This window comes from Polaromonas sp., from assembly GCF_049790275.1.
Classification (GTDB): domain Bacteria; phylum Pseudomonadota; class Gammaproteobacteria; order Burkholderiales; family Burkholderiaceae_C; genus Polaromonas.
Genome location: NZ_JBAQYR010000065.1, coordinates 1 through 43,335, shown reverse-complemented (window position 1 = coordinate 43,335; position 43,335 = coordinate 1). Strand labels below are relative to the sequence as shown.

Sequence of the window (43,335 nt, the reverse complement as noted above, 5' to 3'; positions counted from 1 at the left end):
CAGATCGACGAGGCGCACGCTGCCAGCCGGCGCCCGCCCCACATTCCCGCCGAGCTGGCGCGTTTCAATGCGCCGCTGGGCGACATCGTGCGCGATTTCCAGGCCGAACGCGAAGCGCGCAAAACCCTGCGCGAGCAGACCACGCCCGCGGCCATGCCGGCAGCCGGCGGCGGGCAACCCTTCAGCCGGGAGATGGCGCAAAGCGCCGCGGCCTGGCGGTTGATGGCCTGCAGCGACCCGGCCATTGAGAACCCGCTGCTGGCCCGCATGACCGAGTTCTGGTTCAACCACCTCAATGTGTTTGCCGGCAAGGGCGTGGTGCGGCCATTTGTCGGCCACTATGTCGTCAACGTGATCCGGCCCAACGCCCTGGGCCGTTTTGAAGACCTGCTGCTGGCCAGCGCGCAGCATCCGGCCATGCTGCTCTACCTCGACCAGGCACAGAGCAACAGCCGGGGCCTCAATGAAAACTACGCACGCGAGCTCATGGAGCTGCACACGCTGGGTGTGAATGGCGGCTACACGCAGAACGACGTGCGCGAACTGGCCCGCATTCTCACCGGCTGGACCGTGAACCTGCGGGGTGGCGAAGGCTTCCGTTTTGCCGAACGCCTGCATGACCGCGGGGACAAGACCCTGCTGGGCCGCAGCTACGCTGACCGGGGCATGGCCGAAGGCGAGGAAGCCATACGCTTTCTGGCGCGCCATCCGGCCACGGCGCGAAGGATAGCGACGCGCCTGGCGGGGTTTTTTGTAGCCGACAAGCCGACTCCGGCATTGGTGGACAGGCTCAGCAAGACCTTCCTGGCCACGCAGGGCGATATTCGCGCGGTCATGCGCACGCTGGTGGCTGCGCCCGAGTTCTGGGCCGCGGACCAGCAGCTTTTCAAGACCCCGCTGGACTACGCCTGCTCGGCGCTGACGGTGGCGGGTGGCGCGAAGGAGCGGCGCGACATCGTGCAGACCCTGGGTTTTCTGACACAGGCCGGCCAGCCCATGCACGGCTGGCAGACACCCGACGGCTACAAGACCGATGCCGCGACCTGGCTGGCCCCCGAGGCCCTGACCCGGCGCGCCGACTACGCCATGGGCCTGGCGCGGCACATGCCCGAGCCCGCTTACCTGAATGTCTTCCTGAGCCCTGCCACACGCGAGCGCATCGCCCGCGAGGCAGCGCCCCTGCATACCGGCCTGATGCTGGCCAGTCCCGACTTCATGCGCAAGTAAAAAGTAAGAACCAAGCCCGACCCGAGGAGATCTTTCATGCCTTCCAACCCGCCTTCGGAACCGGACCACTTGCGCCGCCGCAGCCTGCTCGGCCTGGGCGTGCTGTCGGCCTTGCCCTTGAGCACCGGCGTCTGGGCACAGCCCCTGCCCGGCGGCACAGCTGCGCTCGACGGTGGGCGCCTGGTGGTGGTGTTCCTGCGCGGTGCTTATGACGGCCTGTCAGCGCTGGTGCCGTATGCCGACCGCGACTACCACGCGCTGCGGCCCAACATTGCCATTGCCGCGCCTGATGGCGGCACACAAACCGCCCTGCGTCTGGACAACACTTTTGCGCTGCATCCGGCGCTGGGCCCCTTGCTGCCGCTGTGGCAGCAGGGCGTGTTCGGTTTTGTGCCCGCCGCCGGCCTGCCGGCGCCGAACCGCTCGCACTTTGACGCGCAGTACCAGATGGAAATTGCGCAGCCCGGCAAAACCAGCAGCGCCCCGGGCTGGCTCAACCAGGTGGCCAGCTTGCGCACGGGGCCTGCGGCGGCGCTGGGTGTGGGCGAAGCCAACCCCGCCATCCTCAGCGGGCCGGCCGCCGTCAAGCTGATTCCGCGCGGACAGGCTGCCGCGCGTACCGGCGTGCTGGCCAACGACAAAATGCGCCAGGCGCTGCTGGACCTGTACGCCGGCGACGACAACATCAGCCAGGCCTTTCGCCAGGGCGCGGGCAGCCGCCTGCAGAGCGCGCAGGAACTCAGCGCCGAAAAAGCCGCAGCGGACGGCCGGCGCAACGCCCTGGCCGCCGAAGGCCCCCGCATGATGGACCGCCAGCTGGACCGGGACGGTACGCCCGCCAGCACCCAGGCCCAGACAGCGCAAATGCTCGCCGCCAGCAATGGCGCACCCGACCCGGTGGGCCTGCAGCTCGATGCGCAGCACCTGGGGACCCTGATGCGCAATGACCGCAGCCTGCGCCTGGGCTTCCTGTCGGCCGGCGGCTGGGACACCCATGCCAACCAGGGCGCGGCCACCGGCCAGCTGGCCAACAACCTGGGCAACCTGGCGCGCGGCATCCTGCAGCTGCGCCAGGATTTCTCCGGGGCCGGCGACGTGATCGTGGTGCTGAGCGAGTTCGGCCGCACCAGCGCGGAAAACGGCACACGCGGCACCGACCACGGTTTTGGCAACGCGATGTGGCTCATCGGCAACCGCGTGAACGGCGGCCGCTGGCATGGCCAGTGGACGGGCCTGGCGCGCGGCAACCTCAACGAGGGCCGCGACCTGCCGGCCCACCACGACTACCGCGCTGTGCTGGCCCAGGTGCTGCGCAGCACCTTTGCGATAGGCGATACGCAGCTGGCCAGCGTCCTGCCGGGTGCCGGCTGGGATCGCCGGCTCGACGGATTGATGGCCAAAGCCTGAGCGCTTGGAGCGCGAGGCGTTGCACGGGCAGGCAAAGTGTCATGTGCCTGCGTTTTAATACCTGCCATGGCCTTTCCCCTTCCCACCTTGGACCCCGACTATCTGCGCATCCTGCGTGCCGCTGCCATGCAGCCGCCGATGCGCCCGCGCGTGCCGCTCTGGGCGGGCGAGGCGGTGATCGGCTCGGTAGAGCCCGAATTTTTGAGTCAAATCGTGCTTCCACCCTTGTTGGACGGGCGCGAGCAGCTATTAAAAGAGGAGCGTTCTGGTGTTGTCGGCTGGCATCTGCAGGGCGAGGTGACCGCCGGACTGAACCGTTTGGCCGCCGTGCTTCATGCCATGGGGCTGGCGGGTGCCTGGCGCGACGAACAACTGGCTGTTCCCGATGCGCAGGGGCAGGTGGTGGGCACAGTGGAACGCGCAGCGGTGCGGCCGCTGGGCATCGCCACCCGGGCCGTTCACCTGGTGGGGCAGGCAACGGACGGGCGCTTCTGGGTGCAGCAGCGGGCCTTCGACAAACCCAACGACCCGGGCCTGTGGGACACGCTGGTGGGCGGCATGGTCGCCGGCACGGACACCGTGGCGACGGCGCTGGTGCGCGAAACCTGGGAGGAGGCCGGCCTGCATGTCGCCGACCTGCAGGCCGTGCGCCACGGGGGACAACTGCGCACCTGCCGGCCTGCGCGGGATGGCGGCGGTGCGGGTTACGTGGTCGAAGACATGGACTGGTACCGTTGCACCGTACCGGACGGCGTCACCCCGGTGAACCAGGATGGCGAGGTCGCGTGTTTTGCGCTGATGGACGCCCACGAGTTGCTGCAGAAGATGCAGAACCAGGAATTCACCCTCGAGGCCGCCCTGATCCAGGCCGCGCTGCTGGCATAAGCACTTCATCAGCGAGGGGACTTCTCCCTTTCAAGCAGGGGCCGCGGGTCCGGCTTTGCCGGCCCGCAGGCGCAGCGGCCCCCTCGGGGGGCAGGGAGTTACACGCAGTGAACGACCGTGGGGGCTAACTCTTGCCGATCTCCGGCCAGCGGTGGTGCAGGTACAACCAGGCCAGCAGGCCGATGCCCATCATCAACAGCGACGTTGCCGCCAGCGCCACCGTGGAGTGCATGATCAGCGGCGCGATCACGCCGGCCACGATGCCGTTGGCGGTCGAGCCGATGAAGGCCTGCAATGACGACGCCATGCCGCGCCGTTCGGGGTAGAGGTCCAGCACCAGCAGGGTCACCACTGGAACCATCAAGGCCCAGCCGAAGGCAAACACCGCAATCGGAAACAGCGCCCAGGAGACATGGGCCTTGAACAGCAGGTTGGCCGCCAGGTTGAGCACCGCAATCACCAGCATGATCACAAAGCCGTGGCGGATCTGCTGCTTGGGTGCAATCTTGCCGGCCAGGCGGCCGCTGAGCCAGGCGCCGGCCATGATGCCGGCAATCGTCAGCACGAAGAACCAGAAAAACTCCGTCGGCGCCAGACCCAGGTGCGAACCCAGGAATTCAGGCGCCGACAGCACATACAGGAACATGCCGTTGAAGGGCACGCCGCTGGCCAGCGCCAGCAGGAAAAAACGCGCGCTCGAACCGAGCTGCCAGTAGCCGCGCATCAGGTGTTTCACATTGAAGGGCTGGCGTTGCGTGATGTGCAGCGTCTCGGGCAGCAGCTTGTAATTGGCGCTCCACAGCAGCACGCCGATGCCGGTGAGGAACCAGAAAATCGCGTGCCAGTTCAGGTGCACAAACAGCCAGCCGCCGATGATGGGCGCAATCGCCGGGGCCACGCCGAAATAAATCGTCACCTGGCTCATCACCTTCTGCGCCTGGGCCGGCGGGAACATGTCGCGGATGACGGCGCGCGAGACCACGATGCCGGCACCGGTGGACAGGCCCTGCAACGCCCGGAAAAACACCAGCTGGCCTATGCTTTGCGACAGGGCGCAGCCGGCCGATGCGACGGTGAACATGGCAATGCCCCAAAGCACCACGGGCCGGCGGCCGAAGCTGTCGGACAGGGCACCGTGAAACAGGTTCATGAAGGCAAAGCCGAACAGGTAGGCCGACAGCGTCTGCTGCATCTCGACAGGCGTGGCACCCAGGGAGCGCGCAATCCCGGAGAACGCCGGAATGTAGGTGTCGATGGAAAACGGACCCAGCATGCCCAGCAGGGCCAGCAGCACCGCCAGTGCCCAGCGCGGTGCGCGCCACAGCTGGCCGGCGTCGGGATTCATCCGTGCATGCGCCGCCGGTCAGCGGGACACTGAATCACTGAAAGCACTGTGGCGCAGGCGGTTGGGCACCAGGGCGCCGGCGGAGTCGAGGATGGGGTAGGCGATGGAGCAGATGTGCGAGTTGATGCGCTTGAGGTCGCTGATCAGGTCGATGTGCAGCGAACTGGTTTCAATGCTCTGCATGGTGTTGTCGGACAGCCGGCCCAGGTGGGTGTTGGCGTAGGCGCGCTCGAGGTCGCGAAAGCGAGCCTTTTCCTCCAGCAGTTTTTTGGCGTCGCGCACATTGCCGTTGAGGAAAACGCTCATGCCCAGGCGCAGGTTGTCGAGCAGCCGCTGGTGCAGCTCGCAGATCTCGGCCATGCCGGCTTCCGAGAAATTGCGGCCGGGCTTGATCTTCTTGTCTTCGATGTCGATCAGCACGCGTTCGATGATGTCGCCGATCTGCTCCATGTTGATGGTGAAGCTGATGATGTCGGTCCAGCGCCGGCTTTCTTCCTCGCCCAGCGCCTCGCGCGAGATCTTGGTCAGGTAGTACTTGATGGCCGAATACAGCTCGTCCACGGTGTCGTCCATCTTGCGCAGGTCTTCGGCCAGCCGCAGATCGTTGCGGCGCATGACTTCCAGCACACCGATCAGCATGCTCTCGACCACATCGGCCTGGTGCAGGGCTTCGCGGGCAGCGCAGGAGATGGCCAGCGAGGGGGTGGACAGCGCGGTCGGATCCAGGTGGTGCGGCCGTCCGCCGGCACCGCCCTTGACGGGTCGCGGCAGGAATTTTTCCACCCAGCGTGCCACCACCTGCGTCCAGCCGATAAAAGCGATGCCCACGGCCAAGTTGAACATCAGGTGAAACAGCACCACCATGGTGGCCGTGTCACCGAGGTAGGGCGGCACATGGCGCAGCCACAGGCCGGCAAAAGGCGCAGCAGCAGCCACGCCAAGCAGCTTGAAGACCAGGTTGCCCATCGGCACCTGCCGTACTTCAATGGCTGAGCGCGCGGTGGTCAGTACTGCCAGCAGGCCGCTGCCCAGGTTGGCGCCCAGCACCAGCCCCAGCGCCACGTCCGGCGGAATCACGCTGGAGGCCGCCAGGGTGGCGGTCAGCAGCACGATGGCCAGGCTGGAGTAGGACACCACGGACAACACGGCGCCGACGGTGATTTCGAGCAGCAGGTCGCTGCTCAAGGTGCCCAGCAAAGCCTTGACAGCCGCGTTGGAGGTCAGCACCGTGGTGGAGTCGGTGACCAGGCGCAGTGCCAGCAGCATCAGCCCCAGTCCGATCAGGACGCGGCCGAAGCGCCCGACATTGGTGGACTGGCGCGAGATGAACAGCACCACACCGGTGAAAATGAACAGCGGCGACAGCCAGGACAGGTCAAAGGAAAAAACCACCGCCATCAGGCTGGTGCCGATGTCGGCGCCCAGCATCACCGCCAGCGCCAGCGGCAACGCGATCAGCCCCTGGCCGACAAAGGAAGAAACAATCAGCGAAGTGGCCGTGCTGGACTGCACCAGCGCGGTCACCCCCAGGCCCGACAGCGCGGCATTGAAGCGGTTGCTGATGCTGCGCGACAGCACGTGGCGCAGATTGGCCCCGAACACGCGCAGGATGCCGGTTCGAACCAGGTGGGTGCCCCAGACCAGCAGCGCTATGGCTGCCAGTAAATTCAACAAATGCTTCATAAAGTCAGAGGGCCACTATAGCCTGACTGTGGGCCACCTCAAAAAAAAGAGAGCAGCGCAGTGAGCAAGCGTTGGGGCTCTTCAGACCAGCCGGGGCCGCGGATCTGGCTTTGCCAGTCCGCAGGCGCAGCGCCCCCGAGGGGCTGAAGCCTGCGGCTCCAAAGCTGCTTGAGCAGCTTTGGACAGGCGACAGAAGCGAAGCCTCTGGCGAGCGGCGGCCTGCAAGGCCTCGCGTATTACACGAAGTGAAAAGCGTGGGGGCTAAGATTTCCTTACTCGCAGCAGCTCGTCCAGGATGAGGCAGACCGCACCTATGGTGATGGCGCTGTCGGCTACGTTGAAGGCCGGGAAATGCCAGCCGCCGTAATGGAAGTCCAGAAAGTCCACCACATAGCCATGCAGCAGGCGGTCGATCACATTGCCGACTGCGCCGCCCAGGATGCAGGCCAACGCAAAGGAGAACAGCTTTTGCCCGGCATGGGACTTGAGCATCCACAGGATGAACAGCGCCGCGGCCACACCAATGGCGGTGAAGAGCCAGCGCTGCCAGCCCGCGGCGGAAGCCAGGAAGGAAAAAGCGGCACCGGTGTTGTGCGCCCGCACTATGTTGAAAAAACTCGTCACGTAGGTGGCGTCACCCAGGCGGTAAGAGCCCAGGATCAGCACCTTGGTGAGCTGGTCGGCAATCAGGAGGATCAGCGCCAGGCCCAGCCAGGGCAACAGGCTGGGGGAGGTGGTTCCGAAGGTGGTTTTGGCCATCAGGCGTACTTTCTGGCTTCGCCTGCGCCAAACAGGTTGCTGGTGCAGCGGCCGCAGATCGTGGGGTGCGCAGCGTCGTGGCCGACGTCCTCGCGGTAATGCCAGCAGCGTTCGCATTTGACGGAAGAACTGGCCTGAACCCCTATGGATTGTGCACTTCCAGCTACTAAATCGATAGCGGATGTGATGAAGACGAATTTCAGGTCGTCTCCCAGGCTGGCCAGCAGTGCATGGTCGTTGGCGGGCACTTCCAGCCTGACATGGGCCTGCAGGGACGAGCCGACCTTTCCTTCGGCACGCAGGGCTTCGATGTCCTTGTTGACCGCGTCACGCAACTCGCGGATACGGCCCCACTTGGCCAGCAGCGCCTCATCGGGCGCGCCCAGGTCTGCATAGGTTTCCATGAAGATGGATTCCGAACTGCCGGCCACCTTCCAGGCTTCCTCGGCCGTGAAGCTCAGGAAAGGCGCCATCCAGCGCAGCATGGCATGCGTGATCTGGTGCAGCGCGGTTTGTGCGCTGCGCCTGGCCAGCGACTTGGGCGCCGTGGTGTAGAGCCGGTCTTTCAGGATGTCGAGGTAGAAGGAGCCCAGGTCTTCGCTGCAATAGATCTGCAGCTTCGAGACCACCGGGTGGAATTCATAGACCTCGTAATGCGCCAGGATGTCGGCCTGCAGCTGCGCCGCCCGGCTCAGCGCGTAACGGTCGATCTCCAGCATCTGCTCCAGCGGCACGGTGTCTTTGGCCGGGTCGAAGTCGCTGATGTTGGCCAGCAGAAACTTCAGCGTGTTGCGCACGCGACGGTAGGTGTCCACCACGCGCGCGAGGATCTTGTCGTCGCCGGCGATGTCGCCCGAGTAATCACTGGCGGCCACCCACAGGCGGATGATCTCGGCGCCCAGCTTCTTGCTGGTCTCCTGCGGATCGACGCCGTTGCCCTGCGACTTGCTCATCTTGCGGCCCTGGCTGTCCACCGTGAAGCCGTGGGTCAGCAGGCCTTTGTAGGGGGCATGGTCGTACATGGCACAGGCGGTCAGCAGCGAGCTGTGGAACCAGCCGCGGTGCTGGTCGTGGCCCTCGAGGTACAGGTCGGCCGGCCAGGTGGACTGCGCCGCATGGCTTTTCTGCAGCACGGTGTAGTGCGTGGTGCCGGAGTCGAACCAGACGTCCAGGATGTCGTTGCTCTTGGTATAGAACTCGGCGTCCGCGCCGATCAGCGACTCGGCTGTGGCCTTGCTCCAGGCCTCGATGCCGCCTTGTGCCACCATCCCGGCGGCCGTGTCCAGCAGTTCCATGGTGCGCGGGTGCAGCTCGCCGGTGGCGGTGTGGATGAAAAACGGCAGCGGCACGCCCCAGTTGCGCTGGCGCGAGATGCACCAGTCAGGCCGGCCGGCGATCATGTCGCGCAATCGTACCTTGCCGTTTTCCGGGTAGAAACTGGTTTCCTCGATGGCCTTGAGCGCGAGCTGGCGCAGAGTCTGGGGCGCCTTGTCCTTCGTGAACACACCTTCGCCTTCGTCCATGCGGATGAACCACTGGGCCGCGGCGCGGTAGATCACCGGCGTCTTGTGGCGCCAGCAATGCGGGTAGCTGTGGGTGATGGTCTCGGTGGCAAACAGGCGGCCGGCGTCGCGCAGCGCGTCGATGACCAGCGGTGCGGCTTTCCAGATGTTGAGCCCGCCGAACAGCGGCAGCTCGTCCACATAACGGCCGTGGGCCTGCACCGGGTTCAGGATGTCGTCCACGGCGATGCCGTTGGCGATGCAGGAGTTGAAGTCTTCCACGCCGTAAGCGGGCGAGGAGTGCACGATACCCGTGCCGTCGTCCGCGGTGGCGTAGTCGGCCAGGAACACCGGGCTGAAACGCCGGTAACCCTCGTTGACCTCATAAAACGGGTGCATGAAGTTGAGCCGCGCCAGGTTTTTGCCTTCGGTCGTGGCCAGCACCGTGCCCGTGAGCTGGTAACGCTCCAGGCACTTTTCCACCAGCGAAGCAGCCAGCAGCAGGATGCCGCGTTCGGTATCGACCAGCGCGTACTCCAGCTCGGGGTTCAGGTTGAGCGCCTGGTTGGCCGGGATGGTCCAGGCGGTGGTGGTCCAGATCACGGCATAGGCATCCTTGGCCAGGCTTTTCAGGCCGAAGGCTGCGGCGAGCTTGTCCGGCTCGGCGCACTTGAAGCCGACGTCCAGCGTCTGTGATTTCTTGTCGGCGTATTCGATCTCGAACTCGGCCAGCGAGGAGCCGCAGTCAAAACACCAGTACACCGGTTTCAGGCCGCGGTAGACAAAGCCGCGTTCCATGATGCGTTTGAGCGCGCGGATCTCGTCGGCCTCGTTGCCGGGGTTCATGGTCAGGTAGGGGTTGTCCCATTCGCCGAGCACGCCCAGGCGCTTGAAGTCTTCCTTTTGTAGCGCGATCTGCTCGGTCGCGTAGGCGCGGCTTTTGGCCTGCACCTCGTCGCGGCTGAGCTTGCGGCCAAATGTTTTCTCGATCTGGTTCTCGATCGGCAGGCCGTGGCAGTCCCAGCCCGGCACGTAGATGGCGTCCAGGCCCTTGAGCTGGCGCGCCTTGACGATCATGTCCTTCAGGATCTTGTTGACGGCGTGGCCCATGTGGATCTGGCCGTTAGCATAGGGCGGGCCGTCGTGCAGCACAAACTTCGGTTTGCCGGCACGCACGTCGCGCAGCTTTTTATAAATGCCTTTTTCATCCCACTCTTTCACCCAGCCCGGCTCGCGCTTGGGCAGGTCGCCGCGCATGGGGAAGGGTGTGTCGGGCAGGTTGAGGGTGCTGCGGTAGTCGGTTTTGGTGTCGGACATGGGATGCTTTTGTTGAGGCGGCCTGATCGGGCCAAGCCGCCGGAAATGCGGGACAGGAAAAAAGCTGTTCGCCCTGAAAGGGGCGGGGCCAGAGGCGACGAGATCGTCTAAATTCGGTCGCGTGTGGTCTGGCGGCTGGTTTCCGTGTGCATGGAGGCTGAAAACGACTTCGATGCCTCGGCAAAAAACGCCCGTGCATCGTCGCAGTCCCTGGTGATGCCCGCCTTGAGGCTTTCCAGACTGTCGTATTTCAGTTCGTCGTGCAGTTTGTGTAGCAGTTCCACGCGAATGATTTTACCGTATGCCTCCTCGGCACCCAGGGAGGCCGGCCAGGCCAGGCAATGGGTTTCCAGCAGCACCCGCCCGCCGTTGACGTCATCCGGGTCCAGCGAAGGCCGGATGCCCAGGTTGGCCACCCCCGGCAGGGGCTGGTCCGACAGGCCGAACACCTGCACCGCAAAAATGCCGCTGGCCGCCGGTTTCCAGTGGGAAAAGCGCAGGTTGAGCGTGCGAAACCCGAGTTCGCGCCCCAGCTTGCGGCCATGCACCACATGACCTGAAATGCTGTAAGGCCGGCCCAGCAGGCTGGCCACGCGGGTCATCTGGCCCTGCCCCAGGGCTTCACGCACCGCCGAGCTCGAGACGCGTGTGTTGCTCACTTCATAACTGTTCATGCGGGCCACATCGAACCCCAGGCGCTCCCCGGCCGCGTCCAGCATGGCGTAGTCGCCGGCGCGTTTGGCGCCAAAGCGGAAGTCGTCACCCACCAGCACGTAACGCACCCCCAGTCCTTTAACCAGCACGTCCTCGATGAACGCCTCTGCCGGCTGGGAAGCCAGCTGCGCATTGAAGGGCAGCACCACACACTGGTCGATGCCGCAGTTCGCCAGCTCCGTCAGCTTGTCGCGCAGCGTGGCAATACGCGCCGGCGCCAGCTCGGGTTTGCGCGCCACCGCGGCAAAGTAGTCGCGCGGATGCGGCTCGAAACTCATCACGCAGCTGGGAATGCCCCGGTGCTGCGCCTCGTTTTTCAGCAGCGCCAGCATGGCCTGGTGGCCGCGGTGCACGCCATCGAAATTGCCGATGGTCAGCGCGCACTGCGCCGCAAGCTGGGGGTGGTGGTAGCCGCGGAAAACCTTCATTGCGAAACCTTCATGCCGCCAATTATCGTTTTAATAGCGCCTCGAGTCGGTTCGATGGGGGCTGCAGGCCTGAAAAGGGCTGATGCCCCGGCTTTGTCATGAATTCGCTGTATATTGAGGTCTCAAGCAGTTTGAGTCCGGTTTCCATGCGTTTTTTTAAATGTTGGAGGTTCGTTTGAAGGTCTTGAAGCTCTCAGCCCAGGGGTTGCCACAGTCGTGGATCAGCCTCGAACAAGCCGTGTTGCACTATGCATCGGATGAAGTGCGCTGGGAGATGGGTGCGCAGGTGGCCGTGTTTCACGGCGGCCACAACGCCATCACTGGCAACCAGTCCATTATCACCATCAACAGCATCATCGGCACCAAGGGCGTGCCCAACATCAACCCCTTCAACCTCAAGCCGGGCCTGACCAACGGCAAGCTGTTTGCCCGTGACCGCAATGTCTGCGCCTACTGCGGCGACCATTTCCACGAAGAAGACCTGACCCGCGAACACATCATTCCATTTGCACAAAACGGCATTGATACCTGGATGAATGTGGTCACCGCCTGCCGTGCCTGCAACCACCGCAAGAGCAGCCGCACGCCCGAACAGGCGCACATGCCGTTGCTCTACACCCCGTATGTTCCCAGTCTCTGGGAAGACTTCATCCTGCGCAACCGCCGCATCCTGGCGGACCAGATGGAGTTTCTGATGGCGCATGTGCCCAGGACTTCGCGGCTGCTGGTTTGAGTTTGGCAGTCCGGGCCTCCCAGCTCCTTCAGCACGTCTGACCGCTGCAAAAAAATAGAAATCAGTTGCAGCCATGTGAATGACCCATGCAGGTGCTAAGTGAATCGCTGGAACATCCCCGTATGGCTGGAAGAAGAAGTCCTTGCGCGAGATTCATCATGCGTCTATTGCAGAGTCGACTTTTCGCTTCCGGCTACATTGCGCGGGGCCAAGCCATCCTGGGAGCACATCGTCAATGACGCAAAGATCGTCACTCGCCAAAACATCGCCAGATGCTGCATGTCATGCAACGCAAGTAAGGGCGCAAAAGATTTGCGGGCTTGGCTTGCGTCAGACTATTGCAGACGCAAAGCCATAGGCGAATTTTCCGTTGCCCGGGTTGTGCGAGAAGCGCTGTCAACTTCTCCGTCCCACGCAGGCGCCTGATCCGCTCGGGTCCAATGCCAAATCACTCGCATCAACCTGGCCGAAACCCCTCTCTCGCTGTTGGCAGTCTTTTGAGCCTCTGAGCCGGCAAGCTCTTCAAAAACTCAGTAAGTCAGCTCCAACACCACCAGGTGCCCATCCGCCATCGGCCAGGTCCGGCCAGTGATCTTTTCGCCATTGAACTCGGCTGCAATCGGGCGACTGTCGTCCTGGCTCAGGTTGATTTTGGAACTGGACACGCCGGCACCGGCGGGCGGCACGCCCGGCAGGGCCTTGCCGTCGAATGACATCTTGTCGCGGGTCGCGTCGAAGTAGCCGCGTGGCCGCGTCAGCGTGGTACTGGATTTTGCGCTCTTGTCGGCCTCGGCGGGACGGTCTGCGCGCAGGTGGATGATGTTGCTGGAGCGCGGGAAGGGGCTGCGGTAGATGTGGGTGGTTGCATAACCCGGCGCACTGACGACAAATTCATATTGCATGCCAGGCTGTGCGGTGAACGGCCCCCAGAGGCCGTCGGCGCCCACCGTTCTGCTGTGCACGGCGTTGCCCAGACGTGCACCGGTGGCGGCGTCGGTGGCGTAGACCGCCAGTTGCGCGCCCGGTAGCGGCAGGTTGTTCGAATAGTTGCCCGAAGCCGGGTCGGTGGGCCGCAGGCCCAAGCCGGTGATCTTGCCGTTCAGCACCACCGGTGTTTCAGGCTGGATGGTGCGTGCCTGCGCGGACTTGCCGGTAATGAAGCGGTAGGTGGCTTCGAACGCTGCCGGCGAAAAAGAAGTCTCGCGGTGGTCAACCCGCGGCAACACGGTGTTGGTGGCGCCCTTGAGCGCCGGCCCTTCGAAAGTGACGTTGGTGGGTGTGCCTTTCGCGCCTATCCACACGCCGTCGGGTTGGGCAAATTTATCGTTGTTGTCCGAACGCAGCGTGAGCCACTTGACCGGGCCGCTCACCTCGTCGCCGGCGGCGTTTTTCGGGGCGTTGAGCCGGGTCAGGAAAGGACCGGTACCGGAAAACTCATTGGCTTCGCGGAAACCCTTGATGGCCCAGACGCCATGGTTGGGCGTGCCGCCCAGGATGGCATGGCTCACGCGCGCTGCGCCGTCACCGTTCTGGATGTAGTTGCGTATGGCGTTGCCGCCGCGCGAGTTGCCCATCAGCACCACCTGGCGGGCGCCGGTGGCCTGCAGCACTTTCTCGACTTCCGCCTTCAGGTAGGCCATGTGTTCCGCGGTTGAGGTGCGGCCCGGCTGGGCCTTGCCATCATCGTCGCGCGCCAGCGGGTAGGGCAGGTCGATGGCATGCAGGCGTTCGCGCGGCCAGCCGTTGGACTCGAAGCGCCACACCGTGCTTTGCCAGATGGAGGCGGAGTCGCCGTTGCCGTGCACAAACACGATAGGCGGGTGCTGCTCGGCTGTGGGTGTTGTGGCGCAACCGGCCAGAACCAGGCCGGTGGCGGCGAGCACAAGAAGAAGGCGGCGGTGCAACATCATGGTTTGTCTCCCAATGGTTCTAACAAGGGCTGGTGATTAATCGGCAGAGCTTAGTTCTCAAGACAAGCAGGGGCCGCGGATCTGGCTTTGCCAGTCCGCAGGCGCAGCGGCCCCCTCGGGGGGCAGCGCAGTACGCGAAGCGACAAGCGTGGGGGCCACATTCCTAGGCGAAGACGCCGGCGGTTTCCTGCATGCGGGACGAGACTTCACCCAGATGGTGCAGGGTGTCGCCAAAACTCATTTCCATCTGTGTCAGCCGCTTGAAGTAGTGGCTCACGATGTATTCGTCGGTCACGCCGATGCCGCCGTGCAGCTGCACAGCCTGCTGGCCGATGAACCGCATGGAGACACCGAGCTGGTACTTCGCGCGGGCCATGGCGGCGCGGCGTTCCGAGGCCGGGGCGTTGAGTTTGAGCGAGGCGTAATAACTCATGGAGCGGGCCAGCTCCAGCTGCATCTTCATGTCGGCCACGCGGTGCCGCAGCGCCTGGAAGCTGCTGATCACCACGCCGAACTGCTTGCGCGTGTTCATGTACTCGACGGTAATGGCCAGGGTTTTGTCCATCACGCCGACGGCTTCGGCGCAGGTGGCGGCGATGCCGATGTCTGTGGCATGCTCCAGCGCGGCCAGGCCGTCCAGGGTGATCAGGCTGGCGGGCGCATTGTTGAGCAGCACTTCGGCTGCGCGGCCGCCGTCCTGCGTGCCATAGCCGCGGGTAGTCACGCCGGCTGCCGTGCGCTCCACCAGGAACAGCGCGATCTTGCCCTGGACCTGCGCCGGCACAAGGAAGGCGTCGGCCATGTCGCCGGCGGGCACTATGCTTTTGGTAGCTGTCAGCGCCCAGCCTGTTTCGGCTTGGGCCGCTTTTGCCTCACAAATGTCGAGCCTGTAGCGGGCAGCCCGTTCCTGCGAAGCCAGCACCACCAAAGCTTCGCCGCCCGCAATTTTCGGCAGCCAGGCAGCTTGGACATCGGCCGGTGCATAGCCGGACAACACGGCGCCGGCAATCAGCGTCTGGGCCAGGGGCTCGAGCACGATGCCGCGGCCGAGTTCTTCCATGACGACCATGCCCTCCACCGGGCCCATGCCCATGCCGCCATCGTCCTCGGGGATGTACAGGCCGGCCAGGCCGAGTTCGGCCAGCTGGCTGTAGGCCTCGCGCGCGAAACCGCCCGCTTTGGCAATGCCGCGGCGGCGCTCGAAGTCATATCCCTTGTCGACCCACTTGCGCACTGCGTCGCGCAGCTGTTCCTGGTCGTCGGTGAAATCAAAATCCATGCTGATGCTCCAAATTTTTGAGGTTGCGCAGTGGGCTTTCAGCCCAGAACGAACTGCGAGACGATGTTGCGCTGCACTTCATTGGAGCCGCCGTAGATCGTGGTCTTGCGCAGGTTGAAGTAGGTCGAGGCCAGCGGCGCGTCGCCCGGCAGGCCGCCGGGGAAGTCGCCCTGCCAGCCGGCTTCCATGGCTTCCTCGATGAAGGGCAGGCTGAAGGGGCCGGCGGCCAGCATCATGAGTTCGCTGTAGCGCTGCTGGATCTCGCTGCCGCGGATTTTCAGCAGGCCGGCGATGTCCAGCGAGTTTTTGCCGGACTTTTCGGCGGAGAGCACGCGCAGCACCAGCATTTCCAGGGCCACCACATCCACTTCCATCTTGGCGATTTCGTCGCGAAAGCGCGCGTCTTCGTAAACACCTTCGACCTTGGCAATGCGCTTGAGGCGCTCGAGCTCGCGCTTGGCGCGGTTCACGTCGGCAATGTTGGTGCGCTCGTGGCTGAGCAGGTGTTTGGCGTAGGTCCAGCCCTTGTTTTCCTCACCAATCAGGTTCTCCGCAGGCACTTCGACGTTGTCGAACCAGACTTCGTTAACTTCAGCCTCGCCGTCCAGCAGCACGATGGGGCGCACGGTGACGCCGGGTGACTTCATGTTGATCAGCAAAAAGGAGATGCCGGTTTGCGGCTTGCCTTCGGTGCTGGTGCGCACCAGGCAGAAGATCCACTCGCCATACTGGCCCAGCGTGGTCCAGGTCTTCTGGCCGTTGACGATGTATTTGTCGCCCTTGCGTTCGGCCTTGCACTTCACCGACGCCAGGTCCGAGCCGGAACCCGGTTCGCTATAACCCTGGCTCCACCACACTTCGCCACTGGCAATGCCGGGCAGGAAGCGGTTTTGCTGCTCGGGGCTGCCGAAAGCCATGATCACCGGCGCCACCATCACCGGGCCGAAGGGCACGACACGCGGTGCGCCGGCCAGTGCGCATTCTTCTTCGAACAGATGTTTTTGCACGGCGTTCCAGCCCGGGCCGCCAAACTCCTTGGGCCAGCCGTGGCCCAGCCAGCCTTTTTTGCCGAGGATTTTGGCCCAGCGCTGCATGTCGTCGCGCGTCAAGCGCAGGGCGTTGTGGACCTTGTGCGAAATATCGGCAGGCAGGTTGGCACCTACCCAGGCGCGTATGTCTTCGCGGAATTTCTGTTCTTCAGGGGTGAAAGCTAAATCCATGAGCTGCGTGTCTCCATCGGTGTTCTGTTGCCGCGCCATTTTTAGCACGGTCGTTCGCAATTTTATGTCCCAGTTGGGACAAATAGCGAGCGATTCCGCCTTGCAGAATTGGGCACATTCAGCCGGGTTGGCCCGCCCGGGATAATCAGCGCATCTTGCCGTCTTACCGCACCATCATCAGCGCCCTCAGTGTTGGCCAGATTCTTGTCTGGGCCGTCATGTATTACGGCTTCTCCTCCTTCGTGCTGCCCATGCAGCGCGACATGGGCTGGAGCCAGCCGGACGTCATGGGCGCCTTCACGCTGGGCCTGATGGTCTGGGGCCTGGCAACTTATGCAGTGGGGGCTGCGATTGACCGCGGGCGCGGGCGAGCGGTGCTCAGCGGCGGCGCGTTGCTCGGTGCGGCGGGTTGTACGCTCTGGTCGCAGGCACATAGCCTGCCGGTGTTCTATGCGGCCTGGGCGATTCTGGGGCTGGCCATGGCGATGACGCTGTATGAGCCGGCCTTCATGGAAGTCACCAAGCGTTTCCCGGAGCGTTACCGGCAGGGCATCACCACCATCACGCTGGTCGGCGGCTTTGCCAGCACGCTGTCGTTCCCGGCGGTGGCCTGGCTGCAGGGCCGCCTCGGCTGGCGGCCTGCACTGCTGGTGATGGCGCTGGCCTTGCTGCTGGTGGCGCCTCTGCATGCGTGGGTGCTGCGCGGTGCCTGGAAGCGCCCGCTGATGCCCGGCGCCGCACCGGTGAAAGCGGCGCAGGACCAGGCGACGCTGCGCCAGGCCATGCAGGGCCGCACCTTCTGGCTGCTGACTGCTACCTTCACCCTCTACACCTTTGCGCTGTCCACCGTGTGGGCCCACCTGATGCCGGCGTTCGAATCGCGCGGGCTCACGCAGGCCGAGGCGGTGGCCGTGATGGTCTGGTTTGGCCCGGCGCAGGTGGCGGGACGTTTTGCCTTTTTGTGGCTGGGCCGCTCGCTAAACCACCGCGCGCTGGGCTTGGCCGTGCTGGCCCTGTTTCCCCTGGCGTTGGTGCTGTTTGCGCTGGGCCGCCAGCCCGTGGTGCTGGTGGTGTTTGCCGTGCTGTTTGGCGTGGCCAACGGCCTGATCACCATCGTGCGCAGCAACATCGTGCCCGACTTCTATGGCCGTGAACACGTGGGCCGCATCAGCGGTGCCATGTCCGGCATTGCGCTGTGCACCCGCGCCGCCGCGCCTTTCCTGACCGCCTGGGCCCTGCTGGGATTGGGCGGCTACACCGGCCTGCTGTGGCTGCTGGTGGGCATGGGTGCGGCATCCCTGTTGCTGTTTGCGCTGGCCAAGCAGCCCCGGCAACCGTGATCGCGATAATCCAGAACACTTATGTCCAGCAAGACCAAAAACATCGTGATCCTGATCTCCGGCAGCGGCTCCAACATGGCCGCCATCGTCCGGGCAGCGCAGCAGCAGGATTGGCAGCAGAAGTTCGGCGCCGGCATTGCGGCGGTGATCAGCAACCGGGCAGACGCCGGCGGCCTGCAGCTGGCGCAGTCGATGGGTGTGACCACGCAGGTCCTGAGCCACCAGGCTTTTGGCTCGCGCGAAGCTTTCGACGCTGCGCTGATGGAACTGATCGATGGCTACCAGCCTGCGCTGGTGGTGCTGGCCGGTTTCATGCGCATCCTCACGCCCGGTTTTGTCAATCACTACGCCGGGCGCTTGATCAATATTCACCCGTCACTGCTGCCGGCTTTCACCGGGCTGAACACGCACCAGCGCGCAATCGACGCGGGCTGCCTGGAGGCCGGTTGCACCGTGCACCAGGTCACCGCCGAGCTCGACCACGGGCCCATCCTGGCGCAGGCGTCGGTGCCCGTGTTGCCGGGTGACACCGCTGAAACCCTGTCTGCACGCGTGCTGGTGCAGGAGCATCTTCTGTATCCGCAAGCGGTGAAGGCCTGGCTGCAGAGCCAGCCCTGAACCACTGGTTAAGCCTGTGCCAGCTGGTGCAGCGCTGCCGTCACGATGCTTTGCGCATCGACCCCGAAAAATCTTCGCAGTGCCGCGCGTGTGTCGCTGCGGCCGAAGCCGTCGGTGCCCAGGGTCAGGTAGCTGCGACCGGCTGGCAGGAAGGCGCGAATGCTCTCGGGCACGGCGCGCACATAGTCGGTGGCGGCGATGATGGGGCCCTGGCTGTCCTGCAGCTGCTGCGCGACAAAGGGTGCGTCCGCTGCTTCGCCGCGCAGCGCCTGCTGCTGACAAGCCGCGCCGTCGCGTGCAAGTTCGCTCCAGCTGGTCACGCTGTAAACCGTGGCTTCGATGCCTTGCTCCGCCAGCTGCTGCGCGGCCTTGATGACCTCAGTCAGAATCGCGCCGGAACCCAGAAGCGTGATTCTTTCAGATGTTTTAGGGCTATGGCCCTTATCTGGCGGGCGCGAATAGCTACCGAATTTATAGCAACCCTGAACGATGCCAGCTTCCGATCCCGGCCGCAGATCGGGCTGGGCATAGTTCTCATTCATCAGCGTGACGTAATAAAACACGTCCTGCTGCTCCACCATCATTTCCTGCATGCCGCGATCAAGGATGACGGCCAGCTCGCTGGCAAAGGCGGGGTCATACGCCTTGCAGTTGGGAATGGTCGCAGCCACCAGGTGGCTGGTGCCGTCCTGGTGCTGCAGGCCCTCGCCGCCCAGAGTGGTGCGGCCCGAGGTGGCGCCCAGCAGGAAGCCGCGGGCACGCTGGTCGGCCGCGGCCCAGATCTGGTCGCCCACGCGCTGGAAGCCGAACATGGAGTAGTAGATATAGAAGGGCAACATCGCCAGCCCATGCACGCTGTAGCTGGTGGCGGCGGCCGTCCAGCTGGCCAGTGCGCCGGCTTCGCTGATGCCTTCCTCCAGGATCTGCCCGTCGAGCGCCTCGCGGTAGCTCAGCACCGAGCCGATGTCTTCGGGCGCGTATTTCTGGCCCACGCTCGAGTAAATGCCGACCTGCTTGAACAGGTTGGCCATGCCGAAGGTGCGGGCCTCGTCCGCCACGATGGGTACGATGCGCGGGCCGAGCGCCGCGTCTTTCAGTAAACCGCCCAGCATGCGCACAAAGGCCATGGTGGTGCTCATCTCCTTGCCATCGGCGAGCAGCGCAAAGTTGGCGTAGGCCGGCAAGGCCGGTACCTCAATGACCTGTGCGGTGGTGTCGCGCCTGGGCAAATAACCACCGAGTGCGGCGCGCCTGGCGTGCAGGTACTGCATCTCGGGGCTGTCGGCAGCAGGTTTGTAAAACGCCAGTTGCCTGGCCTGTTCGTCACTGAGCGGCAGGTTGAAGCGGTTGCGGAATTCGAGCAGGTCGCTTTCGTCAAACTTCTTCTGCGAATGTGTGGTCATCTTGCCCTGGCCGGCGCTGCCCATGCCGTAGCCCTTTTTGGTGTGCGCCAGGATCACCGTGGGCTGCCCCTTGTGATTAGCCGCAGCCGCATACGCCGCGTGGATTTTCACGAGGTCGTGGCCGCCGCGCTTGAGCCGGTCGATCTGCTCGTCTGTCATGCCCTGCGCCAGCCGCGCAAGCTCCTCGTTCTGGCCGAAGAAGTTGTCGCGGTTGAAGCGGCCGTCCTTGGCTGCAAAGGTCTGCATCTGGCCGTCCACCGTGTGGGCAAAGGCCTGTGTCAGCGCACCGGTAATGTCGCGTGCGAAGAGACCGTCCCAATCGCTGCCCCAGACCAGTTTGATGACGTTCCAACCGGCCCCGGCAAACAGTTTTTCGAGCTCGTCGATGATGCGGCCGTTGCCACGCACCGGGCCGTCGAGCCGCTGCAGGTTGCAGTTGACGACCCAGACCAGGTTGTCCAGGCCTTCGCGCGCGGCCAGCGTCAGCGCGCTCATGGACTCGGGCTCGTCCATTTCGCCGTCGCCGAACACGCCCCACACTTTTCGTCCGGCGCAGTCGAGCAGGCGCCGGTGGGTGAGGTAACGCATGAAACGCGCGTGGTAGATCGAACTGATCGGGCCTATGCCCATGGAGCCGGTCGGGAACTGCCAGAAGTCCGGCATCAGGTAAGGGTGCGGATAGCTCGACAGGCCTTGCGCGCCCTGCTGCGCGGCAGAGAGCTCCTGCCGGTAAAAGCTTAAATCGTTTTCGCCGAGCCGGCCTTCGAGGTAAGCGCGGGCATACACGCCGGGCGCACTGTGCGGCTGGAAGAACACCAGGTCGCCGCGGTGTTGCCCCTCGCCCAGACCTTCACGCGCATGAAAGAAGTGGTTGAAGCCGGTTTCAAACAAATCGGCCGCACTGGCGTAACTGGCAATGTGGCCGCCGAGTTCGGCGGAGCCGCCCGACTCGGCCTGGTTGGCGCGTACCACCATGGCAAGTGCGTTCCAGCGCATCAGCGAGGCCAGGCGTTCTTCCAGCGCAAGGTCGCCCGGAAACACCGGCTGTTCGTTGACACCGATGGTGTTGACGTAAGCCGTGGCGAGTTCGGGTTTCCAGCCGATGTGCTGCTCGCGTGCGAGGCGTGCCAGTTCATCGAGCAGGTAACGCGCGCGGGCCGGGCCTTGTGTGGCCGCCAAAGCGACAAAGGCTTCACGCCATTCAGCGGTTTCCTGCGGATCGGGGTCGGCGGCGTTCATGTCAGTGGACAGCAGGGCATGGAGGGGGACGGAGGCATTCATGCCTGTCAATATAGGCCTCCGGGCTCAACATGAGCTGTTAAACCACGTCGCAAAAATTGGATTTGGCAGCATAAAATGCTTCAAATTTTGAAAATAAGACGTTATGAAGCTGGATGCAATCGATTTACGGATACTCGACGAATTGCAGCGCGATGGTTCCCTCTCCAATGTGGAGTTGGCCAAACGGGTGCATTTGAGCCCCTCGCCCTGCTTGGCCCGCGTCAAGGCGCTGGAAGCGGCGCGCGTGATTGACCGTTATGTGGCCATTGCCAGTGCGGCGGCCCTGGGCCTGGGCCTGAGCGTGTTCATTTCCATCAGCCTGCGCTCGCAGAACAAGGACTCGCTGGCCGAGTTCGAGCGGCGCATCGTCGAGCATGACGAAGTCATGGAGTGTTACCTGATGACGGGCGACAGCGACTACCTGATTCGCGTGGCCGTGGCCGATATCGCGGCGCTTGAAAAATTCATCCTCGAGCAGCTCACGCCGATTCCGGGCATTGAAAAAATCCGCTCAAGTTTTGCGCTCAAGCAGGTGCGCTACAAAACCGCGCTGCCTTTGCCCGCACCCTGAACACGGCGTTTTCTAGCGGACCGAGCGTACCGGCACCCTCCGCGGCCCCAGCTTGCTGCCATGCAGAGCCGGGTGCGAGGTTTCGATGGCATTGATTTTGGCCACCAGGTCTTCCCGGCGGATGCTGCCCTCTGCCGGCACGCTTGCCGGGTCGCCGGCTGAATCGATGAACTGGACGTAACGCTTCGGCCCTGAACTCATTCGCCGCAGGCGGGTCTGGAGGCTGTCGATGATTTGCTGTCCGGTCTGGGCCTCCGGCGTGCCATGCCAGATGGCGATGTGCAGGTTGAATGCATTCGGGTCATCGAGCTTGTCCGACAGGCGGATGCAGTCGGCCAGGACCTTGGTGGAAATCTCGGAAACGGCTTCGCGGTTGACCGGGCCTTCAATCAGCATCAGGAAGAGGTTTTCTTCGTAACGGACCACCGTGTCCATGTCGCGCGCGGCGCGGCGCAGGATTTCGCCAATGCGCGAAAGCGAGGTGCTGCGTTTCTGGTCACTCAATTCGTCGGGACTCGGCAACTGGTCCAGCCAGCTCAACATCACGATGCCACATTCGGCGCGCCTGCGCCGGGCCCGCAGCAGCATTTGCCCGAGCCGGCTGTCGATCACCCGCGGCAGCATCAGCCCACTGGCCGGGTCATAAGTTGCGAGGGCGGCACCGCGATGCGTGGAAAACAATGCCGCCCGGCTGCGCCATGCCAGCACAAAAAAGATCCACAACAGGCCGACCATGGCCGACAGCACGCCCGCTGCCTGCGCCGCTTCGATGTTCATTACCCAGCCGGCGTTGTAGGAAAGCCGCGCCAGCGCTGCCAGCGCGATGGGCGCGGTACCCAGCAGCAGCAACAGGTTCCACGCCTGCCCGCGCAAGGACATCCACACCAGGCTGCCGAGAATCGACACGGTGGCCAACGCCAGCCACAGGTTGCGCAGGTCGCGCGGGATGAAGTTCCGGTCAATTGCCATCAGGCCGGCCATGAGGAGGCTGCCTGCGGTGATGGCAACCAGCAGCCGGTAGACGAGTGGGTGGCCGCTTCGGGCGTAACTGGCGTGGGCGCAGAACCAGGCGCCCGTGGCCATGCTCAGCGCGGCCGAGACCCAGGCCATGACCTGGTTGAGGTGTGCACTGCCCGGCCAGATGCGCCAGCCGCCGTAACCGATCAACACCAGCTGCGTGAACATCAGCGTCACCACCACCGCGCCAAACCACAGAAACACGCGGTTGCGGGCCATCGCGAACGCGGCCAGGCTCAGCGCGGCCAGCACGCTGAACATGCCCCACATCAGACCGATCACCACGCCCACCCGGGACGCGCCGTCCACGTACTCGACCGGGGTCAGCAGCATGGGACGCCCTGTGACAGGCCGGCTGTTCTCGAAGCGCAGGTAGTAGGTCAGCGCGCGGTCGCTGCGGGTCTGCAGCTCAAAACTCGGCACACGCGTGCGCAATGCCCAGTTGGCCGGCGCCAGCGCTTCGCCGGCAGCCTGAACCTGCCAGCCGCCCTGTGGGTCGCGCGAATAAAGGCTTGCCTTGAAGATCACCTGGCCCGGTAGCCGGATGAACCAGGTTTGCAGGGTTTCAGTGGCCGGCAGCGAGAAGGTGACCCAGACGTCCTGCCGGTCTGAAGTGGGGAGGGCGGTTTGGTCGGTATAGGGCTGGAAGCCCCAAGGTTCGGCTGCCGCAAAAACGTCGGGGGAAGCCACCGAATCTTTGGGCACCACCACCCATTGCAGCGGCCGGGCCAACGCAGGCGTGACGCTGTCTCCGTACAGCCGGTCAAAGTCCTGCGCATGGCCCGTGTGCAGCACCAGACAGAGCAGCACCATGAAAAAACTGCGCAAGCTTGCCTTTCTGTACATCGGCATAGCTTATTGCAAAAGCGCCCGCTGTCTGGCCGCCAAGCTGCCTGCCATCAGGATGCCACAGGAATTCAACGCCGATGCCACGCACATCATCATGGGCAACGATAAGAAGCTGCCGGTTTCCAGCAGCCGCGAGCCCAACCAGGCCGACAACAACGAATTGATCTTGCTGGAATTTCCTGAAAGCCAACTGAGCGATTGCGATGCAAGCGCTATTGAATTAATAGCTGCTTGCGTCCGGCTGGTATGGGCTGGAGATCGAAAATGCTTCAAAACCTAAATCTTTGACTGGAAGACCAGTCCGGCGTGCTCGCGCAGCGCGTGGAACTTGATCTTGGGCCATTGCTGCTCTACCGCACGCAGGGTGGCGCTGTGGTCCACCAGCAGCGTGGGCGCATCCACTGCGTCGAGCGCCACGCGGTGCGAGTTGGCGTCCATGAATTTTTTCAGCTCGTTCGGGTCGTCGCAGGTCACCCAGCGCGCCAGGTTGAACTGGCTGCCCATGATGCGGGCCTTGACACCGTATTCATGCTCGAGCCGGTGGGCAACGACTTCAAACTGCAGCTGGCCGACCGCGCCCAGCAGCAGCAGGGAGCCGGCAATCGGACGGAACACCTGGATCGCGCCTTCCTCGCCGAGCTGCGTCAAGCCGGCACGCAGCTGCTTGCTGCGCAGCGGGTCGGCCACCTCGACGGCGCGGAACATCTCGGGTGCGAAGAAGGGCAGGCCGGTGAACTGCAAGGCCTCGCCTTCGGTCAGCGTGTCGCCTAGCTGCAGGATGCCGTGGTTGGGGATGCCGATGATGTCGCCGGCAAAGGCGGTGTCCAGCAGCTCGCGGCGCTGGCTCATGAAACTCACCACCGTGTTGGGCCGCAGTTCCTTGCCGCTGCGCACGACCTTCAGGCGCATGCCTCGTGTGAATTCGCCGCTGGCAACGCGCAAAAACGCGATGCGGTCGCGGTGGGCCGGGTCCATGTTGGCCTGGATCTTGAAGACCACGCCGGAGAACTTCTTTTCTTCGGGGCGCACCACGCGCTGGATGGCTTCGCGCGCGGCGGGCGCGGGCGCCAGATCCACCAGCGCGTCCAGCACTTCCTGCACGCCGAAGTTGTTGATGGCCGAGCCAAAAAACATCGGGGTCTGTTTGCCGCTCAGGAATTCTTCACGGTTGAATTCGGGCGAGGCGCCTTCCAGCAGCGCCAGCTCGTCCTGCGCCTGGGTGAACTCGGCGCCAAAACGATGGGCCGCTTCCGCGTTGTCCAGGCCCGCCAGGATTTCATCGTCGCCCCCGGCCTTGTCTTCGCCGGGGCTGAAGACGCGCATGCGTTTTTCGCGCCTGTCATAGACGCCGTGAAACAGCTTGCCCATGCCGACAGGCCAGGTGAAGGGCACGACCGTCATGCCGAGCTCCTGCTCGATCTCATCCATCACGCTCATCGGGTCCTGCACCTCGCGGTCCATCTTGTTGACGAAGGTCAGGATGGGCGTGTTGCGGGCGCGGCAGACCTGCAGCAGGCGGCGCGTCTGCGGCTCGACGCCGTTGGCTGCGTCAATCACCATCAGCGCGGCATCGACGGCGGTCAGCACGCGGTAGGTGTCTTCCGAGAAGTCCTGGTGGCCCGGGGTGTCGAGCAGGTTGATCACGCAGTCGCGGTATTCCATCTGCATCACTGAAGAAGCCACCGAGATGCCGCGCTGCTTTTCGATCTCCATCCAGTCGGAGGTGGCGTGGCGTGCGGCCTTGCGCGCCTTGACACTGCCCGCGATCTGGATCGCGCCAGAGAACAGCAGCAGCTTTTCGGTCAGCGTGGTTTTACCCGCGTCAGGGTGGGAAATGATGGCAAACGTGCGGCGGCGCTTGACCTGTTTTTCGATTTCGGTGGGTTCGGACATAACCCGCCATTATCGGTGAGGCAGCTCAGCGCTGTCCCTGGTGCTGCCTGGCAAAGCGCGGCTGGCGCACGCCGTCCACCACCACCTCTTCAGCAAACATGGCCGCCGGCCGCACCCACAGGCCTTTTTCGCCATACAGGGCGCGGTACAGCGTCATGGGCTCCAGGGTTTCGCTGTGTCGTACCGTGCCCACCACCTCGTACATCAGGCCCTTGTAGTGGCGGTACGGGCCGGGTGGCGTTTCGATCAGGGGTGGAAGGTCGTCGGACATGGTCATCCAGGGTGAAAAGGTACGCTGCGAGCCGGCGGTGGGACAATGAGGCCATGCATCCTAACGCCTTACTCGACAGTTGTTCCGAGCTTCTCAAGCAGGTCCTCAAATTTGAACATCCCGCCGACATGGTGGTGTCCCGCCATTTCCGTGAGCAGCGGCTGGGGCCGCGTGAGCGCGCCACGGTCGCCGAGACGATTTACAGCGTCCTGCGCAAGAAAAATCTCTATACCTATCTGGCCCAGCACGGCAGCGGCCCGCCGGAGCGGCGTCTGGCCATTCTTGGCTTTGCGGCAGAGCGGGATTTCCTGCTGGGTGCCCTGACGGCGCCTGAAAAAGACTGGCTGGCCCGTTGCGACCAGGTCCAGCCCTCGGACCTGATGGAGTTGCACCGTCACAACCTGCCTGCCTGGCTGGTCGAGCCGCTCAAGGCGCAGCTCGGTGACGATTTCTGGCCGCTGGTGGACAGCCTCAATGCGCCGGCGGGCCTTGATTTGCGCGTCAATACCTTGAAGGATAAGAGGGCTGATATCCAGAAGGAGCTTGCGAAAGCAGCTATCAAAACAGTAGCTACACCGTATTCTCCCTGGGGTTTGCGGCTGGCCGGCAAGCCGGCGCTCAACAAGCTTGACGCCTTCACACGCGGTGCGATAGAGGTGCAGGACGAGGGGTCGCAACTGCTGGCCTTGCTGGTCGACGCCAAGCGCGGCGAGATGGTGGTCGATTTTTGCGCCGGTGCCGGCGGCAAAACACTGGCCCTGGGTGCGAGCATGCGCAACACCGGGCGGCTTTATGCTTTCGATACCTCGGGCCACCGGCTCGATGCGCTGAAGCCGCGGCTGGCGCGTAGCGGCCTTTCCAATGTCCACCCGGTTGCGATTGCGCACGAGCGCGACGACCGCATCAAGCGCCTGGCCGGCAAGATCGACCGGGTGCTGGTTGATGCGCCCTGTTCGGGCCTAGGGACACTGCGGCGCAATCCCGACCTCAAATGGCGGCACAACCCCAAGGCCATTGAGGAACTGACCGCCAAGCAGACCGCCATTTTGCAGAGCGCCGCGCGGCTGCTCAAGCCGGGCGGCCGGCTGGTGTATGCCACCTGCAGCATCCTGCGCGACGAAAACGAAGCGATTGCCGAAGCTTTCAGCGCTGCCAATAAAGATTTCACGCCTCTTGAAACCAGCGCGCTTCTGACTCATTTAGGGGTAGACGGGGCCGGCAAGCTCTGCAGTGGCCCCTACCTGCGCTTATGGCCCTACCTGCACGGCACGGACGGCTTTTTTGCTGCCGTCTGGCAGAAAGCTGATGTCGTTTAAGGGACAAAAGCGTCTGATGCCTGCTTTTGGCGGTCAAACGGTGGTTTCGAGAACTTGTGCCGGATAGGCCGGCTTTCGGGATTCTCCCGGTTGGTTATTCCGGTCGTCGCCCTTACAATGGAAAGCTTGTCCGGCACAGAGGTTTTTGTTTCGATGCAGGGCACTTTCCGGATTGTTTAAAGGATTCACATGGTCTTGTTTGATGCCGCCCTCGACTGGCTGGCCAATGGTTTGCTAGCCGCCAGCTGGTGGCAAATTGTGCTGTATACGCTGGTGACGACCCACATCACCATCGCCAGCGTGACGATCTACCTGCACCGCCACCAGGCGCATCGGGCCATGGACCTGCACGCCATTCCTTCCCATTTTTTCCGTTTCTGGCTTTGGCTGGGAACGGGGCAGGTGACCAAGGAGTGGGTTTCCATCCACCGCAAGCACCACGCCAAATGTGAAACGGCCGAAGACCCGCACAGCCCGCAAGCCTATGGCATCAAGAAGGTGTTCTGGGAAGGTGCCGAGCTGTACCGCGCAGAGAGCAAGAACAAGGAAACCATGGTCAAGTATGGCCACGGCACGCCGAACGACTGGCTGGAGCGTAATGTCTACACCCGCTACAGCTGGCAGGGCGTGGGCCTGATGATGGTCCTCAACCTGGCCTTGTTCGGCGCAGCTGGTCTGGCGGTCTGGGCTGTCCAGATGATCTGGATCCCCGTGACGGCAGCTGGCATCATCAATGGCATTGGCCACTACTGGGGTTATCGCAACTTCGAGGCACCGGATGCCAGCACCAACGTATCGCCTTGGGGCATCCTCATCGGCGGCGAAGAATTGCACAACAACCATCACACCTACCCGACGTCGGCCAAGTTTTCCGTCAAACCCTACGAGTTCGACATCGGCTGGATCTACATCCGCGCGATGGAGAAGGTCGGTCTGGCGACCGTCAAGAAGGTGCCGCCCAAGCTGCAGCTGGGCAGCATCCAGCCGGTGGCTGACGAGAAGACACTCGAAGCCCTGATTGCCCACCGCTACGAGGTGATGGCCGGCTTTGCACGTGAACTGCGCCGTGCCGGCAAGGCTGAAATCGAAGCTTTGAAAGCCCGCAAGGCCGACATCTCGGTGCTGAAGGCTGCCAACCGCTGGCTGCATCGCGACGACGACAAGGTGCCGGCCACGGCCAAGCCACAGATTGCGCAGGCCCGCGCCGAGCATCCGGTGCTCGACAAGATGGTCACCATGCGCGAAGAGCTGCGCCAGATGTGGCTGTCAACGTCGGCATCCCGTGAACAGCTGGCGACCGACCTCCAGGCCTGGTGCCGCCGTGCTGAGGAAAGCGGCATTGCTGCTCTGCAGGAGTTTTCGATGAGGCTGCGCGCCGCGCGCGCCTGAAGTTTTACCCCACGGCCAGCCTCCGGCCGGAGCCGGTTCAAGCCGCACCAGTGTTATCGCTGCTGCGGCTTTTTCATGGAAGCATGCGTGGGTAGGTAGTCGCCCTGGGCATGCGGTGTCGCATGGGCAATGCGGTGCCATCCATGGTTTTTGTGTGTCTTCTCCCCTGATTCACTAGGCTGTGCTGCAGAAGATACGGACCGCACGCACCGGGCCGCCGGTTCCTCGCAGGCATAAAAAAACCCGCTGGAGATCAGCGGGTTTTTGAGGGGGCGAAGCCTGAGCGTCGCCGAACCAGTCTGAATTACTTCAGCTTGATTTCCTTGTATTCCACATGCTTGCGTGCCTTGGGATCAAATTTCATGATCAGCATCTTGTCAGGTGTGGTTTTTTTGTTCTTGGTGGTCGTGTAGAAATGACCGGTGCCAGCTGTCGATTCCAGCTTGATTTTTTCGCGTGCGCCTTTTGCCATGATGATTCTCCTTAGATTTCACCGCGGGCACGGAGGTCCACCAGGACCGCATCAATGCCGAGCTTGTCGACCAGACGCAAACCGGCGCTGGTCACGCGCAGGCGGACCCCGCGGTTCACAGACTCGACCCAGAAACGGCGGTATTGCAGATTAGGCAAAAACCGGCGTTTGGTTTTGTTGTTTGCGTGAGAAACATTGTTTCCCACCATCGGGCCTTTGCCCGTAACCTGACAGACGCGTGCCATGAGCACTCTCCGTATAAAAAAGAAAAAAGGGATGCTGGTACCCGTCGGATACTCAGCCAAGCCTGCGATTATAGCCTGAAAACCAGCCGCCCTCAAGTTTCACGTTCCCAGCGGCGAGAAGCGAGGCTTGGGTTTTCCGCTAGCCAGCGAGAAATACCAGCCAGGGCCGCGGATCCGGCTTCGCCGGTCCGCAGGCGCAGCGCACCCTCGGGGCGGGGGGGCATCCTTCGACAAGCTCAGGACGATCGGTTAAGAAGTGAGCGTCCGCGAAGGCTCTCCAACCCAGCAGGGGCCGCGGATCCGGCTTCGCCGGTCCGCAGGCGCAGCGGCCCCCTCGGGGGGCAGGGAGCTACACGAAGTGAGCGACCGTGGGGGCCTAACTCTGCTCCAGAAAGCGCTGCGCGTCGAGCGCCGCCATGCATCCGGTGCCGGCACTGGTGATGGCCTGGCGGTAAACATGGTCCTGCACGTCACCGGCGGCAAACACGCCGGGCACACTGGTCATGGTGGCAAAACCCTGCAAACCTGTCCGCGTGATGATGTAGCCATCCTTCATCTCCAGCTGGCCGGAAAAGATGTCAGTGTTGGGTTGATGGCCGATGGCGATAAAACAGCCCTGCAGCGCAATGTCCTGCGTGGCGCCGGATTCAGTGCTTTTGAGCCGCACGCCGTTGACGCCGGCGGCATTGCCCAGCACTTCGTCAAGGGTCTGGTGCAGTTTCAATTCGATTTTGCCGGCCGCCACTTTTTCGTGGAGCTTGTCGATGAGAATGGCTTCCGCCTTGAACTTGTCACGGCGATGGACCAGGTAGACCTTGCTGGCGATGTTGGACAGATAAAGGGCTTCTTCCACGGCGGTGTTGCCGCCGCCGACCACACATACCTCCTGATTTCGGTAGAAAAAGCCGTCGCAGGTCGCGCAGCCAGACACGCCGCGTCCCATGAAGGCTGTTTCGGAATCGAGACCCAGGTACTTGGCCGACGCGCCGGTGGCAATGATCAGCGCGTCACAGGTGTAGCTGCCGCTGTCGCCGGTCAGCGTGAAGGGGCGCTGGCTGAAATCGACCTTGTTGATGTGGTCGAAGATGATCTCCGTCTTGAAGCGTTCGGCATGCTCAAGAAAGCGCTGCATCAGCGCCGGGCCCTGAACGCCGAGTGGGTCGGCGGGCCAGTTGTCTACGTCGGTCGTGGTCATCAGTTGCCCACCCTGCGCGATGCCTGTGATCAGCACCGGATTGAGGTTGGCACGCGCCGCGTAGACGGCTGCCGTGTAGCCTGCGGGACCGGAACCGAGGATGAGAACTTTAGAATGTCGCATGGTGAAAATCTGTATGGAAAAGCATGAGAACTCAGTTAGAGTCGGGGCTGACTTGGGGCTTTAACACCCCTGGTGGACGGAAATAGTTGGCACAACACACGCTATTGTAAGAACTCGTGCCGGAAGGCCGCCGGACTGGGGAACGTGCTTCCCGGGATCAGGCGGGCTTTTGGGTCCGGTCAGTGGCGCGGTCTGGAGAAGTTTGGTATGTCTACGATGGTGTCTAACCTTGAACTGATTCGTCGGGTGCCCTTGTTCTCGATGTTGACGACCAGCCAGGCTGAATCAGTGGCCCAGGCCGTGCTCAAGCGCCGTTACAAACGAGGGGAAGCCATTGTCGAACAGGGCAAGAAGTCCAACGCCCTGGCCATCATCCTGACTGGCCGGGCGCGCGTGGTGACCACCGATGCCCGCGGCAGGGAGGTGATTCTTGCCACCATGCATCCGGGTGACTATGTTGGCGAAATGAGCCTGATCGACAACGAGCCGCATTCAGCCACCGTGCGCACCGAGGTGCAGACGGATGTATTGGTGGTGGGCCGGCCGGAGTTCGCCCGCTGCCTGCCCGAAAACAGCTCCATGGCCTATGCGGTCATGAAAGGACTGGTGCAGCGCCTGCGCCAGGCAGACCGCAAGATTGAATCGCTGGCGCTGATGGACGTGTACGGCCGAGTTGCCAGGGCCTTGCTGGAGTCGGCCCTGCCTGACCGTGAGGGCAACACCGTGATCCGCGAAAAGGTGTCGCGCCAGGATCTTGCCAAAATGGTCGGGGCCTCGCGGGAGATGGTCAGCCGGGTCATGAAAGACCTCGAGGAACGCGGCTTCATCGAGACGCGGGCCGATGGCTCGATGTGGGTCAAGGACCGCCTCAATTCCCTGGGTTGAGGGTCTCTTCCCGGTCACCTTTTCCGTCATGAAGGCCTGATCATCTGAGGTAAGCTCAGCAGTCGCCCTATGACTTATTCACTCGATACCTTGAACTCCAGAACATCTGCCGCGGCCGGTTCCGCGGGCGGCGTGAAACGCTTTGCGCATGAAGTCAGCCTGATCCTGGGCCTGCTTGCGCTGGTCTTCTGGCTTGGTGCTCTGCTCAGCTATTCACCGCAGGATGCGGCCTGGTCCACCACGGGCAGCCGCGAGGCGGCCAGCGCACTGAAGGCCGGCGAAGCAATCACCCGCAACTGGGGCGGGCGCCTGGGTGCCCACCTGGCCGATGCCAGCTATTTCCTGCTCGGGTTTTCCGTGTGGTGGGCGCTGGCCGTGGGCGTTCGCGCCTGGCTGGGCTCGCTGGCGCGCGGCCTGCGGGGCCAGCCAGCGTCCGCCACGATGGCGGGCCGTGTCAGGTTCTGGTCTTGCCTGGCGCTGCTGCTGCTGGCCAGCACGGCCCTTGAATGGTCGCGCCTGTACCGCTTTGAAGTCAGCTTGCCTGGCCATGCCGGCGGCATCCTGGGCTACCTGGCGGGACCTGCCAGCGTGAAGTGGCTGGGGTTTACCGGTTCCGGCCTGGTCTGGATAGCACTGGGCGTGATTGCCGTCTCTGTGGTGTTTGCGTTTTCCTGGGCTCATACCGCGCAACGCATAGGTGCCTGGATCGACGAGCTGATCGAGTCGCGCCGTGAAAAACGCGAGATCGCCGAAGACCTCGCGGTGGGACGCGCCGCGGCCCGCGAGCGCGAGGAAATCCTGCACGAAGAACGCATCGAGATCGAGGAGCATCATCCGGTCCCGGTGCTAATCGAACCGACGCTGGTCGAAATTCCGAAAAGCGAACGTGTTGCCAAGGAACGCCAGAAGCCGCTGTTCAGCGAAATGCCGGACTCCAAGCTGCCGCAGGTGGACCTGCTCGATGGCGCATTGACGCGCCAGGAGACCGTGGCGCCCGAGACGCTGGAGATGACCTCGCGCCTCATCGAGAAGAAGCTCAAGGACTTCGGCGTCGAAGTGCGTGTGGTGGCAGCAGCGCCTGGCCCGGTCATCACGCGTTATGAGATCGAACCCGCCACCGGTGTCAAGGGTGCACAGATCGTCAACCTCGCCAAGGATCTGGCGCGCGCACTCAGCCTGGTGTCGATCCGCGTGATTGAAACCATTCCCGGCAAGAACTACATGGCGCTGGAGCTGCCGAACGCCAAGCGCCAGTCCATCAAGCTCAGTGAAATCCTCGGCTCGCAGATCTACAACGAGGCCAAGTCCATGCTGACCATCGGCCTGGGCAAGGACATCAGCGGCGCGCCCGTGGTGGCCGACCTCGCGAAAATGCCGCACTGCCTGGTGGCCGGCACCACCGGCTCCGGCAAGTCGGTGGGCATCAATGCCATGATTTTGAGCCTGCTCTACAAGGCCGATGCGCGCGATGTGCGCCTGCTGCTCATTGACCCGAAGATGCTGGAGATGAGCGTCTACGAAGGCATTCCGCACCTGCTGGCACCTGTGGTCACCGACATGCGGCAGGCTGCGCACGGCCTGAACTGGTGTGTGGCCGAGATGGAAAAGCGCTACAAACTCATGAGCAAGATGGGTGTGCGCAACCTGGCCGGCTACAACGTCAAGATCGACGAAGCCAAGGCGCGCGGCGAGTTCATCTACAACCCCTTCAGCCTGACGCCCGAGCAACCCGAGCCGCTGGAACGCCTGCCTTACATCGTGGTGGTGATCGACGAACTGGCCGACCTGATGATGGTGGTCGGCAAGAAAATCGAGGAACTGATTGCGCGGCTGGCGCAAAAGGCGCGCGCCGCAGGCATCCACCTGGTACTGGCCACCCAGCGGCCCAGCGTGGACGTGATCACCGGCCTGATCAAGGCCAACATCCCGACGCGCCTGTCCTTCCAGGTCAGCAGCAAGATCGACAGCCGCACCATCCTCGACCAGATGGGCGCCGAAGCGCTGCTGGGCATGGGCGACATGCTTTACATGCCCAGCGGCACGGGTTTCCCGATACGCGTGCACGGCGCGTTTGTCAGCGACGATGAAGTACACCGCGTGGTCGCTTACCTGAAGCAGCAGGGCGAACCAAACTACATCGACGGCGTGCTGGAGGGCGGCACGGTGGATGGCGACGGTGATCTGCTTGGCGACGGCAATGGCGGCGCGGGTGGCGGTGAAGGAGAAAAAGACCCGATGTACGACCAGGCGGTCGAGATCGTCCTGAAAAATCGCAAGGCTTCCATCTCGCTGGTGCAGCGGCATCTGAAGATAGGCTATAACCGGGCCGCACGCCTCCTTGAGGAAATGGAGAAGTCGGGGATGGTCAGCGCCATGTCGGGCAGCGGGCAGCGTGAAATTCTGGTGCCTGCACGCGCAGAAGGATGACAGCCTGGGCATTTACCTGGGCGATACATTGTTCGGGCAACCAACGCCCGCAGTCTGAGTCCTACCAGCACTGTCTATCCAACGGGGCTTGCCCCAGAACTGCCATGACCCATTTTTCTTTTCTGCCTACTGCACCCGCCCGCCGTTTTTTCGCTCCTGCATGCCGCGGCGCGCTGGCCGGTCTTTTCGCTCTTATTTCCATGGCTGCCGGTGCCCAGGTGGCCACGGTCAGTGGCCTGGAAAGCCTGGAGGCTTTTGTCAAAAACACCAAAAGTGGTCGCGCCGTTTTCACCCAGGTTGTGACCAGCCCGGCACGCGACGGCCAGACCCCCAAAACCAAAACTTCCAATGGAAGTTTTGAGTTCCTGCGGCCCAACCGTTTCAGGTTTGTCTACAAAAAACCGTTCGAGCAAAGCATTGTGTCGGACGGCCAGACCCTGTGGCTGCACGATGTGGACCTGAACCAGGTCACCGCGCGCAAGTTGACGCAGGTCCTCAATGGCACGCCGGCTGCCGTGATTGCCGCCGCGGCAGACATCAAGGCCCTGCAGGCCGATTTCACCCTGGTGCCGCAGCCCGACAGGGACGGCCTCGAATGGGTGCAGGCCACGCCGAAAACCAAAGATGGGCAGGTGCAGAACATCACCGTTGGTTTCAGGAGCACCGGCAAGGGCAGCGAACTGGCCGTGCTGGAAATCCTCGACAGCTTCGGTCAGCGCTCGGTGATGACCTTCACCCAGTTTGAAATCAATCCAGCACTCACCGCCGCCGGCTTCCAGTTCAAGACGCCGGCCGGTGCAGACGTGATCCGCCAATAACAAGAAGGGCAAACATGGCCGCTTCCGCCGAGACCCCGTTCGGGCAGGACGCCGATGCCCGGGCGCTGGCTCCTTTGGCCGAGCGTTTGCGCCCCAGAAATCTCGGCGAGGTGATTGGCCAGCAGCACCTGCTCGGCGAAGACATGCCGCTGCGCATTGCCTTTGAATCGGGCCAGCCGCATAGTTGCATCCTCTGGGGCCCGCCTGGTGTCGGAAAAACCACGCTGGCGCGCCTGATGGCGAGCAGCTTCGACGCGCACTTCATCACCATTTCGGCTGTGCTGGGCGGTGTCAAAGACATCCGTGAGGCCGTTGAACAGGCAACGATCTGGCAGGGCCAAAGCGGCAAGCGCACCATAGTGTTTGTCGACGAGGTGCACCGTTTCAACAAGAGCCAGCAGGATGCCTTTTTGCCGCATGTGGAAAGCGGACTCTTCACCTTTATTGGCGCCACCACCGAAAACCCGTCGTTCGAGGTCAACTCGGCCTTGCTCTCGCGCGCAGCGGTTTATGTGCTGCAACCGCTGAACGAAGAAGATCTCAAGCAAATAGTGGCCAAAGCCCTTGCAGAGCGGGTGCTACCAGCTATTAAATCAATAGCGGATGATGCGGTGGACCAGCTTGTGGCCTATGCTGACGGTGATGCAAGGCGCCTGCTCAATACGCTGGAATCGCTGGAGGTTGCAGCCCGCCGCGAGACCAAAGGCGGTAGCCTGGACGTCACGTCCGCTTGGCTGCTCAAAGTGCTCGGCGAGCGCATGCGCCGCTACGACAAGGGCGGCGAGCAGTTCTACGACACCATCTCCGCACTGCACAAATCGGTGCGCGGCTCCGACCCGGACGCTGCGCTGTACTGGCTGGTGCGCATGCTCGACGGCGGCGCCGAGCCGAAGTACATGGCCCGGCGGCTCATACGCATGGCCAGTGAAGACATCGGCCTGGCCGATCCGCGTGCCCTGCGGCTGGCGCTGGACGCCGCCGAGGTCTACGAGCGCCTGGGTTCTCCCGAGGGCGAACTGGCGCTGGCCGAATGTGTGGTCTACCTGGCCGTGGCGCCCAAGTCCAACGCGGTCTACAAGGCCTTCAACGAGGCCAGGGCGCTGGTCAAGAAGGACGGGACGCGCCCGGTACCGCTGCATCTGCGCAATGCGCCTACCCAGCTCATGAAAGAGCTGGACTACGGCAAGAACTACCGCTATGCGCACGACGAGGAGGACGGCTTTGCCGCCGGTGAGACCTATTTCCCCGATGGCATGGCCGCGCCCGAGTTCTACCGTCCCGTCAACCGGGGTCTGGAAATCAGGATTTCGGATAAGTTGAACGAGCTGAAATCCAGGAACAAGCAGAAGAACTAATGGAAAGCAAAACCTCCTGATATAGCCTGATCCAGCCGGAAAAATGCAGTTGCTCAAGGGTTAACCCGGCGAAAAGCAGCATGCTGGCTCGATTCTCGCTAGAGATGCCTCGCTACAATTTGCGAATTAGCTCGCCACCCAATCCAGTATCCCTGGTATTGATAGGCGGGCTTTTTGTTAACTCGCCAGATCCCGTGGTGATCCCAGGGGCTCGCAGCGCAAGCGGAGTTGGCAATTTCAATCAAACGGAGAGTGAGTATGGAAACTTTGCTTCAGCAGATCATCAATGGGCTGGTGCTGGGCAGCATGTACGCCCTGGTCGCCCTGGGCTACACCATGGTGTACGGCATCATCGGCCTGATCAATTTCGCCCACGGCGAGGTCCTGATGGTGGGAGCGATCACCAGCTGGACCATCATCGTCTGGATGCAGGAAGCGATGCCGGGAACCCCGGGTTGGGTCATTTTGCTGATTTCGCTGCTGATCGCCTTTGTGGTTTGCGGTGCGCTTAATTTCGCGATTGAAAAAGTCGCCTATCGGCCGCTACGCAATTCGCCCAAGCTGGCCCCCCTGATCACCGCCATCGGCATGTCCATCCTGCTGCAGACCCTGGCCATGATCATCTGGAAGCCCAACTACAAGCCTTACCCGACCCTGCTGCCCTCCGAGCCGTTGCAGTTCGGCGGCGCGGTGATCACCGTCACGCAGATTTTCATCCTCGGCGCCACGGCGGTTTCGCTGGCCATCCTGATGTACCTCGTCAATTACACCAAGCTGGGCCGCGCCATGCGGGCCACCGCCGAAAACCCCCGTGTGGCCGGCCTGATGGGCGTCAAGCCCGACACCGTCATTTCCGCCACCTTCATCATTGGGGCTGTGCTGGCGGCACTGGCCGGCGTGATGTACGCGTCCAACTACGGCACGGTGCAGCACACCATGGGCTTCCTGCCCGGCCTGAAAGCCTTTACCGCCGCAGTGTTTGGCGGCATCGGTAACCTCGGCGGCGCGGTCCTCGGCGGCATTTTGCTGGGGCTGATCGAAGCGATTGGCGCCGGCTACATCGGCCCGCTGACCGGCGGGGTGCTGGGCAGCCAGTACTCCGACATCTTTGCCTTCATGGTGCTGATTTTTGTGTTGACGCTGCGGCCCTCGGGGCTGCTCGGCGAGCGCTTGGCCGATCGAGCCTAGGAGAACAAGCATGATGAAGAAAAACAGACTCGTCACCTTCCTGGTGTTTGCAGTGGCACTGCTGGTGCTGCCCCTGCTGCTGCAACAGGGCGGCAACGCCTGGGTCCGCATTGTCGACATGGCCTTGCTGTATGTGCTGCTGGCACTCGGCCTGAATATTGTGGTTGGCTACGCCGGCCTGCTCGACCTCGGTTATGTCGCGTTCTTTGCGGTCGGCGCCTATTTGTTCGCCCTGCTCGGGTCGCCCCATCTGGCCGACGCCTTTCCCGCCGTGGCTGCGGCTTTCCCGAACGGCCTGCATTTGCCGATCTGGGCCGTCATCCCGATGGCGGCCTTGCTGGCCGCCTGCTTCGGCGTCCTGCTCGGCGTGCCGGTGCTGAAACTTCGCGGTGACTACCTGGCCATCGTGACGCTGGGCTTTGGTGAAATCATCCGCGTGTTCCTGAACAACCTGGACAGGCCCATCAACCTGACCAACGGGCCCAAGGGCATCAACCAGATCGACTCGATGAAGTTTTTCGGTTTCGACCTGGGCAAGACGCATGAATTCCTCGGCTTCGAGGTGAACTCGGTGTCGATGTACTACTACCTCTTCCTGGTCCTGGTAATCGTGTCCGTGATCATTTGCTACCGGCTGGAGAACTCGCGCATCGGCCGCGCCTGGATGGCGATCCGCGAGGACGAGATTGCAGCCAAGGCCATGGGCATCAACACCCGCAACATGAAGCTGCTGGCCTTCGGCATGGGCGCGACCTTCGGCGGCGTGTCCGGTTCCATGTTTGCCGCTTTCCAGGGCTTTGTGTCGCCCGAGTCCTTCAGCCTGATGGAGTCGGTGATGATTGTGGCCATGGTCGTGCTGGGCGGCATCGGGCACCTGCCCGGTGTCATCCTGGGTGCCTTGCTGCTGGCTGCCTTGCCCGAGGTGCTCCGCCATGTGGCGGGGCCGCTGCAGGCCATGACCGGCGGACGCCTGGACTCCGCCATCCTGCGCCAGCTGCTGATCGCGCTGGCCATGATCGCCATCATGCTGTCGCGGCCGCGCGGCCTCTGGCCTGCGCGCGAGCACGGCAAGTCGCTGAACAAGCCCGTCGGTCCGGACCCCATCCAGTCCATCAACCCTTAAGGAGAATGGATATGAGCGAAACCATTCTTAAAGTCTCAGGCGTGTCCAAGCGTTTTGGCGGCCTGCAAGCCCTCAGCGATGTCGGCATCCATATCGAGCGCGGCCAGGTCTACGGACTGATAGGCCCCAACGGCGCCGGAAAAACCACCTTCTTCAATGTGCTGACCGGGCTGTACACGCCCGACAGCGGCACCTTCGAGCTGGCCGGCAAGCCCTACAAGCCTGCGGCAGTCCACGAAGTGGCCAAGGCCGGCATTGCACGCACCTTCCAGAACATCCGCCTGTTCGCCGACATGACGGCGCTGGAAAACGTCATGGTGGGGCGCCACATGCGCACCAAGTCGGGGCTGATTGGCGCGGTGTTCCGTACGCCGGGTTTCAAGGCCGAAGAAGCGGCGATTGCCAAACGTGCCCAGGAACTGCTCGACTATGTGGGTATCGGCAAATATGCCGACTTCAAGGCGCGCACGTTGAGCTATGGTGACCAGCGCCGGCTGGAAATTGCCCGCGCGCTGGCCACCGATCCGCAATTGATCGCGCTGGACGAACCCGCGGCCGGCATGAACGCCACCGAAAAAGTGCAACTGCGCGAGCTGATCGACCGGATCCGCAAGGACAACCGCACGATTTTGCTGATCGAACACGACGTCAAGCTCGTGATGGGCCTGTGCGACCGTGTCACCGTTCTCGACTATGGCAAGCAGATTGCCGAAGGCGCGCCTGCTGAAGTGCAGAAAAACGAAAAAGTGATCACCGCCTATCTGGGCACGGGTCATTGAAGGAAACCACGAACATGGCAAATACACTTCTCAAGGTGACCGGTCTCAAGGTGGCCTATGGCGGCATTCAGGCGGTCAAGGGGGTTGACTTTGAAGTCAACGAGGGCGAACTGGTCACGCTGATCGGCTCCAACGGCGCCGGCAAGACCACCACCATGAAAGCCATCACCGGCACGCTGCCGCTGCTCGATGGCGATATCGAATACATGGGCAAAAGCATCAAGGGCAAGGGTTCGTGGGACCTGGTCAAGGACGGCCTGGCCATGGTGCCCGAGGGCCGCGGCGTGTTCACCCGCATGACCATCACCGAGAACCTGCAGATGGGCGCCTACATCCGCAGCGACAAGGTCGAGATAGCCGCTGACATGGAAAAGATGTTTGTGCTGTTTCCGCGCTTGCGCGAACGCAAGGACCAACTCGCTGGCACCATGTCCGGCGGTGAGCAGCAGATGCTGGCCATGGGCCGCGCGCTGATGAGCCGCCCCAAGGTGCTGCTGCTCGACGAACCCTCCATGGGCCTGTCGCCCATCATGGTCGACAAGATCTTTGAAGTCGTGAAGGACGTGTCCGCCAACGGCGTGACCGTGCTGCTGGTCGAGCAGAACGCCAGCCGCTCGCTGGGCATTGCCGACCGCGGCTACGTGATGGAGTCGGGGCTCGTCACCATGAATGGCCAGGCCAAAGAGCTGCTCAATGACCCGCGGGTCCGGGCAGCTTATCTGGGTGAGTGATTTTCCAGGTATTTTTGGCCTCTGGCCCTTTGGAAATAAGCGCAAGCAGCTATTGAATCAATAGCACATTCCCGTTCATCCGATACCATCCGGATCGGGCCTGCTTCGCCTTTACTTTCCGGCCGCGTTCGACTTTTCAATCCCGGTCGCCACCGCCTTCGCCAGGCTGTTCGACAAGGCGCTGTCACCGCTCACCTTGCCCAGCGCCGCACCGGTGACCAGTTGGATGAGACGGGTTGACGGGTCGGTATTGGCCGATGTACCGGCCGAACCTTCCGGTGCGGTGGCGCTTTTCATCAGGCCGCTGACCAGGTCCATCGCGAAACGGTTGCCTGAACTGCCGCCACCACCGCCGCCGGAAGAACCCGCCATGGTCAGGGCCACCTGGCCCAGAATCGCAAAGGCCGTGCGCCAGGCTTTTTCGCTTTCCTGCTGCTTGAAATCGCCAACGGCAATCTGCAGGTCGCGCTGGTATTGCTGCTGCAGCAAGGCCATGTAGTCGGGCCGCGCCGGCATGAACATCACCACGCCGCCGCCCACCACGGCGCTGTTGCTGACAAACAGGCCGGTTTCCTTGCTGTTGTCTTCCAGGTCCACTTTGTCACCGTAAAAGATGATGTGGCCCATGGTGATGCGGCCCGCTTCCGTGCCCTTGGCCGGCATGTAGTCGAAGCGGCCGCGGAATTCGATGCCGTTGCCCAGGGCATACACACCCTCGTAGGGAACCGCCAGCCGCGCCCGCATGAAGGCATGGTCCATGCGGCCGAAGGAGCCGGTGAACACCGGCACGATGTTCATCGCGCCAAAACCGCGTATCTGGCTGCCGCGATCCATCAGGCCGTCTGCGCCGTAGAACTGCTCGTATTGTTTCCCCTTGGTCAGCGGATGGCTGACCAGGTAACGCTGGCCGGGAATGGTCTTGCTGCCTTGCCAGACGCCTTCGAGCATCTGGTTCTGGTACATGTCGTGCACCGTTCCCTGCCCGTTGCGGCAGTCGCCCTGCACACAGCGGTAGAAGTCGGCATTGGAGATGTCCAGCGCATGGGCGGCCGGCGCCAGCGCAGCCACCAGGGCGGACAGCGCCAGGGCGCGGCGTGAAGAGGAGGCCCGCATGCCCTCAGTCCTTCGGGCAGGTCTGGGCTTTGGTCAGCACGCCCTCGATGAAACAGGTGCGGGTCTCAATCATTTCCACGCCGCCCACCGTCACCAGCCGCGCGGTCTCCATGCCGGGCACCTGGTCGAGCCGCATGCCGGACGCCTTCAGGTAGTTTTCCTGGGTCTGTACCTGCTCGCCGTGCGGCTTGCCGCTTTTCATCGACGTCTGGCTGGTCATGAACATCTTGTCGTTCTTGTACATGACCATGCGCTGGAGCGGTGTGTTCATGCCCGAGGTGAAATGGCTGTCGAGTTGCTGCTGGAAACTGGTATTCACGCCGAACAGGCCCGCGCTGATCTTGGGCGCCATGCTGACCGTGAACAGGGCCATTCTTCCGACTCCGAAGTTCATGTAGTTCAACGTGACCTGCGGCTCAGGCGCATCCGGAATTTTTGTTTTGGCCATGGTCTGGGTCATCTGCGCATCGTCGTACAGGGTTTCGTTGCGCATGGCCAGCTGGGTGACGTGGTAGCGGTCTCCGTCCTGGACCTTGCCGTCCTTGAAGGTCAGGAAATAGCGGCTGGCCTGCTGCGTCCCCATCTTCATGGTCATCTTCACCTTCCTGGTGCCGAGGTCCATGTTGTTGACGTTTTCCATCAAGGTGTCGAACTGCACCAGGAAGTCGGTGTCGCCCTCGAGCTTGCCGTCCTTGCAGGCCGCCTTGAGCGGCGTGATGCGGATGTTGCTGTACTGCATGGGCTTGGCGGCGGTGTCCGGGTCCATGCCCATGTCGCGCAGCTGTTTGCGCGACATCAGCCGGATCTTCTCGGCCTCCTCGGGAATCGCCATGAACAGCCCGAGCGGGGTGTACAGGTCACGCTGCGGTACTTCACAAGGCATGGCCATGGGTGCGGCCGGGGGCTTGAAAAAGTTGGTGTCGGCCTTAACGCGGGCGTAGTCGGCCTGGAAACGCTTGACCAGCGCCTGCGCCTCGGGCTCGGCCGGGTTCGGAAGGTCGAGCGCGAGTGCGGAACCTGTGCCCAGACAGGCAAGTGCCAGCAGGCAGACACGCGAGGCGCGGGAGGAAAAACGGGGCATGGCGACTCCAAGGGGTAGGTGCCGGCCATGTTAGCCAGCGCTGCGCATTCGGGGCATCCCGCGTTTGTGGGAGGCCGGGTGCGCCGCCGTGTCGGCCCTAGGGAATGCCACGGTGACCCGGGTTCCCGGTTTTGCCACAATCAGGGCCATGAAAACCTCCTCTCTCTCCCCTGTCTCCTCTTTCGCGTTCTGTGCCCTGGCGGCGGCCGCCATCGCCGTGCTGACCCTGTCTTCCCCCCTCGCCATGGCCCAGCCCAAGGTCATGCGCATCATCGTGCCGTACGCACCGGGTGGCCCGATCGACGTCACCGCGCGCCTGATGGCCGAACGTGTCAAGGACTCGCTGGGTACCGTCATCATTGAAAACCGCCCCGGCGGCGGCGGCAACATCGGCGCCGATGTGGTGGCCAAGGCCGCGCCCGACGGGCTGACCATCGGTATCGCTGCCGTGGCCACCCACGCCATCAACCCGTGGCTGTACAGCAAGATGCCCTACAACGCCGCAACCGACTTTGCGCCCATCACGCAGATGCTGCGCGTTCCCAATGTGCTGGTGATGAACGCCGACACGGCCCGGCGCCTGAACATCAACAGCCTGGCCGACCTGATTCGTTATGCCAAGGCCAACCCGGCCAAGCTCAACTACGCCAGCGGCGGCAACGGCAGTGCAGGCCACCTGGCCGGGGAAATGTTCAAGAAGGAAGCCGGCATTTTCGCGCTTCACATTCCCTACAACGGCGGCAACCCTGCGCAGCTGGCGCTGCTCAGTGGCCAGGCTGACTTCAACTTCGACAACCTCGCCACCGCCTCCGCCAACATCAAGGCCGGCAAGCTCAAGGCGCTGGCCGTGACCACTGAAAAGCGCAGTGCCGCATTGCCTGATGTGCCGGCGGTGGCCGAGACACTCAAGGGGTTTTCCATTGACACCTGGTGGGGCCTGGTGGCACCGGCCGGCACGCCGAAAGACGTGGTCGCCAGACTCAACCAGGCTTTTGTCGCCGCCCTGAATTCACCCGAAGCCAAAACCCGCTTTGCTGCGTTGCTGGCCGAGCCGGTGGCGAGTTCGCCGGAACAGTTTGGCGCTTTCATGAAAAGCGAGCTGGCCAAGTATGAGAAGGTGGTGAAGGCTTCCGGGGCCCGGGTGGATTGATTTTTCGGAGTCTTTTGAGGCCGTGGTCCTTGTGTGACGGGCGCAAGAAGCGCCTGAATTAATAGCATTTCTATGCACCGTTCGGGCTGAGCTTGTCGAAGCCTTGGCAAGCTTGCGCTTCAGCGGATGTTCCAACAAGCCGGGGGTTGCCCGGCGGCAACTTACTTTTCTTTTGCGTCGCTGTATAGACCGGACACATGGTGGACAGGTGTGCGGAGACATGGTTGACGGTTTTCATTAGAAGTTATCCGGCTGCCTGAGGTCAATGGTCAGGCAGCGATGATGAGCAAAGA

General features: G+C 63.0%; 37 protein-coding genes. 19 read left to right on the top strand and 18 right to left on the bottom strand.

Annotation, left to right across the window (positions count from 1 at the left end):
• The 3 genes from WA904_RS09510 to WA904_RS09500 form a co-directional block, all read left to right on the top strand.
• Positions 1 to 1,227: DUF1800 domain-containing protein (locus WA904_RS09510; protein ID WP_425196878.1), on the top strand; the 1,227-nt coding region annotated here is incomplete at its 5' end.
• Between the two features lie 36 nt (positions 1,228 to 1,263).
• Entirely contained in the window at positions 1,264 to 2,634 is a 1,371-nt protein-coding gene (locus WA904_RS09505; RefSeq protein ID WP_425196877.1) for a DUF1501 domain-containing protein, read from the top strand.
• Positions 2,635 to 2,700: 66 nt separating this feature from the next.
• The gene (locus WA904_RS09500; protein WP_425196876.1) at positions 2,701 to 3,519 is read left to right on the top strand and encodes an NUDIX hydrolase; all 819 of its coding nucleotides are present in this window, start codon (positions 2,701 to 2,703) and stop codon (positions 3,517 to 3,519) included.
• A 124-nt stretch (positions 3,520 to 3,643) separates the two neighbouring features.
• On the opposite strand, the gene WA904_RS09495 is transcribed toward WA904_RS09500, so the two are convergent.
• The 5 genes from WA904_RS09495 to WA904_RS09475 form a co-directional block, all read right to left on the bottom strand.
• Positions 3,644 to 4,864, bottom strand: a complete 1,221-nt coding sequence (locus WA904_RS09495; RefSeq protein WP_425196875.1) for a multidrug effflux MFS transporter — start codon at positions 4,862 to 4,864, stop codon at positions 3,644 to 3,646.
• Between the two features lie 18 nt (positions 4,865 to 4,882).
• Positions 4,883 to 6,547, bottom strand: coding sequence for a Na/Pi cotransporter family protein (locus WA904_RS09490; protein WP_425196874.1), 1,665 nt, complete (start codon positions 6,545 to 6,547; stop codon positions 4,883 to 4,885).
• 261 nt (positions 6,548 to 6,808) lie between these two features.
• The gene (gene lspA, locus WA904_RS09485; protein ID WP_425196873.1) at positions 6,809 to 7,306 is read right to left on the bottom strand and encodes a signal peptidase II; all 498 of its coding nucleotides are present in this window, start codon (positions 7,304 to 7,306) and stop codon (positions 6,809 to 6,811) included.
• Positions 7,306 to 10,125 carry an isoleucine--tRNA ligase gene (gene ileS / locus WA904_RS09480; RefSeq protein ID WP_425196872.1) on the bottom strand — a complete coding sequence of 940 codons (2,820 nt, stop codon included), beginning with the start codon at positions 10,123 to 10,125 and terminating at the stop codon, positions 7,306 to 7,308. The genes lspA and ileS overlap by 1 nt, the downstream gene beginning before the upstream one ends.
• A 107-nt stretch (positions 10,126 to 10,232) precedes the next feature.
• The gene (locus tag WA904_RS09475; RefSeq protein ID WP_425196871.1) at positions 10,233 to 11,267 is read right to left on the bottom strand and encodes a bifunctional riboflavin kinase/FAD synthetase; all 1,035 of its coding nucleotides are present in this window, start codon (positions 11,265 to 11,267) and stop codon (positions 10,233 to 10,235) included.
• A 175-nt stretch (positions 11,268 to 11,442) separates the two neighbouring features.
• Between WA904_RS09475 and WA904_RS09470 the strand changes: the two genes are divergently transcribed.
• Positions 11,443 to 12,000, top strand: coding sequence for an HNH endonuclease (locus tag WA904_RS09470; protein WP_425196870.1), 558 nt, complete (start codon positions 11,443 to 11,445; stop codon positions 11,998 to 12,000).
• Positions 12,001 to 12,530: 530 nt separating this feature from the next.
• Here WA904_RS09470 and WA904_RS09465 read toward each other — a convergent pair.
• From WA904_RS09465 to WA904_RS09455, 3 genes are all read right to left on the bottom strand, one after another.
• Positions 12,531 to 13,907: an alpha/beta fold hydrolase gene (locus WA904_RS09465; RefSeq protein ID WP_425196882.1), complete on the bottom strand. Its 1,377-nt coding sequence runs from the start codon at positions 13,905 to 13,907 to the stop codon at positions 12,531 to 12,533.
• A gap of 166 nt (positions 13,908 to 14,073) precedes the next feature.
• The gene (locus WA904_RS09460) at positions 14,074 to 15,189 is read right to left on the bottom strand and encodes an acyl-CoA dehydrogenase family protein (protein WP_425196869.1); all 1,116 of its coding nucleotides are present in this window, start codon (positions 15,187 to 15,189) and stop codon (positions 14,074 to 14,076) included.
• Positions 15,190 to 15,227: 38 nt separating this feature from the next.
• Positions 15,228 to 16,409 (bottom strand): acyl-CoA dehydrogenase family protein, encoded by a 1,182-nt coding sequence (locus WA904_RS09455; protein ID WP_425196868.1) that lies wholly within the window; start codon positions 16,407 to 16,409, stop codon positions 15,228 to 15,230.
• A 155-nt stretch (positions 16,410 to 16,564) separates the two neighbouring features.
• On the opposite strand from WA904_RS09455, the gene WA904_RS09450 reads away from it, so the two are divergent.
• Both WA904_RS09450 and purN read left to right on the top strand, forming a co-directional pair.
• Positions 16,565 to 17,749, top strand: a complete 1,185-nt coding sequence (locus WA904_RS09450; protein WP_425196867.1) for an MFS transporter — start codon at positions 16,565 to 16,567, stop codon at positions 17,747 to 17,749.
• A 21-nt stretch (positions 17,750 to 17,770) separates the two neighbouring features.
• The gene (gene purN, locus WA904_RS09445) at positions 17,771 to 18,367 is read left to right on the top strand and encodes a phosphoribosylglycinamide formyltransferase (protein ID WP_425196866.1); all 597 of its coding nucleotides are present in this window, start codon (positions 17,771 to 17,773) and stop codon (positions 18,365 to 18,367) included.
• 8 nt (positions 18,368 to 18,375) lie between these two features.
• Here purN and mdeB read toward each other — a convergent pair whose 3' ends face one another.
• On the bottom strand, positions 18,376 to 21,051 hold the full coding sequence (gene mdeB / locus WA904_RS09440; protein ID WP_425196865.1) for an alpha-ketoglutarate dehydrogenase: 2,676 nt from the start codon (positions 21,049 to 21,051) through the stop codon (positions 18,376 to 18,378).
• 103 nt (positions 21,052 to 21,154) lie between these two features.
• Between mdeB and WA904_RS09435 the strand changes: the two genes are divergently transcribed.
• Positions 21,155 to 21,622, top strand: coding sequence for an Lrp/AsnC family transcriptional regulator (locus tag WA904_RS09435; protein WP_425196864.1), 468 nt, complete (start codon positions 21,155 to 21,157; stop codon positions 21,620 to 21,622).
• A gap of 12 nt (positions 21,623 to 21,634) precedes the next feature.
• On the opposite strand, the gene WA904_RS09430 is transcribed toward WA904_RS09435, so the two are convergent.
• Positions 21,635 to 23,467: a 7TMR-DISM family protein gene (locus tag WA904_RS09430; RefSeq protein WP_425196863.1), complete on the bottom strand. Its 1,833-nt coding sequence runs from the start codon at positions 23,465 to 23,467 to the stop codon at positions 21,635 to 21,637.
• On the opposite strand from WA904_RS09430, the gene WA904_RS09425 reads away from it, so the two are divergent.
• A complete protein-coding gene (locus tag WA904_RS09425; protein ID WP_425196883.1) occupies positions 23,451 to 23,768 on the top strand; it encodes a hypothetical protein in 318 nt (105 codons plus the stop codon). The two genes, WA904_RS09430 and WA904_RS09425, sit on opposite strands and share 17 nt — an antisense overlap.
• Here the strand turns inward: WA904_RS09425 and WA904_RS09420 are convergent.
• Both WA904_RS09420 and WA904_RS09415 read right to left on the bottom strand, forming a co-directional pair.
• On the bottom strand, positions 23,765 to 25,381 hold the full coding sequence (locus WA904_RS09420; protein WP_425196862.1) for a peptide chain release factor 3: 1,617 nt from the start codon (positions 25,379 to 25,381) through the stop codon (positions 23,765 to 23,767). The genes WA904_RS09425 and WA904_RS09420 overlap by 4 nt on opposite strands.
• A gap of 25 nt (positions 25,382 to 25,406) precedes the next feature.
• Positions 25,407 to 25,658, bottom strand: coding sequence for a DUF1653 domain-containing protein (locus tag WA904_RS09415; protein ID WP_425196861.1), 252 nt, complete (start codon positions 25,656 to 25,658; stop codon positions 25,407 to 25,409).
• Between the two features lie 47 nt (positions 25,659 to 25,705).
• Between WA904_RS09415 and WA904_RS09410 the strand changes: the two genes are divergently transcribed.
• Positions 25,706 to 26,968 carry an RsmB/NOP family class I SAM-dependent RNA methyltransferase gene (locus WA904_RS09410; RefSeq protein WP_425196860.1) on the top strand — a complete coding sequence of 421 codons (1,263 nt, stop codon included), beginning with the start codon at positions 25,706 to 25,708 and terminating at the stop codon, positions 26,966 to 26,968.
• 189 nt (positions 26,969 to 27,157) lie between these two features.
• Positions 27,158 to 28,357, top strand: coding sequence for a DesA family fatty acid desaturase (locus tag WA904_RS09405; protein WP_425196859.1), 1,200 nt, complete (start codon positions 27,158 to 27,160; stop codon positions 28,355 to 28,357).
• A 304-nt stretch (positions 28,358 to 28,661) separates the two neighbouring features.
• Here the strand turns inward: WA904_RS09405 and rpmG are convergent, their stop codons facing one another.
• From rpmG to trxB, 3 genes are all read right to left on the bottom strand, one after another.
• Positions 28,662 to 28,829 carry a 50S ribosomal protein L33 gene (gene rpmG, locus WA904_RS09400; protein ID WP_007863188.1) on the bottom strand — a complete coding sequence of 56 codons (168 nt, stop codon included), beginning with the start codon at positions 28,827 to 28,829 and terminating at the stop codon, positions 28,662 to 28,664.
• A gap of 11 nt (positions 28,830 to 28,840) precedes the next feature.
• Positions 28,841 to 29,074 carry a 50S ribosomal protein L28 gene (gene rpmB / locus WA904_RS09395; protein ID WP_425196858.1) on the bottom strand — a complete coding sequence of 78 codons (234 nt, stop codon included), beginning with the start codon at positions 29,072 to 29,074 and terminating at the stop codon, positions 28,841 to 28,843.
• A 376-nt stretch (positions 29,075 to 29,450) separates the two neighbouring features.
• A complete protein-coding gene (trxB, locus tag WA904_RS09390) occupies positions 29,451 to 30,392 on the bottom strand; it encodes a thioredoxin-disulfide reductase (protein ID WP_425196857.1) in 942 nt (313 codons plus the stop codon).
• Between the two features lie 207 nt (positions 30,393 to 30,599).
• On the opposite strand from trxB, the gene WA904_RS09385 reads away from it, so the two are divergent.
• From WA904_RS09385 to WA904_RS09350, 8 genes are all read left to right on the top strand, one after another.
• A complete protein-coding gene (locus tag WA904_RS09385; protein ID WP_425196856.1) occupies positions 30,600 to 31,277 on the top strand; it encodes a Crp/Fnr family transcriptional regulator in 678 nt (225 codons plus the stop codon).
• A 69-nt stretch (positions 31,278 to 31,346) separates the two neighbouring features.
• Positions 31,347 to 33,704 (top strand): DNA translocase FtsK, encoded by a 2,358-nt coding sequence (locus WA904_RS09380; protein ID WP_425196855.1) that lies wholly within the window; start codon positions 31,347 to 31,349, stop codon positions 33,702 to 33,704.
• 200 nt (positions 33,705 to 33,904) lie between these two features.
• Positions 33,905 to 34,522, top strand: a complete 618-nt coding sequence (gene lolA / locus WA904_RS09375) for an outer membrane lipoprotein chaperone LolA (protein WP_425196881.1) — start codon at positions 33,905 to 33,907, stop codon at positions 34,520 to 34,522.
• A gap of 14 nt (positions 34,523 to 34,536) precedes the next feature.
• Positions 34,537 to 35,877 (top strand): replication-associated recombination protein A, encoded by a 1,341-nt coding sequence (locus WA904_RS09370; protein ID WP_425196854.1) that lies wholly within the window; start codon positions 34,537 to 34,539, stop codon positions 35,875 to 35,877.
• A 258-nt stretch (positions 35,878 to 36,135) separates the two neighbouring features.
• On the top strand, positions 36,136 to 37,065 hold the full coding sequence (locus tag WA904_RS09365) for a branched-chain amino acid ABC transporter permease (protein ID WP_425196853.1): 930 nt from the start codon (positions 36,136 to 36,138) through the stop codon (positions 37,063 to 37,065).
• 13 nt (positions 37,066 to 37,078) lie between these two features.
• Positions 37,079 to 38,188, top strand: a complete 1,110-nt coding sequence (locus WA904_RS09360) for an ABC transporter permease subunit (protein WP_425196880.1) — start codon at positions 37,079 to 37,081, stop codon at positions 38,186 to 38,188.
• Positions 38,189 to 38,199: 11 nt separating this feature from the next.
• Positions 38,200 to 38,967, top strand: a complete 768-nt coding sequence (locus WA904_RS09355; protein ID WP_425196852.1) for an ABC transporter ATP-binding protein — start codon at positions 38,200 to 38,202, stop codon at positions 38,965 to 38,967.
• 14 nt (positions 38,968 to 38,981) lie between these two features.
• Complete coding sequence (locus WA904_RS09350; RefSeq protein WP_425196851.1) at positions 38,982 to 39,698, top strand: ABC transporter ATP-binding protein; 717 nt, start codon at positions 38,982 to 38,984, stop codon at positions 39,696 to 39,698.
• 111 nt (positions 39,699 to 39,809) lie between these two features.
• On the opposite strand, the gene WA904_RS09345 is transcribed toward WA904_RS09350, so the two are convergent.
• Together WA904_RS09345 and WA904_RS09340 are read right to left on the bottom strand one after the other, a co-directional pair.
• Positions 39,810 to 40,811 (bottom strand): hypothetical protein, encoded by a 1,002-nt coding sequence (locus tag WA904_RS09345; protein ID WP_425196850.1) that lies wholly within the window; start codon positions 40,809 to 40,811, stop codon positions 39,810 to 39,812.
• A 4-nt stretch (positions 40,812 to 40,815) separates the two neighbouring features.
• A complete protein-coding gene (locus WA904_RS09340; RefSeq protein ID WP_425196849.1) occupies positions 40,816 to 41,892 on the bottom strand; it encodes a hypothetical protein in 1,077 nt (358 codons plus the stop codon).
• Between the two features lie 244 nt (positions 41,893 to 42,136).
• On the opposite strand from WA904_RS09340, the gene WA904_RS09335 reads away from it, so the two are divergent.
• The gene (locus WA904_RS09335) at positions 42,137 to 43,042 is read left to right on the top strand and encodes a Bug family tripartite tricarboxylate transporter substrate binding protein (protein WP_425196879.1); all 906 of its coding nucleotides are present in this window, start codon (positions 42,137 to 42,139) and stop codon (positions 43,040 to 43,042) included.
• A 70-nt stretch (positions 43,043 to 43,112) separates the two neighbouring features.
• Here the strand turns inward: WA904_RS09335 and WA904_RS09330 are convergent, their stop codons facing one another.
• The gene (locus tag WA904_RS09330) at positions 43,113 to 43,280 is read right to left on the bottom strand and encodes a hypothetical protein (RefSeq protein WP_425196848.1); all 168 of its coding nucleotides are present in this window, start codon (positions 43,278 to 43,280) and stop codon (positions 43,113 to 43,115) included.
• Positions 43,281 to 43,335: the final 55 nt, after the last annotated feature.

Excerpts from the sequence above, each read along its gene's own strand:
- WA904_RS09505 (WP_425196877.1), top strand. The coding sequence starts at position 1,264 with ATGCCTTCCAACCCGCCTTCGGAACCGGACCACTTGCGCCGCCGCAGC.
- WA904_RS09500 (WP_425196876.1), top strand. The coding sequence starts at position 2,701 with ATGGCCTTTCCCCTTCCCACCTTGGACCCCGACTATCTGCGCATCCTG.
- WA904_RS09495 (WP_425196875.1), bottom strand. The coding sequence starts at position 4,864 with ATGAATCCCGACGCCGGCCAGCTGTGGCGCGCACCGCGCTGGGCACTG.
- WA904_RS09490 (WP_425196874.1), bottom strand. The coding sequence starts at position 6,547 with ATGAAGCATTTGTTGAATTTACTGGCAGCCATAGCGCTGCTGGTCTGG.
- lspA (WP_425196873.1), bottom strand. The coding sequence starts at position 7,306 with ATGGCCAAAACCACCTTCGGAACCACCTCCCCCAGCCTGTTGCCCTGG.
- ileS (WP_425196872.1), bottom strand. The coding sequence starts at position 10,125 with ATGTCCGACACCAAAACCGACTACCGCAGCACCCTCAACCTGCCCGAC.
- WA904_RS09475 (WP_425196871.1), bottom strand. The coding sequence starts at position 11,267 with ATGAAGGTTTTCCGCGGCTACCACCACCCCCAGCTTGCGGCGCAGTGC.
- WA904_RS09465 (WP_425196882.1), bottom strand. The coding sequence starts at position 13,907 with ATGTTGCACCGCCGCCTTCTTCTTGTGCTCGCCGCCACCGGCCTGGTT.
- WA904_RS09460 (WP_425196869.1), bottom strand. The coding sequence starts at position 15,189 with ATGGATTTTGATTTCACCGACGACCAGGAACAGCTGCGCGACGCAGTG.
- WA904_RS09455 (WP_425196868.1), bottom strand. The coding sequence starts at position 16,409 with ATGGATTTAGCTTTCACCCCTGAAGAACAGAAATTCCGCGAAGACATA.
- purN (WP_425196866.1), top strand. The coding sequence starts at position 17,771 with ATGTCCAGCAAGACCAAAAACATCGTGATCCTGATCTCCGGCAGCGGC.
- mdeB (WP_425196865.1), bottom strand. The coding sequence starts at position 21,051 with ATGAATGCCTCCGTCCCCCTCCATGCCCTGCTGTCCACTGACATGAAC.
- WA904_RS09435 (WP_425196864.1), top strand. The coding sequence starts at position 21,155 with ATGAAGCTGGATGCAATCGATTTACGGATACTCGACGAATTGCAGCGC.
- WA904_RS09425 (WP_425196883.1), top strand. The coding sequence starts at position 23,451 with ATGAAAAAACTGCGCAAGCTTGCCTTTCTGTACATCGGCATAGCTTAT.
- WA904_RS09420 (WP_425196862.1), bottom strand. The coding sequence starts at position 25,381 with ATGTCCGAACCCACCGAAATCGAAAAACAGGTCAAGCGCCGCCGCACG.
- WA904_RS09415 (WP_425196861.1), bottom strand. The coding sequence starts at position 25,658 with ATGACCATGTCCGACGACCTTCCACCCCTGATCGAAACGCCACCCGGC.
- WA904_RS09410 (WP_425196860.1), top strand. The coding sequence starts at position 25,706 with ATGCATCCTAACGCCTTACTCGACAGTTGTTCCGAGCTTCTCAAGCAG.
- WA904_RS09405 (WP_425196859.1), top strand. The coding sequence starts at position 27,158 with ATGGTCTTGTTTGATGCCGCCCTCGACTGGCTGGCCAATGGTTTGCTA.
- rpmG (WP_007863188.1), bottom strand. The coding sequence starts at position 28,829 with ATGGCAAAAGGCGCACGCGAAAAAATCAAGCTGGAATCGACAGCTGGC.
- rpmB (WP_425196858.1), bottom strand. The coding sequence starts at position 29,074 with ATGGCACGCGTCTGTCAGGTTACGGGCAAAGGCCCGATGGTGGGAAAC.
- trxB (WP_425196857.1), bottom strand. The coding sequence starts at position 30,392 with ATGCGACATTCTAAAGTTCTCATCCTCGGTTCCGGTCCCGCAGGCTAC.
- WA904_RS09385 (WP_425196856.1), top strand. The coding sequence starts at position 30,600 with ATGTCTACGATGGTGTCTAACCTTGAACTGATTCGTCGGGTGCCCTTG.
- WA904_RS09380 (WP_425196855.1), top strand. The coding sequence starts at position 31,347 with ATGACTTATTCACTCGATACCTTGAACTCCAGAACATCTGCCGCGGCC.
- lolA (WP_425196881.1), top strand. The coding sequence starts at position 33,905 with ATGGCTGCCGGTGCCCAGGTGGCCACGGTCAGTGGCCTGGAAAGCCTG.
- WA904_RS09370 (WP_425196854.1), top strand. The coding sequence starts at position 34,537 with ATGGCCGCTTCCGCCGAGACCCCGTTCGGGCAGGACGCCGATGCCCGG.
- WA904_RS09365 (WP_425196853.1), top strand. The coding sequence starts at position 36,136 with ATGGAAACTTTGCTTCAGCAGATCATCAATGGGCTGGTGCTGGGCAGC.
- WA904_RS09360 (WP_425196880.1), top strand. The coding sequence starts at position 37,079 with ATGAAGAAAAACAGACTCGTCACCTTCCTGGTGTTTGCAGTGGCACTG.
- WA904_RS09355 (WP_425196852.1), top strand. The coding sequence starts at position 38,200 with ATGAGCGAAACCATTCTTAAAGTCTCAGGCGTGTCCAAGCGTTTTGGC.
- WA904_RS09350 (WP_425196851.1), top strand. The coding sequence starts at position 38,982 with ATGGCAAATACACTTCTCAAGGTGACCGGTCTCAAGGTGGCCTATGGC.
- WA904_RS09345 (WP_425196850.1), bottom strand. The coding sequence starts at position 40,811 with ATGCGGGCCTCCTCTTCACGCCGCGCCCTGGCGCTGTCCGCCCTGGTG.
- WA904_RS09340 (WP_425196849.1), bottom strand. The coding sequence starts at position 41,892 with ATGCCCCGTTTTTCCTCCCGCGCCTCGCGTGTCTGCCTGCTGGCACTT.
- WA904_RS09335 (WP_425196879.1), top strand. The coding sequence starts at position 42,137 with ATGGCCCAGCCCAAGGTCATGCGCATCATCGTGCCGTACGCACCGGGT.
- WA904_RS09330 (WP_425196848.1), bottom strand. The coding sequence starts at position 43,280 with ATGAAAACCGTCAACCATGTCTCCGCACACCTGTCCACCATGTGTCCG.